General features: G+C 55.1%; 46 protein-coding genes. 35 read left to right on the forward strand and 11 right to left on the reverse strand.

Going from position 1 to position 48875, the window contains the following annotated elements; translation table 11 throughout:
* The 9 genes from RTU96_RS03950 to RTU96_RS03990 all read left to right on the forward strand — a co-directional run.
* On the forward strand, positions 1-1455 hold a 1455-nt coding region (locus RTU96_RS03950), incomplete at its 5' end, for an HD domain-containing phosphohydrolase (protein WP_312635091.1).
* A gap of 10 nt (positions 1456-1465) precedes the next feature.
* Entirely contained in the window at positions 1466-1996 is a 531-nt protein-coding gene (locus RTU96_RS03955; protein WP_312635092.1) for a 4-vinyl reductase, read from the forward strand.
* A gap of 34 nt (positions 1997-2030) precedes the next feature.
* Positions 2031-3251, forward strand: a complete 1221-nt coding sequence (locus tag RTU96_RS03960; protein WP_312635093.1) for a diguanylate cyclase domain-containing protein — start codon at positions 2031-2033, stop codon at positions 3249-3251.
* A 167-nt stretch (positions 3252-3418) separates the two neighbouring features.
* Positions 3419-3841 carry a hypothetical protein gene (locus RTU96_RS03965; protein WP_312635094.1) on the forward strand — a complete coding sequence of 141 codons (423 nt, stop codon included), beginning with the start codon at positions 3419-3421 and terminating at the stop codon, positions 3839-3841.
* A 358-nt stretch (positions 3842-4199) separates the two neighbouring features.
* Positions 4200-7460, forward strand: coding sequence for an S-layer homology domain-containing protein (locus RTU96_RS03970; RefSeq protein ID WP_312635095.1), 3261 nt, complete (start codon positions 4200-4202; stop codon positions 7458-7460).
* A 621-nt stretch (positions 7461-8081) separates the two neighbouring features.
* Entirely contained in the window at positions 8082-9080 is a 999-nt protein-coding gene (locus RTU96_RS03975) for a ribokinase (protein ID WP_312635096.1), read from the forward strand.
* Between the two features lie 223 nt (positions 9081-9303).
* Positions 9304-11670 (forward strand): phosphoketolase family protein, encoded by a 2367-nt coding sequence (locus RTU96_RS03980; protein ID WP_312635097.1) that lies wholly within the window; start codon positions 9304-9306, stop codon positions 11668-11670.
* A 161-nt stretch (positions 11671-11831) separates the two neighbouring features.
* Positions 11832-12365 (forward strand): sigma-70 family RNA polymerase sigma factor, encoded by a 534-nt coding sequence (locus RTU96_RS03985; RefSeq protein ID WP_312635098.1) that lies wholly within the window; start codon positions 11832-11834, stop codon positions 12363-12365.
* Complete coding sequence (locus RTU96_RS03990) at positions 12358-13527, forward strand: hypothetical protein (protein WP_312635099.1); 1170 nt, start codon at positions 12358-12360, stop codon at positions 13525-13527. The genes RTU96_RS03985 and RTU96_RS03990 overlap by 8 nt, the downstream gene beginning before the upstream one ends.
* Before the next feature lie 344 nt (positions 13528-13871).
* On the opposite strand, the gene rpsR is transcribed toward RTU96_RS03990, so the two are convergent.
* From rpsR to RTU96_RS04015, 5 genes are all read right to left on the reverse strand, one after another.
* Complete coding sequence (rpsR, locus tag RTU96_RS03995; protein ID WP_293008565.1) at positions 13872-14126, reverse strand: 30S ribosomal protein S18; 255 nt, start codon at positions 14124-14126, stop codon at positions 13872-13874.
* Between the two features lie 40 nt (positions 14127-14166).
* The gene (locus RTU96_RS04000; RefSeq protein ID WP_293008563.1) at positions 14167-14619 is read right to left on the reverse strand and encodes a single-stranded DNA-binding protein; all 453 of its coding nucleotides are present in this window, start codon (positions 14617-14619) and stop codon (positions 14167-14169) included.
* 11 nt (positions 14620-14630) lie between these two features.
* Positions 14631-14927 carry a 30S ribosomal protein S6 gene (gene rpsF, locus RTU96_RS04005; RefSeq protein ID WP_293008561.1) on the reverse strand — a complete coding sequence of 99 codons (297 nt, stop codon included), beginning with the start codon at positions 14925-14927 and terminating at the stop codon, positions 14631-14633.
* Between the two features lie 164 nt (positions 14928-15091).
* Positions 15092-16201, reverse strand: a complete 1110-nt coding sequence (locus RTU96_RS04010) for a hypothetical protein (RefSeq protein ID WP_312635100.1) — start codon at positions 16199-16201, stop codon at positions 15092-15094.
* Positions 16198-17154 (reverse strand): substrate-binding domain-containing protein, encoded by a 957-nt coding sequence (locus tag RTU96_RS04015; RefSeq protein ID WP_312635101.1) that lies wholly within the window; start codon positions 17152-17154, stop codon positions 16198-16200. Before RTU96_RS04015 ends, RTU96_RS04010 begins: the two co-directional genes overlap by 4 nt.
* Before the next feature lie 346 nt (positions 17155-17500).
* Here RTU96_RS04015 and RTU96_RS04020 point away from each other — a divergent pair, with 346 nt between their 5' ends.
* Entirely contained in the window at positions 17501-18769 is a 1269-nt protein-coding gene (locus RTU96_RS04020) for a HAMP domain-containing methyl-accepting chemotaxis protein (protein ID WP_312635102.1), read from the forward strand.
* 289 nt (positions 18770-19058) lie between these two features.
* Here RTU96_RS04020 and RTU96_RS04025 read toward each other — a convergent pair whose 3' ends face one another.
* Together RTU96_RS04025 and RTU96_RS04030 are read right to left on the reverse strand one after the other, a co-directional pair.
* A complete protein-coding gene (locus RTU96_RS04025) occupies positions 19059-20153 on the reverse strand; it encodes a site-specific integrase (RefSeq protein WP_312635104.1) in 1095 nt (364 codons plus the stop codon).
* Between the two features lie 328 nt (positions 20154-20481).
* A complete protein-coding gene (locus RTU96_RS04030; protein ID WP_312635105.1) occupies positions 20482-21219 on the reverse strand; it encodes a S24 family peptidase in 738 nt (245 codons plus the stop codon).
* Positions 21220-22257: 1038 nt separating this feature from the next.
* Here RTU96_RS04030 and RTU96_RS04035 point away from each other — a divergent pair.
* The 9 genes from RTU96_RS04035 to RTU96_RS04070 all read left to right on the forward strand — a co-directional run bounded on the left by RTU96_RS04035 (position 22258) and on the right by RTU96_RS04070 (position 27244).
* On the forward strand, positions 22258-22452 hold the full coding sequence (locus RTU96_RS04035) for a hypothetical protein (RefSeq protein WP_312158843.1): 195 nt from the start codon (positions 22258-22260) through the stop codon (positions 22450-22452).
* Entirely contained in the window at positions 22449-22652 is a 204-nt protein-coding gene (locus RTU96_RS04040; protein WP_293009565.1) for a hypothetical protein, read from the forward strand. The genes RTU96_RS04035 and RTU96_RS04040 overlap by 4 nt, the downstream gene beginning before the upstream one ends.
* Positions 22652-23323, forward strand: coding sequence for a 3D domain-containing protein (locus RTU96_RS04045; RefSeq protein ID WP_312635106.1), 672 nt, complete (start codon positions 22652-22654; stop codon positions 23321-23323). The genes RTU96_RS04040 and RTU96_RS04045 overlap by 1 nt, the downstream gene beginning before the upstream one ends.
* Positions 23293-23769 carry an XF1762 family protein gene (locus RTU96_RS14735; protein ID WP_397356405.1) on the forward strand — a complete coding sequence of 159 codons (477 nt, stop codon included), beginning with the start codon at positions 23293-23295 and terminating at the stop codon, positions 23767-23769. The genes RTU96_RS04045 and RTU96_RS14735 overlap by 31 nt, the downstream gene beginning before the upstream one ends.
* A gap of 183 nt (positions 23770-23952) precedes the next feature.
* Positions 23953-24327: a DNA-binding protein gene (locus RTU96_RS04050; RefSeq protein WP_312635108.1), complete on the forward strand. Its 375-nt coding sequence runs from the start codon at positions 23953-23955 to the stop codon at positions 24325-24327.
* A complete protein-coding gene (locus tag RTU96_RS04055; protein WP_312635109.1) occupies positions 24314-24865 on the forward strand; it encodes a hypothetical protein in 552 nt (183 codons plus the stop codon). The genes RTU96_RS04050 and RTU96_RS04055 overlap by 14 nt, the downstream gene beginning before the upstream one ends.
* The gene (locus RTU96_RS04060; RefSeq protein WP_312635110.1) at positions 24865-26049 is read left to right on the forward strand and encodes a DUF2800 domain-containing protein; all 1185 of its coding nucleotides are present in this window, start codon (positions 24865-24867) and stop codon (positions 26047-26049) included. Before RTU96_RS04055 ends, RTU96_RS04060 begins: the two co-directional genes overlap by 1 nt.
* 14 nt (positions 26050-26063) lie before the next feature.
* Positions 26064-26834: a DUF2815 family protein gene (locus tag RTU96_RS04065; RefSeq protein ID WP_312635111.1), complete on the forward strand. Its 771-nt coding sequence runs from the start codon at positions 26064-26066 to the stop codon at positions 26832-26834.
* Positions 26834-27244, forward strand: coding sequence for a hypothetical protein (locus RTU96_RS04070; RefSeq protein WP_312635113.1), 411 nt, complete (start codon positions 26834-26836; stop codon positions 27242-27244). Before RTU96_RS04065 ends, RTU96_RS04070 begins: the two co-directional genes overlap by 1 nt.
* Here the strand turns inward: RTU96_RS04070 and RTU96_RS04075 are convergent.
* Positions 27189-27530: a hypothetical protein gene (locus tag RTU96_RS04075; RefSeq protein WP_294856419.1), complete on the reverse strand. Its 342-nt coding sequence runs from the start codon at positions 27528-27530 to the stop codon at positions 27189-27191. The genes RTU96_RS04070 and RTU96_RS04075 overlap by 56 nt on opposite strands.
* Positions 27531-27598: 68 nt before the next feature.
* On the opposite strand from RTU96_RS04075, the gene RTU96_RS04080 reads away from it, so the two are divergent.
* Positions 27599-29617 carry a DNA polymerase gene (locus tag RTU96_RS04080; RefSeq protein WP_312635115.1) on the forward strand — a complete coding sequence of 673 codons (2019 nt, stop codon included), beginning with the start codon at positions 27599-27601 and terminating at the stop codon, positions 29615-29617.
* 38 nt (positions 29618-29655) lie between these two features.
* Here RTU96_RS04080 and RTU96_RS04085 read toward each other — a convergent pair whose 3' ends face one another.
* Positions 29656-30501: a DUF4393 domain-containing protein gene (locus RTU96_RS04085; protein ID WP_312158839.1), complete on the reverse strand. Its 846-nt coding sequence runs from the start codon at positions 30499-30501 to the stop codon at positions 29656-29658.
* A gap of 207 nt (positions 30502-30708) precedes the next feature.
* Between RTU96_RS04085 and RTU96_RS04090 the strand changes: the two genes are divergently transcribed.
* From RTU96_RS04090 to RTU96_RS04100, 3 genes are read left to right on the forward strand one after another with little or no spacing between them, the layout of a single operon-like run.
* Positions 30709-33048, forward strand: coding sequence for a VapE domain-containing protein (locus RTU96_RS04090; protein ID WP_312635116.1), 2340 nt, complete (start codon positions 30709-30711; stop codon positions 33046-33048).
* Entirely contained in the window at positions 33045-33326 is a 282-nt protein-coding gene (locus RTU96_RS04095) for a VRR-NUC domain-containing protein (protein WP_293009555.1), read from the forward strand. The genes RTU96_RS04090 and RTU96_RS04095 overlap by 4 nt, the downstream gene beginning before the upstream one ends.
* Positions 33323-34699, forward strand: coding sequence for a DEAD/DEAH box helicase (locus RTU96_RS04100; RefSeq protein WP_312635118.1), 1377 nt, complete (start codon positions 33323-33325; stop codon positions 34697-34699). Before RTU96_RS04095 ends, RTU96_RS04100 begins: the two co-directional genes overlap by 4 nt.
* A 58-nt stretch (positions 34700-34757) precedes the next feature.
* Here the strand turns inward: RTU96_RS04100 and RTU96_RS04105 are convergent, their stop codons facing one another.
* Both RTU96_RS04105 and RTU96_RS04110 read right to left on the reverse strand, forming a co-directional pair.
* Positions 34758-35684, reverse strand: coding sequence for an Abi family protein (locus tag RTU96_RS04105; RefSeq protein ID WP_312635119.1), 927 nt, complete (start codon positions 35682-35684; stop codon positions 34758-34760).
* A gap of 637 nt (positions 35685-36321) precedes the next feature.
* A complete protein-coding gene (locus RTU96_RS04110; protein ID WP_312635120.1) occupies positions 36322-36645 on the reverse strand; it encodes a hypothetical protein in 324 nt (107 codons plus the stop codon).
* Positions 36646-36839: 194 nt separating this feature from the next.
* Here RTU96_RS04110 and RTU96_RS04115 point away from each other — a divergent pair, with 194 nt between their 5' ends.
* From RTU96_RS04115 to RTU96_RS04170, 12 genes are all read left to right on the forward strand, one after another.
* On the forward strand, positions 36840-37043 hold the full coding sequence (locus RTU96_RS04115) for a hypothetical protein (protein ID WP_312635121.1): 204 nt from the start codon (positions 36840-36842) through the stop codon (positions 37041-37043).
* 1132 nt (positions 37044-38175) lie between these two features.
* Positions 38176-38574 (forward strand): terminase small subunit, encoded by a 399-nt coding sequence (locus tag RTU96_RS04120; protein ID WP_312635122.1) that lies wholly within the window; start codon positions 38176-38178, stop codon positions 38572-38574.
* Between the two features lie 12 nt (positions 38575-38586).
* Positions 38587-38832 carry a hypothetical protein gene (locus RTU96_RS04125; RefSeq protein WP_312635123.1) on the forward strand — a complete coding sequence of 82 codons (246 nt, stop codon included), beginning with the start codon at positions 38587-38589 and terminating at the stop codon, positions 38830-38832.
* The gene (locus RTU96_RS04130) at positions 38829-39239 is read left to right on the forward strand and encodes a hypothetical protein (protein ID WP_293009548.1); all 411 of its coding nucleotides are present in this window, start codon (positions 38829-38831) and stop codon (positions 39237-39239) included. Before RTU96_RS04125 ends, RTU96_RS04130 begins: the two co-directional genes overlap by 4 nt.
* 316 nt (positions 39240-39555) lie before the next feature.
* Entirely contained in the window at positions 39556-40458 is a 903-nt protein-coding gene (locus RTU96_RS04135; protein ID WP_312635124.1) for a hypothetical protein, read from the forward strand.
* A gap of 43 nt (positions 40459-40501) precedes the next feature.
* Positions 40502-41554 (forward strand): chitobiase/beta-hexosaminidase C-terminal domain-containing protein, encoded by a 1053-nt coding sequence (locus tag RTU96_RS04140; protein ID WP_312635125.1) that lies wholly within the window; start codon positions 40502-40504, stop codon positions 41552-41554.
* 60 nt (positions 41555-41614) lie between these two features.
* On the forward strand, positions 41615-43009 hold the full coding sequence (locus RTU96_RS04145; RefSeq protein ID WP_312635126.1) for a phage terminase large subunit: 1395 nt from the start codon (positions 41615-41617) through the stop codon (positions 43007-43009).
* Between the two features lie 3 nt (positions 43010-43012).
* Positions 43013-44821 (forward strand): hypothetical protein, encoded by a 1809-nt coding sequence (locus tag RTU96_RS04150; protein ID WP_312635127.1) that lies wholly within the window; start codon positions 43013-43015, stop codon positions 44819-44821.
* Between the two features lie 13 nt (positions 44822-44834).
* The gene (locus RTU96_RS04155) at positions 44835-46499 is read left to right on the forward strand and encodes a hypothetical protein (RefSeq protein ID WP_312635129.1); all 1665 of its coding nucleotides are present in this window, start codon (positions 44835-44837) and stop codon (positions 46497-46499) included.
* On the forward strand, positions 46496-47608 hold the full coding sequence (locus RTU96_RS04160; protein ID WP_312635130.1) for a hypothetical protein: 1113 nt from the start codon (positions 46496-46498) through the stop codon (positions 47606-47608). The genes RTU96_RS04155 and RTU96_RS04160 overlap by 4 nt, the downstream gene beginning before the upstream one ends.
* Before the next feature lie 11 nt (positions 47609-47619).
* On the forward strand, positions 47620-48312 hold the full coding sequence (locus RTU96_RS04165) for a hypothetical protein (protein WP_312635131.1): 693 nt from the start codon (positions 47620-47622) through the stop codon (positions 48310-48312).
* Complete coding sequence (locus RTU96_RS04170) at positions 48305-48748, forward strand: putative ABC transporter permease (RefSeq protein ID WP_312635132.1); 444 nt, start codon at positions 48305-48307, stop codon at positions 48746-48748. Before RTU96_RS04165 ends, RTU96_RS04170 begins: the two co-directional genes overlap by 8 nt.
* Positions 48749-48875 lie beyond the last annotated feature (127 nt).

A 48875-nucleotide genomic window follows, 5' to 3' on the forward strand; every position in this document is an offset into this window, starting at 1 on the left:
CGGGAGGAGCTACTCCGGGAGAAGGAGCTGCTGCGCACCACGCTCCAGTCCATCGGCGACGGCGTGGTCACCACAAACCGAGAGGGAATCATCACGGGGATGAACGCTGTTTCCGAGCGGTTGACGGGCTGGGGGGACGGACAGGCTTTGGGCAGGCCCTTTTCAGAGGTGTTTGTTCTGCGCAATGAGGAGACGGGACGACCGGCGGAGAATCCGGTGCAAAAGGTGCTGGAGACGGGGCTGGTAATGGGCCTTGCCAATCACACGGAGCTGGTGGACCGGCAGGGCAGACCTACTCCGATTGCCGACAGCGCCGCTCCTATCCGCGGGGATGAGCGTCAGGATACCATGGGCGTTGTGATGGTGTTCCGGGATGTCAGCAGCGAAAAGGCCCACAGCAGGGAAATTGAGTTTTTGAGCTATCACGACTCTTTGACAGGATTGTATAACCGCCGGTACATTGAAGAGACGATGAGCCGCATGGACGCGGCGGGAGAGGTTCCTGTCTCGGTGATTATGGCAGATGTAAACGGCCTCAAAATCACCAACGACGTGTTTGGTCACAGCGCGGGGGACGCGCTGCTTAAAAGTGTGGCCAAGATGATGCAGGAGTGCAGCGGCAGGGGCGATTTTGTCGCCCGGCTGGGTGGAGACGAATTTGTGATTCTTATGCCCGGGAAGGGGCTGGAGGAAGCGGAGGCGGTTATCCGGTGCATCAGAAGTATTCAGGTTGAAATCAAGGGGAGCAGTCTGGCGCTCAGCCTGTCGCTGGGGTGTGCGTGCAAGGACGACGCCGACACCGCCGTGCAGACCGCGCTGCAGCGGGCGGAGGAATACATGTATCAGCAGAAGCTGCTGGACGGAAAGAGCTATCGCAACGCCATCATCAGCACGCTGCTTGCAACGCTCTACGAAAAGAGCAACGAAACGGAGGAGCACTCCAAACGGCTGGAAAAATATTGCCACGCCATGGGCAAAAAACTTCAGCTCTCCTCCAAGGAGATGGACGAGCTGTCCCTCCTTGCCCTGTTGCACGACGTGGGAAAGGTGGGCGTTAATCCCGATATTTTGAGAAAGCCGGGGCCACTCACTGAGGCGGAATGGGATGAGATGAAGCGGCATCCCGAGATCGGCTTCCGCATCGCGCAGGCGACGCCGGAGCTTTCCAGCGTGGCGGAGATGATTCTTTCCCACCATGAGCGCTGGGACGGCGGGGGGTATCCCCGGGGGCTGAAAGGGACGGAAATTCCTATGGCCTGCCGGATTCTCGCGGTGGCGGACGCCTATGACGCCATGACCAGCAAGCGCGTGTATCGGCCGGCTGTCACTGTAGAGCAGGCCGCAGCGGAAATTCGGGAAAATATGGGCACGCAGTTTGACCCGCAGATGGCGGGCTTGATGCTGGAAGTGCTGCAAGAGGAATACGGGGATCTATTTTACGGGCCGCAGGCTTAGGGGGATTTTGATGAACACGGAGAAACAACCGCCTACCCATAATTGTTTCAAGTGGGAGAATCTGGGCGACGTCAAGAGCGGACGGAGAGACTTGGGCATGGATATGCCGGTGCTGGTCTATCGCCTGATGCAGTATACCATGCTGGATGTGCTGAGCCGGGAGTGCGGCACCCAGCAGGCCAACGCCTACTTTCGTCAGGCGGGCTATTTGGCGGGCGCGGAATTTGCGAAGCATGTGCTGGACCTGACAGTGGAGTTCGGCGGCTTGATGGCGGACCTGCAAAAGGCGCTCAAAGAGCTGAAAATCGGCATCTTGCGGATGGAAAGCTATGTGGAGGACACCGGGGAGATTGTGCTGACGGTGGCGGAGGATTTAGATTGCAGCGGCATTCCCGTCACCAATGAAACCGTATGCTACTACGACGAGGGCTTTATCGAGGGGATTCTGGAGGCGTACACCGGTGAAAAGTACACCGTGCGGGAAATCGACTGCTGGGCCAATGGCGACCGGGTGTGCCGCTTCCGGGGAACGCCGGTTTAAGCCGGGGCGGCATGGAAAGTGATGTGAGTGATGTATGAACTCGGCGGCGGAGATTTTGCAGGGATATCTGAAACAGGTGATGCACGACCCCGAGAGCGCCGTTTTAAACGTGGGGGAGCTGCCGGAGGAATTTCAGGAACTTGGAAACAGTATGGTTGCTTTCTGCAATTGTCTGGCGGACAACGCGAGACTTGCCAAGGCCATTTCCAAGGGGAATCTGAATGTAAAGCTGCCCCGACCCGACAATGAGCTGGCCGCTCCCCTGAAAGCGCTCCACGCCTCCCTCAGGCACCTGACGTGGCAGACCCAGCGGGTGGCCATGGGCGATTACCGTCAGCGCGTGGACTTTATGGGGGACTTCTCCGACGCCTTTAACACCATGATTGAGCAGCTTGGCCGGCGGAGGACGGTTCTCCTGGAGCAGATCCGCACCATGATGCAGAGCAGAAGTCTTTACGAAATGCTGGCGAAGCAGATCGAACAGCAGATCATTGTGACCGATGCGGATACCTCGGATATTCTGTTTGTCAGTAACGCGTCGAACGACCTTCCCGTCAGCGATGACGGCGCGACGGAGCTGCTTGCGTGGCTGAAGCGGCAGACAAACGCCATGCGGGGAAAGAGCGACATTTATGTGACGGAGCTGGAGCTCCCGGCGGACGGCGGCAAGACACAGAATTTTTCCGTGTCGGTGCATCCCCTGCGCTGGGACCAGTACAATGCTATGGCGTTTGTGCTGGCCGACATCAGCGCGGAGCGGGAGCAAATGCGGAAGCTTCAGAATATTGCAAATTTTGACACGCTGACCCAACTGAACAACCGGCGGTATGGAATGGAGACGCTGGAGAAGTGGATTGCGGAGAAGCGGAGCTTTGCCCTTTGCTTCATCGACATGGACGATTTGAAGCAGGTCAATGACCGGTACGGCCACGAGGAGGGCGACCGGTATATCATGGCCATGTCCGGGGCCATGCTGAATTTCTCTCCGGATGCGGTGGTCTGCCGCATCGGCGGGGACGAGTTTATGCTGCTTGTGGAAAAATGGGATGCGGAGGCAGCGGCGCAGCGCATGGAGCAGCTTCGCGGCAGTCTTGTGACGGCAGGCGCGGACTATGACCGCAGCATGAGCTACGGCGTGATTTCGGTGGGACCGGATAACACCATGCAGGCGGGGGATCTGCTGGCCGCCGCCGATGAAAAAATGTACGAATACAAGCGGGCCTATAAGCTGCGGCAGAGAAAGCGGAAGAAATAATTCCGGTTTTTACGGTGGGGTATGGGCGTATTCCGCTCCAAAATATTTTACATAATATTTATTACAGGATGAAATTCTAAACAAACCCTGTAACCATTACTGTAACCTCCTGATGCTATAATATAGCAAGTTTAAAAAAGTCCAAGAGGAAGGAACGTGGCACAAATATGGAGGACAAGCGGTGGGATAGCCGGTACTGCGACACCGTGGTTTGCGTGGACGAGTGCGCAGACGGCGCGTGGAGAGGGCGGCTGATCAATCCGGGGCTTGAGGAGCCCGTTGCGTTTCGCGGCGTGATGCAATTTCTTCTGGAGATGGAGAGATTGCTGGACGATACAAGATTTCCGGAGCCTTTTGCGCGTACGCGCACCTTCGCTTCGGTGGAGCCGCCTTTGGCGGGCACGGCTTCGGGCCCGGAGCAGGGCCGCGCGGCTACGTTCAGTCTGCGAATTTTATTTCGCCAAAACGCAAGTTGGCAGGGCTCCGTCCGGTGGCTGGAGGGCCGCAGGGAAGAGAGCTTCCGTAGTGTGTTGGAGCTTTTGCTGATGATGAACAGTGCATTAGGTCAGGAAAGGCCCAGCGGGGAGTAAAGCTGCTCTCATAAGCCGGAAGTGCTGTGATTTTTGAAGTCGCTCCCACCCGCCTTACGGTTCCGGAGAAGCGAGACGGTAAAACCCACAGAACCCATCAACGGAGGTCCGGGCATACGCCCGGACCTCCGTTTGCCTGTTTTAAAGGGCCTAGAAGAAGCGCTTTGACCCAGCAGTTTCGGGGCCATTTGAGGTTTATCCGGCTGCAAAACGCGCCCGTCTTAAGGAAAATATTTTGCCTGAGAAAACGGAATCATCGGTTTGTTCATAATTTGTTCATGAATGAATGCGCGTTTTCCGTTATCTTAAGAGATAAGTATGGTGAAAAAGTATGCAATGCGTGCGATGGAGGGAAAACATGAAAGCGTTTTGGAAGAAGAAGCTGCCCGCGTTTTTGCTGGCGGCCCTGATGCTGGCGGGAACCGCCATCCCCGCTGCGGCAGACGATCCTCCGCCGGGGCATAATTTCAGCAGTCTTTGGTCGAAAAATGAGTCGGAGCACTGGCACGACTGCACGGACCCCAACTGCACCGAGAAAACCGCCGTGGGCGCCCATGAGGAAGGCGAATGGCAGGATGCGGGAAACGGAACCCATCACAAGGTTTGCAGAGTCTGCGGATACGAAATTGAAAGTCAGGTGCACCATCTGTCGCAGACGGTGACCTCCTCTATCCCGGCGACCTGCGCGCAGGCAGGAAAGAATTATTACGCCTGCATGGACGGCTGCGGATATCAGCGGGAGGAAATTGTCCCCGCGTTGCCCCATACCCTGTCCGGGGAATGGAAGTACAGCGACACGGAGCACTGGCATCCCTGCGCGGTGTGCGGGCAGGAGTATCCGGGCAGCAGGGCCGCCCACACCTACGAGGCAAGCTACACCTCGGACGCCACCTATCACTGGCAAAGATGCACAACTTGCAACGGTACCTCCGCCAAGGTGGCCCATGTGGACGCGAATAACGACGGGGTATGCGACGTGTGCATGCGGGGCGGGCTGCCCGTCTCCGCAAAATACACCGTGACGTTTATCAACGCCGGGAGTACCTATGGTACGCCTCAGAGCGTCAATAAGGACGGGCTTGCCACCGTGCCCGGAACGCCCTCCAGAAGCGCGGCCAACTGCACGTATAGCTTCAGGGGCTGGACCACGTCTAACCCCGGCACCGCAGCCCCCTTTTTCGGGCAGGCCGTCTATACCTCCGCCCAAGTGGCGGCAACGAAGGTGACGGCGAACATTGTGTGGTACGCGGTTTATTCTCTGAGTGCCGCGAATCAGAGCGCGGCGCTGGACCTTACCGGGACGGGAGAGACCACCGTGGGCTCCTCCATCCAGAGCAAGCTTAACAGCGTGTTTTCGGGCCTGACAGGTCGGAATTTTGTGAATGTGTCGCTCTCCGGCATGTCCACCTCCTCTTATGGAATGCTGTATGCCAACAGCTCCAGAACCGATCTTGCCCGGACCTATACATACAGCGGGGGGAGCTATCCCATCGCCAGCGTATACTTTGTGCCCTCCGGCACGAGGGGGACCAGTTCCGTGACCTATACCGCAACAGACGGATACAGCACCGTTCAGGGGACTCTTTCCATCACCAGCAACGGCAGCAGCAACTACGGCACCACCATCAATTATACGGTGCAGCCCGGAGAGCGGGTGTCTATGGATCGGGCGGACTTTAACAGGGCGTATCAGTCCCGCTATTCCGATACAGTCCGCTGGGTGGAATTCACCTCCGTCACAGCCTCCTCCTCCGGCAACGGAACCTTCTATTATAATTATGGGGGATCTAACCGGAAAGAGCTGTCCCTTTCCGACGTGGATGATTATTCGTACTATTACAGCAGCTCCAGCTACGGATCCTATCCTATTGATGACCTCAGCTTTTTAGCCGCCTCCGGCGCGTCCAAGGGAACCGTCACCGTCAATTACCGAGCGTATTATTCCAACAGCCGGTATGTGGAAGGCGTGATGGAAATTCAAATCAACGGCGCCGGTTCCGGAGAGACAATTACCTATAAGGCAAGTCCGGGTGAGGCGGTCTCACTGGACATCGGCGATTTTAGGCGCGTGTTTCAAAATGGCCAGTCGGGCTACGAGTTTCGGTTTGTCACCTTTTTGACCACCTCCGCCTATGACCAGACGGACGGACTGCTGTACTACAATTACGGCGGGAGAAGCGAAACCGCCTTCAACAAGAATAATTACAACACCTATATTTATTATGTGGATAACTCCAAATACGGGGACTATCCTCTCAGCGAAATGAGTTTTGTGACCTCCTCCAGCTTCAGCGACAGCATACGGCTGCCCTTCCGGGCCTATTACGACGCAGGCCGCTATGTGGACGGGGTTCTGGAGATTCAGGCGGAGGACACCGTGCTCCGGGGGGATATCCGGTATAATACCACCGGTGGAACCAATGTGCAGATTAACCCCAACGACATCGCCCGGTTTATGAATCAGGCGTATTCCGGCTCCGTGCTCCAATCTGTGAAGCTTGGGGGTGTGCCGGACACCGGGACGCTGTACTACAATTACTACGGTGTCAGCAGTTACGGAACAACAGGTCTAAAGCTTACCACCGGCAACTGCGGTAGCCAGCTTTTGTATTTCAGCCCCTCCGGGGCAAGTCAGTACGCGCTGAGTGAGCTGACATATGTGCCCACCGGAAACAACTACTGCACCACGATTCCCTTCACCGCCTACGGAAGCGGGAACCGCACCGCGCAGGGCACCATTCTCATCAGCGTCAACAGTGCGATTGTGCAGGACGTGTATGGGGCCACACCCATGAACACCTCCGTCACCTTCCCGGCGGACGCGATTTACAAAGCGGTTTCCTCGTCGGCTTCCGGCTCTTCCATGTCCAGTCTCCAGTTTCTGGAGCTGCCCGCCTCCCGGCAGGGGACGGTTTACGTGGGCACCGGCTCCGTCAGGGCCGCGACTGGCAGCCGCTATGTCTATTCCGGCAGCTCCGGCAGCGGGCGAATCGGGGATTTGCGCTTTATGCCCGCCTCGGGATTCACCGGCTCGGTGGAGATGCCCTACGTGGCGTACAACAGCGCAGGCAAGGCCATTACCAGCGGCAGATTCTGCCTGGGGATTGTCAGCGGGCTCAAGAGCTATGGAGACGTTGGTTCCTCCGTGTGGTGCTATAAATATGTGGCGGAGCTGAGCGACGCGAAGGTCATCGACGGTTATCCTGACGGCTATTTCAAGCCGGACAAAACCGTGACCTATGGGCAGGCGCTGAAGCTGATCATGCTGGCTGCGGACTATAAGACGCAGTCTCCCACCGGCAAGCATCCCTTCAGCGGCTATCTCTCCCGCGCCAAGTCCGACGGGCTGCTTACCGGTGTGAAGGAAAGCGATTTGGACCGGCCCATCAGCCGTCTGGCGGTGGCGCAGATTACCGCCAAGTCCATGAAGCTGAACCTGAGCAGTCTTTCCAGCGTAAAGCCCTTTACGGACACCGGCGACGTCTACGTGCAGGCGCTCAGCGCTGCCGGAATTGTGGAGGGGTATTTCTCCAACGGAACCAGCACCTTTAAGCCCGCAAATACCATGACCCGGGGCCAGATTTCCGCTGTTGTATGGCGGATGAACCGGGCGGGATAGGGCAGGCCAAAATAAGCGGAAGCGCCCCCACCGCCGCATGAAACGCGGCGGTGGGGGCGTTGTTTTTATGGAAAGCATCGTTGAAAGGATGCACCGCAGAAATCGGCACAGGAAAAAAGGTCCCCTGAAAAATATTTTGGGAAAATATAAATTTAGGGGTTGACAGAACTGGCTGTCCGTGGTATTTTAAATGTGCAGTTAGTTATAACTAATCGAACACGCCGGATGGCCCGATGCAAATGGGGGCAAAGGACCTCTCACGGCGCGAAAGGTTGTCGCTGACAGGCTAGGAGTCTTTTCCACATTGGATGTGCAATTTGCGTATTCACTCCCCGGTTTGGCTGACACCGGGCGGACAGCGGAAAAGCTTCCGTTTCCTTTCTTTTCCTTTATTTCCTGTTTTCCCTCATGAAAGGCCCCGGGCGGACGCCATACCGCCCGGGGCCGAACTCTGCCCATGGGCCGCCGGTTTCCGGCGGCCTTTTTGCCGAATGACAGGTCGCGACGGAGAAGGAAATTCAAAGCTTCACTCTTGCATTTCTCTGCGGAGTATCGTATGATGTAAGTATCTGGAATAGAAAACGATTGCGTAAGACTAAACGCATGGAAAGGAGCCAGATTATGCTGAGAAGGCCAAAGGTTTTGGTGGCTGGCAGCTTTATGATGGATTTGATTGCGTCCACGCCCAGAGCGCCGTCTGCGGGAGAGACGGTCATTGGGACCGATTTTCGTACCGCACCCGGTGGGAAGGGCTCAAATCAGGCGGTTCAATGCGCCCGCTTAGGCGCGGAAGTCACCATGGTGGGACAGGTGGGAGACGACGCTTTCGGCCGGGAGTTGCTTGGCGCGGCAGAGCGCTCCGGCGTGGATGTGAGCCGGGTGCTGAAGGACCCAGCCAAAGCCACCGGCATTGCGCACATTCTTCTGGAGATCACGGAAAGCGGCGCGCAGAACCGTATTACAGTGGTTCCCGGGGCAAACTATTCTACAACATGCCAGCAGGTGGCGTGGCTGAAAGACGAAATCGGGTACTTTGATCTGGTGCTGCTTCAGCTTGAGATTCCCATGGAGATCAATATAGCCGTGGCGCAGTACGCCAAAGCGGCGGGAGTACCAGTGATGCTGAATCCCGCCCCGGCGGCGGTGCTTCCGGAGGAACTTTTGCGCTGCGTCACCTATCTTTCGCCCAACGAGCACGAGGCAGCGCTCCTCACGGGCCTGCCCCTACGGGTGGACGAACGTGGCGTTGACCGGGAAGATGTGGAAGCGGTTTCGGCGGCGCTGCTTCGCTGTGGGGCGGAAAACGTGATGATTACGCTGGGCGAAAACGGCTCTGTTGTGGCAGGCTCCGGCGAAATTGCATATACCCCCTGCGTGAAAATGCCGGAGGTGAAGGACCCCACCGCCGCCGGAGACTCTTTTGTGGCGGCCTTCTGCACCGGTCAGGCCGCCGGACTGCCCCGAGAGCAGGCGCTGGCCTTTGCCGCCCACGCCGCCGCCATCACCGTGTCCCGGATGGGAGCCATGCCGTCTCTCCCTACATTGGAGGAAGTGCAGGCCCTGATGCGGGAGCGGGAGTACAGTGGGTTTGACATCTCGGAGTTGGACGCACTGCGATAGGTACGGGACTTTGGACTTACGAAGGTGGGGCGGCGCGGCAAGATTGACTGCTTTGGCGCGTCCCTGATTTAATCAGAGGGAAGCCCCGCGATGCTGTATTAAGGGCTATCTTTGGAGAAAACTTGGAATGACCATCTAAATGATGTGTTCATAACAATTTGTGCCCGATGGGCCAACAGGAGAAAGAGCCGCAAGGGCGGCATGAATGAATGGAGGTTTCAGCATGAGCGAATACATGGAAAAACAGCCGTTGACAGAGGAATACCTGAAAAAGATGGATGCCTATTGGCGGGCGGCAAACTACCTGTCTGCGGCGCAGCTTTATCTGTTGAAGAATCCCCTGCTGCGAGAGCCTTTGCGCGCGGATCAAATTAAAAAGAAAATTGTGGGCCACTGGGGCACTGTCCCTGGGCAGAACTTCGTGTACGTCCACCTGAACCGCATCATCAAGCAGTACGATCAGGACATGATTTTTCTCTCCGGGCCGGGCCACGGGGGCAACTTCTTCGTATCCAACACCTATTTGGAAGGGACTTACAGCGAGGTGTACCCCAACGTGAGCCGGGATATGGAGGGACTGCAAAAGCTGTGCAAGCAGTTTTCCTTCCCCGGCGGCATCGCAAGCCATGTGGCGCCGGAGACGCCGGGTTCCATCAATGAGGGCGGCGAGCTGGGCTATTGCCTGTCCCACGCCTATGGCGCGGTGTTTGACAACCCCGGTCTGATCGCGGCTGTCACCGTGGGCGACGGCGAGGCGGAGACAGGCCCGCTGGCGACCTCGTGGCTTGGGAACCAGTTTTTGAACCCCGCCACCGACGGCGCGGTGCTGCCCATTCTTCATCTGAACGGCTATAAAATCAGCAATCCCACCCTCTTTGCCCGGATGAGCCATGAGCAGATTGACAGCTATTTCAAGGGCTGCGGCTGGAAAGCCCACTTTGTGGAGGGAGACGACCCCATGACCATGCACCGCCTGATGGCGGATACGCTGGATACGGTGATGTCCGAGATTCAGGCCATTCAGGCCGCCGCCAAGGCCGGGGAGACAACTTCCAGAGCGTGGCCCATGATCGTGCTGCGGACGCCCAAGGGCTGGACAGGGCCTAAGGAAGTGGATGGGAAAAAGGTCGAGGGAACCTTCCGTGCCCATCAGGTGCCTATCTCCATGGAGAAGCCCGAGCATCTGAAGATGCTGGAAGAGTGGCTTTTGAGCTACCGTCCGGAGGAGTTGTTTGACGAGAGCGGGCGGCTGATTTCCGCGCTTGAGGAATTGGCCCCGGAGGGCGGGCGCCGCATGGGTGCAAATCCCCACGCCAACGGAGGGAAGCTCCGCCGGGACCTGCGGCTGCCGGACTTTAGGGACTACGCGGTGGAGGTCCCCGCCCCCGGTGCGGTGGAAGCGCAGGACATGATCGAGCTGGGCGGCTATGTGCGGGATACCTTCCGGCTGAACGCCGACGCGAAAAACTTCCGTATTTTTGGGCCGGACGAAACCATGAGCAATCGCCTTGGCAAGGTGTTCGAGGTCACGGGCCGAAGCTGGAACAGCGCCACAGTGGAAGGGGACGAATTCCTCGCCGCCGACGGGCGGGTGATGGATTCCATGCTCTCCGAGCATATGTGCGAGGGAATGCTGGAGGGATATCTCCTCACCGGGCGGCATGGCTTCTTCGCCAGCTATGAGGCGTTTATCCGCATTGTGGACTCTATGTGCGCCCAGCACGCCAAGTGGCTGAAAACCTGCAATGAGCTGCCCTGGAGAGAGTCGATTTCCTCGTTGAACCTGATTCTTTCCTCTAATGTCTGGCAGCAGGATCACAACGGCTTTACCCATCAGGACCCGGGGTTTTTGGACCACATCGCCAACAAAAAGGCTGATGTGGTGCGGCTTTACCTGCCGCCGGATGCCAACTGCCTGCTTAGCTGCTTCGACCACTGCATCAAGAGCCGGGACTATGTGAACGTGCTGGTGACCAGCAAGCATCCCCGGCCCCAGTGGCTGACCATGGAGCAGGCCGTGAAGCACTGTACGCAGGGCGTTGGCATCTGGAACTGGGCCAGCAGCGATCAGGGAAGCGAGCCGGACGTGGTGATGGCCTGCTGCGGCGATACGCCGACGCTGGAGACGCTGGCGGCGGTGACCATTCTGCGGGAAAAGATGCCGTCCATCAAAATCCGGGTGGTAAACGTGGTGGATTTGATGAAGCTCCAGCCCGCCGCAGAGCATCCTCACGGGCTTAGCGACCCGGAGTATGATGCGCTGTTTACGGTGGATAAGCCCATCATTTTTGCGTTCCACGGCTATCACACCCTGATTCATGAGCTGACCTACCGCCGCCACAACCGCAACATCCATGTGTACGGCTACAAGGAGGAGGGGACGATCACCACTCCCTTTGATATGCGGGTACAGAACGAGGTGGACCGGTTCCATCTGGTGAAAAACGTGCTGCGGTATCTGCCGGAGCTGACGGGTCGCAGCGCCCATCTCATTCAGGAGATGAACGACAAGCTGGTGGAGCACGGCCAGTATATCCGGGAATACGGCGAGGACCTTCCGGAAATCCGCGACTGGAAGTGGCGCGGGTAAGAGGCCGCTGAAGAAGTAATTACCGGGCCGCCGGCTCTGCCAATCGCAGAACCGGCGGCTCATTGTCGAAAGAAAGGCAAATGTTTTTTCTTTGCGCTGTTACGTTCTGGACACCCAGCACGTCTATATGACAAAGAGAAAACGAGGGAAGGGGGAGAAGCTTGCTGCCGATTTATTTTGTGGTGATGGACGAGGATTGCGACAGGGAACTGTTTGCCATGGTCTATCAGCAGTTCTACAACAGGATGATGCGTGTGGCGCGGCAGATTCTGCCCTCACAAGCGCAGGCGGAGGACGCGGTTCACGACGCGTTTTTGAAGATTATCCAGCATTTTGACGATTTAAAGGCAGTGCCGGAGGAACGGCGGATTTACTGGGTCGTGACGGTGACGAAAAACGCCGCGCTGGACCTTTTACGAAAGGAGAGGCGGGATTTGCCCATGGATGAAGAAGTGCAGCGGCAGGTGCCCGCCGTGCCTGCGGAAGAGGGCGGCTTCCGTGCGCTGGTGGAGATCATCCGAAAAATGCCCGACACCTATCGCAGGGTACTGGAGCTGCGGTTTTTGACGGAGTGGAGCCATGCGGAGATCGCCCGGGAGCTGCACATCAGCGAGGGCGCGGTAAAAACCCGCGTGGCGCGGGGGCGGCAGATGCTGATTGAGTCCATGAAAGAGGAGGGGTACGTCTGTGAGTAAGCTGAATCTGGATGAGCACCTGACAACAGCTTTGATGGAGGCCCTGCGGGAGGACTGGGAGCAGGCTCTGGAGAGCGAGGAAGCCCCCCGGATGTCCTGGCGGCAGCGCCGTCGCCTCAAGCGGATGCTGGCGGACCCGAAGGGTTACTGCCGTCGGTATTTGCGGGACAGAGAGGAGCCCTCTCAAAACGGCGCGTTTGCAAGCCCCGGTGAGGTGCGTGTCAGAAGAAGGCATATGACGCGGGCGGTGATGGCTGCTGCTGCTGCGGCCCTGCTGGGCGGCTCCGCGTTGGCGTATTCCCTGACTGGTGGGGCGTTTTTTACCCGTATGTTTGACTTCTTCGGGCAGGAGCTGGGGCTGGACGCCGGTGTTGCCGACATGTCCCAGCTTGCCAAGACGGATGGCGCGGCTCTGGGCATCATTCTGGAGACGGACGAGCTGCGCGTTGAGCTGCTGGACGCGGTATCCGGCGGTTACATGTCTATGACCGCTCTGCGGGTGACCTGCAAGCAGTTGGACACCGTTTGGGAGAAGGACGAGACTGGGGAGGTCCTGTGGCAAGCCATGTTTGGCGACGTGGGTGGAAGCATCACGGACAACGCCACGGTTCACGGCAGCAGCTATCGGTACACGGGGGAGGAGCTGGGCGTGGAGCTGGCAAGCAATCAGTTCTGCCTGATTTTCAATACCAACAGCACTGAAACCATCGAGGCGGGGATCTATACGCTGAATCTGCACAATCTGGTGAAAAGCAGTTGGGAGACGGGGGATACGGTGCTGTACACGGGGGACTGGACACTGAATATCCCCTTGGAGGACGGCGGAAAATACGCCCGCACGGCGCTGGTTGGAGAAAACTATATTATCAGCGGGACGGAGTATCTTCTGGAGCGCGTTCAATATTCGCCTCTTTCCATGAACCTATATTTTTCCTCGGAAACGCCTGCGGCCGATAGGTTTGACTTTACCGACTATTCCGTGACGCTGAAGGATGGGAGGGTGCTGGACGGCCCGTGGCTGTTCTGCGGCGTGGGCAGCGGAAGTGATGCATCCGGGAGCAGCGCGCAGGTGACGCTGGAATTTAACGCACCGCTGAATGTGGAACAGATTGCCTCTGTCCAGTTCTGCGGTTATTCGCTGGACCTGACGGAAGCAAAATAAAAACAGAGAAGAGCCAAAACCGACGCGAAGCGCCGGGTATTTCCCATTTTTCGCCTAGCTTGAGAAAACCTGATTTCCGTAAGCATGTGGGCAATGGGAAGCGACATCCCGCCCGGAGATGTGGTTGAATCGCTTTGATGGGTTGCGGCTTTATGCGTTATTCCTGTAATCGGGGTAAATATAAAATTGAAGAGGCTGAGGAAGTAAATTCCTCAGCCTCTTGCCTTGCCCACGAAAAATCGGCGTATCATGCAAAAAACCGGCGTAAGCCGGTTTTTTGACACATCGCCCGAAGACAATGGCGCTTATTCAATCAATCCCGGTCACGGAAAGCGCTTGAGGTCTTAGTCCGTGACGTAGGGCAGCAGAGCAATCTGACGGGCACGCTTGATGGCCTCGGTCAGCTCGCGCTGATGCATGGCACAGGTGCCGGTGGTGCGGCGGGGCAGAATCTTGGCCCGCTCGGAGATGAAGCGGTGAAGCTTCGAGGCGTCTTTATAGTCGATGAACTCCGTCTTGTCCGCGCAGAACTGGCAAACCTTGCGGCGCTTGTTCCGGTTCATGGGACGAGAGGGTCTGGAATCACGATCATAAGCCATGATAAATTCCTCCTTTTACAAAAATGGCGCTGACAGACGGTCAGAACGGCAGTTCGCCGTCTTCTTCCCCGATCTCAGCAAAATCGGAGTGGGCGTCCACGGGGGCCGGAGCATGTCCTCCGGCGGGCGCACCGTAGGCCGGAGCGTGATAACCGCCGCCGGACTCTCCGTCGCGCTTGGAATCCCCAAAATACACGTTATCGGCCACGACCTCGGCGGAGCGGCGTTTGCCGCCCTCCTTGTCGGTCCAGTCGCGAAGCTGCAAGCGGCCCTCCACAACGGCCATGCGGCCCTTGGTGAAGTATTTGCTCACAAATTCTGCGGTGGTGCGCCAGGCGACAATGTCGATGAAATCCGTCTCTTTTTCACCGCTCTGGGACTTGAAGTCCCGATCCACGGCCAGAGAGAAGGAAGTCACGGCGGTGCCGCTGCCTGTGCGGCGCAGCTCGGGGTCCCGGGTGAGACGGCCCATGAGAATAATCTTATTGAGCATATCCTGCCCCCTTATTCGCCCTTGCAGACGATCAGGGAACGCATGATGCCGTCCGTAATGCCGAGAATACGGTCCAGCTCACGGGGGAAAGCCGCGGGGCTGTTGAACGTCATCAGCACGTAGTAGCCCTCGTTTTTGAAGCTGATGGGATAGGCCAGCTTGCGGCTGCCCCACTCCTCGACTTCCACGTTGGAGCCATTCTGCTCGGCGAGGGTTTTGAACTTCGCCACCAGAGCGGCGGTGTCTTCCTCACTGCGTGCAGGGTCGATAATGTAGACGACCTCGTAATTGGCGGTAATTTTTGCCATTTTTGCACCTCCTTTTGGACATATGGCCCCCATTCAAGGATGGGGGCAAGGATATGCTTGCAGACTGCAAGCCCTATTATTATACAGGAAAGGGGTCAAATGTCAAGAAATATTTAAAAACAGCCCGATTGGCTTCCCAAGCGCCGCATACGCGAACGCGCGGGTCAGCCAATGTTGGAGCGCAGGGGAAAGCGGAAAACGCATTCTCCGGAGCCGAGGTCGTAATAGCAGAACGCGCCGTCTTGCACGGTGGCGCACAGGCCGTTCCAGATCGAAGGCTCGTAAAACATGGAGCCGTCGTCTCTGATGGAGAGGAGAGACTGCTTTTCCCTGTCCAGAATATGCATGTTGGGGGCGGCAGAATCGGAATCATCGCGGGTGAAATAGTAAAGCTCGCCGGTGACGTTGTCCGTGACGGGGCTGCGGCCGTGCCCGTCGCTGCCGCCGCCGCTCCACTCCGGCCACTCCGGGTCAAAGCCTTCCGGCGGGTCGGGACTGAGGGAGCTGTCGGCAAGGTTGAAATAGCAGAAGGGGCGCCAGTCCTCCAGCGCGGTGTCAAAGCCCTCCACATAGAGCACGCCGTCCTTGGAGGCAAGGGAAGGGCCGCCCTCGTATCCGAAATACGGGGAGTCGGAGGCGCGCAGATAGGGCGCGATGGCATCTCCGGAAAAATAGGCGGCGGTTTTGCCGTCCTTGTCCAGCACGGTGACGGAATTGTCCGGCTGAACGACCGCCAAATGGGCCTCATCCACATATTCTGTCCCGGCGATGCCGAAGTCCCGCACCCAGCGGCCGTCCGTGGCGGCCACGGTGCAGGAGAACTCCCCGGCCAGAGAATCCCGCCCGTTGCCCGTCCCGGCGGACGGATCGCCCTTTTGCAGAAGCAGAAAGGGCGCGGCGGAACGGCCCTGGGTGTAGCGGGAGACGGTATAAATATTTGCGTAGACCGGCTCTGTGACAACCCGCCCGTCTGTGGTGACCAGACCATACAGGGGCAGACTGTCTGTAATATAGTTGCTGACGGACAGCGACGCCCCCAGATAGGGGATTAGAACCCCGTAATCGCTTCGTGGGGTGAGGGTATCGCCCTGATAGGGCGCGAACCGGCTGTAAAGAGGTTTCGGCGCGGCAGGCTTGTAGGGTGTGAGCTTGGACCAGTCTGTATATACCGGGGAGACCGGCTCCGGGCTTTCCTTGGAATCGGAACCCGGCGCACCGCAGCCTGCCAGAAGCATTAGGGCAGACAGGCTTGCAACAATCCGCGCGCGGCTCATTTCGCCGTCTCCGCCGCAGTGACGGGGACATAGCCCTCGTGGGCCACCAGATTCTGCCCCTCGTCGGAGAGAATCCAGTCATAGAGTACCTGCGTGGCCTCCGTGGGGTGCTCTGCGCAGACCACGTAGTAGTTGTTCAAAAAAGGATAGTCGCCGCTGCGAATGGTGCCCCCGGTGGGGACAACGCCGTCCACCGCCAGAATTTTCAGGCCGTCGGCCATGTTCATGTCGTTGGCATAGTAGTACATGGTGTAGCCGATGGCGGAGGGGGAGTCGTCATAGGCGGCAACGGCCTCAATCAAATCTCCCATTTCGCCCCGGACGTAATCCGACGGGGCCTCCATCATGGGAAGGCCTTTCATCACCAGCTTGTTCATGGCGGTCTGGCTGCCGGCTTCTTCGTTGCGCTGGAAGGGAATGATGGGCAGGTCGTCGCCGCCCACGTGGGACCAGTTGGTGATTTCACCGGTATAAATTTTTTGGATTTGCTCCGTGGTCAGGCTGTCTACCGGATTGTCCGCATTGACCACGAATACCAGCGCGTCAATGGCGAAGGGCTCCATCTGCCACTGGAAGTTTTGCTCCTCCTTCTCCTGCCAGATGATCTCTGGCGGCTCGGCGGCAATAAGCAAATCGGTGCTTTCACCGTCGCTCCACATCAGCATCCGATAGGACTGGGTGGTTTTTGAAAAGTTAAACAGGTCGCTTACCTCATCCCGCGTCTCTCCCAAAAGGACGCTGGCGATGGCTTGCGCCAGCGGGACGGTGGAGGTGGAGCCGTCCAGACTGGGGAAGTTTTCCCGGGTAAAGGCAAACTGCTCCGCCTGAGACTCTGCCGGGGCGGAGGAGGAAGGTGCGGAAGCGGAGGGATCGGAGGATGCACCGGGGGCGCCGCAGGCAGAAAGCGCCAGAACGGCGGCGAGCAGGAGCCAAGAGACAAGACGGTTTTTCATCGTGAAACTTCCTTCCTTGATATTTGGCGGCGGTCGCGCCGGATTTCTGCTGGCCGGACGGCAAAGGTACAAAAATACCCATTCTAAAGCCATTGTAGCCAAGAAGCATTTAAAATGCACAAAAAAGCGGCAACAAGTTATGTCAAATTGGTAACGGGTTTCCAGTTTTGCATAGAGATCAAAAAGGTATGCTTCGGAAATTCAGTGAAATGAAACAACATACAGCAGTAAAAAACTTTTTATTTGAGGAAAGAAAAAAATTTATATAATTATGGAAAATTATTGTAGCTTTTGTCACCAAATGACGATATAATGGGTGCAGATTTGATAATGGGAGGGAAGCTGCATGGAAAACCGGGAAAAGCAGAATTCAATGGCGCTTCATCGGCGGTTAGCAGTAGGGTTTGGAGCGGTCAATCTCGTCACGGTACTGATTACGTTAATCAGCGTGGCCGTGATGGTGCGTCTGCATGCCGCGGGCAGTGTTTCAGCGGGCTTTATGGCGGGCTTTTCCGGCGGGGGGGGGGCATTGGCGATTCTTTCGATTGTGCTGAGTGTGATTGCGTGCAGTCGGCTTGAGCGCAGCATGACGCGGCCTCTGAAAATCCTGAACGACATTGCGACCCAGCTTTCTCAGGGAGATACGTCGGCCAACGTAAAGGTGCTTACCAACGATGAGGTGGGCAGGCTGATGCAGGCATTTAAGACCATGGTGGAGAGCACCAGACGGCAGGCACAGGCCGCCGAAACAATTGCCAAAGGGGATTTGACCGCGCAGGTGGCGTTGAACTCCGACAAGGACGTGCTGGGCATGGCGCTGAACCACATTGCGGAGAACAATAGCCGGATGCTTTCCCGCATCCGGGCGGCTTCCGGTGAAATCGCGGTCGAGGCCGGGCAGATTTCAGAGGCAGGAGGGCGCCTTGCGGAGGGCTCTAGCCGACAGGCCGGCTCCCTTCAAGAGCTGGCGGCGGCGGTGGAGCAGGTGAAATCCAACATCGACCTCAGCGCACAGCATGCCGCGAAGGCCCGCACCCAGGCCAACAAGGTCAGCCACGATGCGGAGGACGGCAGCGGACACATGAGCGAGATGCTGGAGGCGATGGACGAAATCAGTGTTTCCTCCACGAATATCTCCGGCGTGATGAAAGCGATTGAAACTATCGCGTTTCAGACCAATATCCTGTCGCTGAACGCCTCCGTGGAGGCGGCGCGGGCCGGACAGTACGGCAAGGGCTTTGCCGTGGTGGCGGACGAGGTGCGCAATCTGGCGGCGCGCTCCGCCAAGGCCGCGCAGGAGACTGCCGACATGGTGAAGGATTCTGTTCAGCGGATTGAGCACGGCACGCGGATTGCCCGGGAAACTGCCGATGCGTTCCATAAAATTGTGGACGGCATCCATGAGGTGGCGGATCTGGCGGAAAAAATTGCCGACGCAGCGGCGGCGCAGGCCGCAGGCGTATCCGCCATCAACGACGAAATCGGGCAGGTGTCCGCCACGGTGCAGGCCAACTCCGCCGCGACGGAGGAAAGCTCTACCTCAACGGTTACCCTCTATCGGCAGGCTGAAGAGCTGAAGTCGTTGGTGCAGACCTTCAAGCTGAGGGCGAATTGACGTCGTTTCTCACAAAACGCCTATAAAAAGAACGGACCCTTGCAAGTATGATAATACCGGTCAGATATTAAGCAAAAAAGCAGGGTTTGTTACAAAAGTTTTAAATCTGCGTGAGTTGCAATTTTTTCAATGATTTTGTACTTGTCTGAAAATTCCTTGTATTTTCAAGGGGCATCACCGTTTCTTCAAAATGCGTGATTGCAATATTCTGAAATAATCTTAAAGCATATACGACACAGAGAATACACAGTGAAACCTAAAAACATCTAAAAATCTACACAGTGAAAAATTAGCTGTTTAGAATAGACTGTTCCAGTGCAGTCACGTATTCCGCCAGCTTGTCCGCCGCGCTGCGCTTGTGTCCGTCTCGCAGATGCGTGTAGACGGCCTCCAGAACCTGCGGCGTATCTCCTACGATCTCAGCCGCCTGCCGGGGGTCTATTCCAGCTTCATAGCAAATTGTGGCGAAGCTATGCCGGAGACAATGAGGCGTGATAGGAAATGTCTCTACGAGTTCTCCACTATCAAGCTGTTGGATTTCATTCAGCCCTGCCTCCCGACAATAGGCCCTCCACAAAGATTGAATTTCAGAGGCCCGCATAAAGCCACCGTCCTTGCCGGGGAACAGCAGCCCGATTCGGTTTTTAGGAATGCGCGCCGCCAGAGACGGAAGAAGCGGGATGTCTCGCCGACCATTGCGGCTTTTCAGATGATCTTCCAAGACAGGGACTTGCCCTGTGTAGGACAGTTTCTTGGTGATGTGAATGCAGCCCGCTTTGCGGTCAATGTCGCTGTAAGACAGGGCTAGAGCTTCGCCACGGCGGCAGCCGGTAAACATGAGAAAGTACCCCAGTGACACGTCTGCATCTTTCTTGTGGCTTTCCAGAAGCACTAGCGCCCGCTCCTGCTCATCCGTCAAGGACTCGCGCCGTTTCGGGGGCGGCGTGTGCTTTGGAAGCCGTACTTTGTCCGCGGGAGAGGCAGCGACATCCCCGGAAACCACGGCAGAATCAAATATCATTTTTACTACCGCCAATTCAATTTGAGCGGTATTCCGGCTGTGCGTTTTTGAAAAGTCGGAGATTTGCCGTTGCAAGTCCTGCGGTGCAACCTCAGAGGCATGTTTGTCGCCCAATGATGCTATTAGACGAGCCACAGCGTAAGAATAAACCCGGCGGGTGCTCTCCGAAATTTCGCTCTCGTGGGCGGTCTCCCATTCTTTTGCAATGTCCTTGACTTTCCTACCTTTGCTTGCGACTTCCTTGTAGGCTAATATCTTCCGATCTACCTCGCGGTCAGACTTGCCACGAAAGGGTACTCGCTTGCCGTTGATGGTCTTGATCGACTCATGAAGTCCATCAGGGCGTACATAGTATTTCGCCATAGTAATAAAATCCCCCTTTTCATCGCGTCGCAACTGTGATAATATAGGGGCGCAGAGGCCCCAAGGATAAATCCCCCTTGAAAAATCTGCTCTTGCCGTCCCGGTGTTGGTAGCGCCGGGACGGTGCTTTTTTATTTTGCGATAGTCATAATTATGTGGCAGGATGCGCATCTGGATATTCCGCGTAGTGAGTTTTTCATATAGATTTCAGCCGTTCCAGCGCAGACAGGGCACGTATAGCGTACGGCCTTTGGATACCTACGCTGGGGTAACGTTGACACCGCATCCACCGTGTGAAGAAACAAATCAAATTGTGCCTCAGAGAGCATTACAAGCTCACGCTTGGCAAAGGGTATCTTTTCTTAGTCATGACCCTGCCTTGACAAACAAGGGACTGATTACTTTCATTTGTAATTACAACATCGCAGTCGGCCCGATCTCTATTTAAGGAGAATAGGTACGTAATCCCAAGTACTCTGTCATAATGGTATTGCTTGCAGACGGTGCCACCATCTACGCAAAAAACGCCGATATCTCCGTCGGACAGCGCGTCGTGGTTTACAAACACCATTGAACCGTCCGGAAAATGCGGTTCCATGGAATCCCCCTGAATGCGTATCGCAAACGCCGCGCCCGCCGGGTCGTCCGGGCCCAATTCGTAAGGCTCGTAGTCCTGTCCGACCAGGGGGGTTGCGATTCCTGCGGCAGCGGGCTCCAGAAACAGGTTGATAACTTTGGGTTCCTGTTCAGATTCTGCATTTTGGAAGAATCGCGATTCATCCGCAACCCGTGCTATCTCCACATCGGTTAAATCCCTAACCGCCTGTTTACCCCAATTGTCTAAGCTGTCATAATCTTTTGCCAATTTTTGCGCCTCTCCTGAATAGGGGGAGGCGCTTTCTTTTCCTTGGTCTTGACTGATCCCAAGAGTGCTAATTCCTTCCCTCATAAGTTCGAGTATCGCCTTGCTTTGTGAGTTGATTCCACTTTTAAATCTGAATTTGTTTACAATATCTAATTCTTTATCACTTAAAGAAATTGTGTATCTTGCTTTTTCGGTCGCCATGCTTTGCACCTCCCATGTGCGCATTGTATCACGGGTTCACCACTTTGTAAAGAGAAAAGAGACACAGTGATGACTAAAAGTGATGCACTTTTATGTTTGAAATGTCAATTGAAAGTGCTGCACTTTTTGTAGTATACTCCAATTAGTACATCACTGGTGATTAAATATTTAAAGTGCAACACTTGGAGGGACTTATATGACTAATATGAAGCGCGTTACACTTTCGCTTCCCCGAGATCTTGAAGAAACCTTGTCCACCCTCAAATCAGACCCCCGCTTTATGGATATGACAAACTCCCAGATCATGCGCTACCTACTCCGCGTTGGGGCCAGAACAGAAAAACTCAAATCTTAATCAAGAAAGGAGGCCGTTAAGCCTCCTTCCTAAGAAACCTCTTTATCTCGGCGGACTGCACTTGGAACAGGCCGTGTACCCTTGGGACTTAGCACTGGATAGCGAGATAGCTATTTGGCTTTTCCGAAGATACTGGCATCCGTCACGGTGGTATTTCTCTCCGGTTTTGGTTACATACACAGTTACGGTTTTAGTATCTTCCGTGGTCTGGGCCGCTTTGCTCGTAGACGCGGTGTTACTGGCAGAGGTAGTCGTGCTACTTTTGACGGATGCTTTTCCGTCTATCACCCCTGCGGCATAGCCCGACTTATATCCGGCATCCTTGCCCGTAGAAAGACCTTCGTCGTACCCCGCAGAGTGACCAGTGTCCATTCCTTCATCGTATCCGGCATTCTTACCTTCGGCGTATCCCGTGTCGTAGCTAACCGCTAAGCCCTCTTGGTATCCAGAATCACGTCCAGCGGTTTCACCCGATTGATACCCTTCCGTGTATGCGGCATCGTGTCCAGCGTCTGCACCTGCTTGGTAAGACGCGCTGGAAGCTCCCACCAATATGAGAGCCGCAATTATACCACTGAGGATTCTCTTTCGCGTAAATCGCAAACCAACACCTCCCCAAAATTTACCATAATTCTACACCTTTCCCCATAAATGTTCAATGCCAATTAATTGGAGGTAAATTTGTGAAAAAGAAACAGTACAGGCCCGGGTGGACCCCACCTGATGCAGTTGCGTGGTGCGACTTCCACCAGCGGGGCATGAACTACCCATACATTCGGCGAAAGCGATGCCTGTTCCGCCGTCATTGCAGCCGCCCCTGCAAGCATCTGCAATGGTTTCCGGTAACGGCGGGACGAAAGGAGGACGAGCCCTCATGAGCAGGGAATCAGAATTTTACCGGGACAATTTGGAACAAGTGCTTGAGTATTCAAAAGGTCGTCAGATGTTGAATATCAAAGAGACGATGGAATTTACCGGAATCAAAAGCTATGCGACGGTAGGCAAGATGTTCCCGTTTTTCAACGGATATATCAGCGTTGCCACACTGGCCCGGTGCATGGCAAGGAAGGAGAAGTAATGAGCCAAAAATCAGAAAAGTACGCCCGCAACCTCACTGCACGCATGGACAAGCTGGAACAGGACTGCCGCTTTGTTGCGGCGCTGCACAGCATCAGCGATGACAAGGCAACGGAGCTGCGCCGCCGGACCCGCGAAAAGGCCCGCCTTGCAAGACAGTGGCGGCAGCGGTGTATATGGCTGGCTGTTGTTGCAGTGGTGCTGGCTGTGGCCTTGTGCCTGACCCTCAAGGTTAGGGCGGACGCCGCGCCGGTGGGGGAGTCTCCTATTGAATCCATTCCCATTGTGGCGGTGGCGCCGGAGGACTTTGAAAACGAAAAGATTGAAGCGGCTTTGCTGGAATGCGCCAATGTGATTGAGGACTGCACGGTGACATGGTACACATCAGACACCTGCAACAAGCAGCCGGGGGACCCGGCCTATGGCATTACATATTCGGGCTTGCCCGTGGTAGAGGGCCTTACCTGCGCCGTGGACCCCGACGTGATTCCGTTGTACTCCGATGTATTTGTCCGGTACGCGGACGGCACAGTGGAGCAGCTTTGGGCCACGGACACCGGTGTGAAGGGGAATGCAATTGATATTTACACCCCGGACTACGATTACGCCATCCAGTGCGGGCGGCAGAGTTTGACGGTGTGGTGGGTGGGAACGGAGGCGAAGACGGATTGAGTTTAACTATAAAGCCGATCCATCTAAAGCCAGCGCGGGAATATGTCAGATTATATCACCGGCACAATATCCCACCGGTCGGCGGTAAGTTCGCAGTGTCCTGCTACGACGGCGATCGGTTGTGCGGTGTAGCGATCTGCGGGAGGCCGACGGCCCGAAGATCAGATAACGGCACAACGTTGGAAATCTACCGAAATTGCACTGACGGGACCTATAACGCTTGCTCCAAACTGTACGGAGCCTGCTGCCGTATTGCAAAGGGGATGGGCTATCAGCGAATAGTCACTTACACCCTTGAAAGCGAAAATGGCGCATCCCTAAGAGCTTCTAACTTTACGTTCGAGGGGATGGCTGGTGGTGTAGCGTGGACTGGAACACGCCATCGGGATTACTACATATCGCCGGAAGAAATGAAGAACCGATGGTCAAGGGAGGTATCCTCATGAAACCCCACTACCTCATCTGCACCCGCTGCTATAAGCGGTGGAACGTATCCCGGCTGCGGGACGGGAGGCCTTACATATGCCCCGAATGCGCAAAAAAGTGCCGCCCCCGGTGTGCAAGACCGAAAGCGGCAAGAGAAAAAAGGTATATGCCCTATTATTGGGCGGGAAAGGTGATTTGTCAAGATGAAGACGGAAAAATGCCGCGATGCGCCCGATTCGCTCACCCGTGGGGAGGCCGCTGCCGCGCTGGGCGTGTCGACGTACTGGGTGGACAGGCTGGCGAGGGAAAACAAGCTGTTAAAAGACCCGCAGAAGCGAATCACTAGAAGTAGCTTGGAGCGGTTCCAAATTGGTAACGCAAAAAAGATTGAAGCGGCACAGGCAGAAGTGCTTCACGCCTACGAGATCGGCCTTTCCATGAATCTTATAGAAATCGTGGCGGACAACGCTATCCGCGACCATAGTATCCTGCTGCCCGGTAGACTGACCGCGCGGCAGTTCACATACCAGACTATCTACAATTACGTAATGAAGGAGAAAAAACATGGCTGCTATTAAATCCGAATTGACCCTCGGCCTGTCGCTGAGCAATGAAAATATTGAGGTGCTGACGCGCTTCTGTGAGTCCGTGGACTTCCTCAAATCGGCATCGCAGTCCGGGGCGGAAGTCAAGCTGCATTGGCCTGAGCCCGCAGCCGCGCCCGTACAGGTGACCACCCCTGCGGCAGTTATGCCCCCTTTCCAGCAGCCCCCGGTGTCCACGCCTGTGGCAAACCCTACCCCTGCGGCTTCACCTTCTGCCCCCAACCCCGCCTACACGACTGGTGTCCAGCCGCAGACCGCCGTACCTACCGCCCCTAGCTTCACCCCGGCAATTCCGGCGATCACCCCGCCCGCACCGGTAGCGCCTACCGCAGCCCCTACGTATACCATGGACCAGATTGCAAAGGCGGGAGCCGAACTGGCGCAGGCTGGCAAAATGCCGCAGCTTTTGGGTCTGTTGCAGCAGTTCGGCATTCAGGCAATCAACATGCTGCCGCAGGAGCAGTACGGAGCCTTTGCCATGGCACTACGCGGATTGGGGGCGCAGCTCTGATGCCAACGCCTGAATACCACGCCCGAAAGTCCCCGTCCTCCGCGCACCGCTGGATTCACTGCCCCGCCTCCATCAAGTTGAGCGAGGGCATCCCAACGACCACCAGCCCCTACGCGGAGGCGGGCAGACTGGCCCACTCCATAGCGGAGTTAAAAGCCCGTAAGCGATTCATGGTGTTGAACAAGCGCACGTTCAACGCGCAGTTGAAAAAGCTGCAAGAGGACGAACACTATGCCGCCGAAATGGACGGGTACACGGACCTGTATGTTGAAACGCTGGAACAGCACGCCATGGCGTTTCACTCCGCACCGTTCATTGCATTGGAAACCTCTGTCCCAGTGGGCATCTTCACGCAGGAACTCAAAGAGGACGGAACCCCGGCTACGGGAACTGCCGACTGCATCCAGATCGCCGAAGGGGTCTTGTGGATCACGGACTATAAAAACGGCGCTGGTGTGCCGGTGGACGCCGACTACAACCCGCAGATGATGACCTACGCGCTGGGCGCGTTGGCTATGTATGCACTGGTCTACGGCGACTCCATCCAGACCATCCGATTGACCATTGTTCAGCCTGCGTTGCACAGCGTGTCCGACTGGGAGATCAGCCGCGCGGAGCTGGAGGAATGGGGAAGGGAAGTCCTGACCCCTGCCGCAGTGCAGGCGGACAGGGAAGACCCCGGAGAGCCTTTCCCCGGTGACTGGTGCCGGTTCTGTCCCTTGAAGAACCAGTGCCGGGAACGGGCGAATAAGGTTCTGGCGGTGGAGGCGTTCGGCAAGAAGCTCCCGCCGCTGCTCTCTGATGCCGAAGTTGGACAGGCTCTCCAGCGGGCGGAGGGGCTTGTAGCTTGGTACAAAGACCTGCAAGACTATGCGCTGCAATCGTGTTTGGAGGGAAAGCAGATCACTGGTTTCAAGGCGGTGGAGGGCCGCAGCAGCCGCGCTTGGGACGATCTGGACGCCGCCTTTGCAGATATCCAGCAGCACGGCGTGGCGGAAGCCATTCTGTGGGAGCGCAAGCCCGTGACCGTAGCTGCCTTGGAAAAGGCGCTGGGAAAGAAGACCTTTATCGAAGCCGCTGGCGGGCACGTAACCGTAAGCCCCGGCAAGCCCACGCTGGTTTCTGAATCCGATAAACGCCCTGGTTTCAACGCTGCCGCGCAGGCATTTAACCCGATTAACTGAAAGGAAGTACATTTATGAACGCAAACACTTTGACCATCGGCGAGGTTCGCCTGTCCTACTGCAACCTGTTCCAGCCCAAGCCCCCCTTCAACAATCCGCAGGGGGACCCAAAGTACTCCACAACCGTCCTGCTGCCCAAGACAAATACTGCCACCAAGGCCGCGATTGACAACGCCATCAATACCGCGATTGGTACCGGCATCAGCTCCAAGTGGGATGGGAAGAAACCGGCGATGCTGGCGATCTGTGTTCACGACGGAGACGGCCCCCGGCCCAGCGATGGGGAGCCGTTCGGACCTGAATGCAAAGGCTGCTGGGTATTCACCGCGTCCTGCAAGCCTGATCGTCCGCCATTTGTCGTGGACGCCAATGTGCAGCCCATCCTCCAGCAAAGCGAGATTTACTCCGGCGTGTTCGGTAATGTCAACATCAGTTTCTTCCCGTACAACAGCGGCGGCAAGAAGGGGATTGGCTGCGGCCTGAACGGTTTCCAGAAGACCCGTGACGGGGAGCCTTTGGGCAACTCCGTTTCTGCCGCAGAGGCGTTCGGTGCAACTGCCTCGATGCCCGCGACACCGGGCTATGCTGTTCCCGGATATGCCCCTGCACCCGCGCCGGTACCTGCACCCGCCTATACCCCTCCTGTTGCCGCGCCTGCGTATCCTCAGCAACCTCCCGTCGCATATCCTCCCCAGCAGACAGCCCCCGTTTATCCGCAGCAGTGGCCGGTTGACCCCATCACCGGGCAGCCTGTCCCCAACGGTATGCCGGTCATGGGAATGTGATGGAACAAAACACGGGCATCACACTGGGGCAGCGTTTGGAAGCTATTGATGCCGGTTCCTTAAATAGAACAGATCGTTTGGCGCTGGCTCACACCTGCTTGAAATGTGTGTTGTGGGACGAAATCTTAGGACCCAAGCCAGAGGGATTTGATGATCTCCCGAAGTTTTCAAAGGAAGTTAAGAAACCATTTCGCCCGCGTCAGCACATGCGGTCGAAACGTGACTATACCGAGCCTGCGGCTGAGTCTATCGAGAGGATAGTGGGAGAAGCAAACATAAGCCGTTTTTGGTGGGTGGTCGTGTTTGGTAGAACGGAAGAAGACTGGTTCCGTTGGTATACCGTGGAGCGCTTTCTCAGCCCAGAAGAAAGAATGATTTTACAAAGGCCGCCACAGCAATCAGCAGACTGATCCAGTTTCGGAATTCTTTCCATCGGTCCGACGCCCGGAACTCCAGATAGGCTTTGCCAGCACTGCTTATTCGATATTGCACGGGCCAAGTCACTTCGAGACACTGCTCGTCAACTTCTGGGACCTCGAACTCATCTATGTGCGTGTCTGTGTACTTGTTTGTTTCCAGAGCATTGAACGCTCGGTATTCAAAGACTGGGCAGCATTTTTCAATCTTGCGATAATACATCCACTCATCATTCGCATTCATCCATTTCAGCAGTTTGACAGAGCTCTTACTCAGCACAAAACCGCCTCCTTTCGCCATGATTTTACCACTGGCGAAAGGAGGCGGCAACCCAAGGGAGGTAAATCATGCAGCACCACTTGAACATTGACTTAGAAACATACAGCTCCGTGCCGATCACAAAGGCCGGACTTTATAAATATGCGCAAAGCCCGGACTTTCAAATTCTGCTGTTCGGATACAGCCTCGACGGTGCGCCGGTACAGGTTTTGGACTTGACGCAGCCGAGGGCTTTTATCCCGCAGAATGTGGCAGGCTGGCTATTTGACCCGCAATGCGTCAAGCACGCGTTCAACGCCGCGTTTGAGTGGTACTGTCTCTCCCGGTACTTCGGGCTGGAGCAGCGCCGGGACTGGACGCCGGAAGTCTGGCTGCCCCAGTGGCGGGACACGCAGCTTCACGCGCTTTACTGTGGGTATCCTGCCGCCCTGAAGAATGTCGGCGCAGCCATGGGCCTGCCGGAGGACAAACAGAAGCTTCGCACCGGTGGCGCGCTGATCCGATATTTCTGCATTCCGTGTAAACCGTCCAAGACCAACGGCGGTCGAACTCGCAACCTGCCGCAGCACGACCCGGCAAAGTGGGACCTTTTTAAAACCTACAACGGCGGGGACGTTGTGGCAGAACAGGAAATAGAGCGCCGCCTGTCTGCGGTGCCGGTGCCGGACGATGTGCAGCAACAGTGGGTCCGTGATCAGATCATCAATCTGCACGGGGTATCGGTGGACCTGCCACTGGTGGACGGTGCAATCGAAATCGGCGCCGCTGTCCACGAAACCCAGTTGCAAGAAGCTAAAGACCTGACCGGCCTTGCCAATCCCAACAGCCGGGACCAGCTTTTGAAATGGCTGAATGAGGAACTGGAAGACGATCTGCCGGATGTCCGTAAAAACACGGTCACGGACCTGCTGGCGCAAGGCGTTCCCAGCGACAAAGCTTCCCGAATGCTGGAGCTGCGGCAGGAGCTTTCCAAGACCTCCACCAAGAAATACAACGCAATCGAAACCTGCGTGTGCGCCGATGGGCGTATCCGGGGCTTGCTGCAATTCTACGGCGCCAATCGGACGGGCCGGGAGGCGGGGCGGCTGGTGCAGGTTCAGAACCTGCCCCACGACACTGTACCGGCGGAAGCCGCAGCGCGGGAGCTGGTGAAGTCCCGCAATCTGGACGGGCTGAAAGCCATCTACGGCAACGTGCCGCAGGCGCTCTCCGCGCTCATTCGCACATCGCTGATTGCGGCTCCCGGAAAGACCTTTGTAGACGCTGACTTTTCCGCCATAGAGGCCCGCGTGATCGCGTGGCTATCCGGGGAGGAATGGGCGCTGGACGTGTTCCGTACCCATGGCAAGATTTACGAAACCACCGCCGCGCAGATGTTCGGCGTCCCCTTTGACCGCATCAAGAAGGGCAATCCCGAGTATGCGTTCCGCAAGAAAGGCAAGGTTGCCACGCTGGCGCTGGGATACCAAGGCGGTAAAGGCGCTCTTATTAACATGCGTAAGACGCTGGGCATGACGGAAGAAGACCTGCCGGAAGCGGATATGCCCGATATCGTCCGGCGCTGGCGCAGTGCCAACCCGCACACGGTCCAATTCTGGTATGACGTCAACGACGCGGCGTTTCGGGCGGTCACATCTGGGCAAGCCACGACGGTAGGCCGCGTGACCATCGCCCGGGAGATTTATCGGGGCGCGGGACTGGACTTTATGACAGTCCTGCTGCCCTGCGGACGCAAGCTCTACTACCCCGGCCCGCACATCGGCAAGAACCACTTCGGCGAGGACAGCATCATGTACTGGGGGCAGGACGGGGCCAACTGGAAACCTGTTGAAACCTACGGCGGCAAGCTGGTGGAGAACATCACGCAGGCCGTGGCGCGGGACTGCCTGTTCTATGCCATGGAGCAATTGAACGCCGCCGGATACCCCATCGTTTTTGATATCCACGATGAAGTGGTGCTGGAAGTGCCGGAGGAAATGGCCGATCTGGACAAGGTGGTGGAGCTCATGTCTCAGCCCATTCCGTGGGCGCCCGGTCTGCCGCTGAACGCTGACGGCTGGGTGGGGAATTACTTTAAGAAGGATTAGCACTAAGTTCTAACACCTGTCTTTTTATGGTGGATTATTTAACTTTGGCAGATTTTACAGAATTGTGAGCCCAGTGGCGTAAGCATTGTAACGCCCACACAAATTTTAAGTCTCCCTTTCTCGCGTAAAGATTTTTTGAAATATATATATTCTTGTGTTTGAAAGAAAGGTGCGTAGTCTGCCCCGTTAGCATACTCGCTATAGTGTACGCGGATCAGTCCTAACCTTTGAAGAGATGAAATAGACATGGCTTGTACTTCCAAATCTTTCTCATCTGGGTTTTCCAAAAATACATTTGTCATTATTAACTCATACCGCCCATCCGAGAGAGAATTGAAATATTCAGACTCGGCCTCGAGTTGCCTTACCGAAATATTTAACGCGTCCTTAGTGTCCCCCGCAGCTAAGCACAATCGATATTCTGCAATGGGCGATTCATCGGTAGTTATGTAGTTTAGATTTTGAGCATCAAGCGGAGACAACTGCTTGATAATTTCAACAAAGGAAGGGTGTACGGATTCTCTATAATCGGTGTTCATTGATTTCGCCAGTAGTTTTGCATACATAGTTCTCAACTCTTCACTATCCATACTATATGCTATGGACTGCAAGGCAGGCACAGCAACATATGATTCAGGGGAAACAATTTTACTTGGATCAACATCCGCCAGCTCAATCTCAAGAAGTTTCTTTGTCTTCTCTAATTCGTATTCGCGTTTTGTAATCCAAAGATCCAGCGGGATCAATGCCGCATTAATCGCACGGGGAATTCGGCCTAAGAACTTCCCAGTTTCACAAGCCGCGGGTTTTGCCAAATCATTATAAACTTCTGGCACAGCATTTAATACCGCCGAAGCGCCATCAACAATTGCGCTACCGTTCATCGCAACATCCCCTCTCATTTTCTCTTATATTACAAAATATCCCCAATTAATTCAAGAGGTGGTTACATGAAATACCAGCTAAAAATGCGTTTGTTTCTTTGTAAAGTCGGCCTTTTTTTCCTTCGGTTAATTAAATGCTTACTATTAAAAATCAAAAAGCTCGCCAAAGAAAAGTAAAACGAGGACTACGCAAAGGAGTGCCCCTCCATGATGACAAATGATCGAAAAATAATTATTTCCGCAGGCGCAAGCAGGTTGGCCAAGGTTTGGACCCGCCAGACGCTGCTGCTCTCGGAACTCTATACCCGGCTGGCCACGCCCGCCAGAGGCACAGAGACGCTTGAAACCTACCTGTCTCTGCCAAAGAACCAGCAGGATACCCTAAAGGATGTAGGCGGCTTTGTGGGCGGGGCGCTTAACGGCCCCCGCCGCAAGGCTGGCGCAGTGGCGGGCCGGGATATCCTGACACTTGACCTTGACCACGTACCCGCGGGTGGCACGGCGGACGTGCTGCGGCGCGTAGAGGCTCTTGGCTGCGGCTACTGCGTCTACTCAACACGAAAACACTCCCCGGCAGCGCCGCGACTGCGGGTGATCCTGCCGCTTGACCGCACGGCGACCGCGGATGAATACGAAGCCTGCGCCCGGAAGCTGGCGGACATGATCGGCATTGACATGGCCGACCCGTCCACCTTCGAGCCGTCCCGGCTGATGTACTGGCCCTCCTGCTGCGCAGACAGCGAGTATGTCTATCAAGCGGGAGACAAGGCCCTGCTATCCACCAACGGCGTGCTGGGACTATATGACGACTGGCACAACGTTGCTTCATGGCCGCAGGTTCCGGGCGCAGACAAAGCCCCCAAGCACCTTGCCACGCGGCAGGGCGACCCGGAGGAAAAGCAGGGCGCCATTGGCGCATTCTGCCGTACATACGACGTACTTCAAGCGGTGGACAAGTTCCTGCCGGGGGTTTACGAGCCTGTGCTGGGATTTGACGATCGCTATACCTACACCGGCGGCAGTACCACCGGCGGCGCAATTATCTACGACGGCGGCAAATTCCTGTTCTCGCACCATGCTACGGACCCCTGCGGCGGCAGATTGGTGAACTCTTTTGATCTGGTGCGCCTACACAAATTCGGAGATCAGGACGACGACGCAGCGCCCGGAACCCCGACGAATCGGCTTCCGTCCAGTACGTCCATGCTTGACCTGTGCAGGCAGGACACCGCCGTTTCTGAATTGCTGCACAAAGAGCGGGGCGCGGAGATTCTGGAAGCGTTTCAAAAGACCGACAGCCCCGCCAACAGCGAAGACCTTGCTATGTTTCTCGGCGGGCTGAAGGGCGAAGTGCTGACGACCGATGTGATTCGCCGGTTGGTGGCACTGTTGGGCATCCAAATCAAACTAAACGATGTGACGTGGCATGTGGAACTTTCCGGCTACCCACGAACATGGTCACGGGCCAACGCTGGGAATTTACTCCCGGTTCCACTGCTGGACCGGCTTAAATTGGCCGGCGTAAAAGGCGCGGCAAAAAACACGGTGGCCGACTGTCTGGACGTGATTGCAGAAGAATGCCGATTTAACCCGGTCACGGAAATGTTTCAAAATACACAGTGGGACTGCGCGGACCGTGTCACAGAACTTTATGATATCTGGGGCGTGACGGACCCGCTCTCCCAGACGCTGATCCGCAAATGGCTGCTGCAATGCGTAGCCATGGCCTACAATGACGAATACAGCCCACAGGGGGCTGACGGCGTGCTTGTCCTGCAAGGGGATCAGGGCCTTGGCAAAACAAGCGCCCTGCGCCAATTGGTGCCGTTGCCGCGCATGTTCAAAGAGGGCGCAAAGCTGGATCTACGAAACAAGGACACCTATATGCAGGCACTCAACAGTTGGATTTGCGAGTTGGGAGAGCTGGACCGCACCACCTCCCGCGACAGCGCCGGACTGAAAGCGTTTCTCACGCAGGATATGGACGAGTACCGCACGCCCTATGCGCACAATGCCGTACAGCGGCCCCGAAGAACGTCTTTCTGCGGCACGGTAAACCCCGGCGAATACCTGATTGACGACACGGGCAACCGCCGATTCTGGACAGTGCCGGTGGAATACATAGACCTTGACCGGCTGTTCGCAATTACAAATGACTGGAAGATGCAGCTATGGGCGCAGATGGCGGTAGAGTATCAGGCGCAGCCGGGAGGCTTCCGCCTGACGAAAGAAGAGCGCCAGCAGCTTGGCGGCGTCAACACCACATACACCCGCGCGCTGGACTTTGAAGACGAGCTGCGGGACATGCTCAATTATGAGCTCCCTGTTGACCAGTGGGGCGAGTTTACGTCGGCGCAGGTTGCGGCGCGGCTGGACGCAAAGCCGCCAGCAAATCGGCTGGGGCGTGTGCTGGCGAAACTGACGGGGGAGGACCCGCGGATATCCGAAAGAACTTTACATGGCCGAAAAATGTATACGCTTCCGCTCCTGAGCAATTGCGTCGTGTCCCCGTTCCCCATGGCTGCATCAGCGGAGGAAAGATCATGAAAGAAAGTGCAATTGAGGCCAAGCTGGTTCGCATGGTGCGTGACCGGGGCGGCCTGTGCTATAAATTCGTTTCGCCGGGAAATCCCGGTGTGCCGGACCGGATTGTGATTACTCCGGACGGGAAGACCATCTACGCGGAATTGAAAACAGAAGTTGGGCGGCTGGCGGCAATTCAGAAATGGCAGATAACCGAAATGCAAAAGCGCGGCATGGACGTGCGGGTGCTGAAAGGACTGCCGGAGGTCAGGGCTTTTGTAGAAGAGGTGATGCCGCTGTGAAATTTACGCCCCATCCGTATCAGCGGTATGCCGTGGAACGGATTATACAGGACCCTGCGTTAGGCCTCTTCCAAGACATGGGATTAGGCAAAACTGTGGAAACCCTAACGGCTGTCAACGACCTGTGGTATAACCGCTGGCAGGTTTCCCGAGTGCTGGTAGTGGCGCCGAAAAAAGTAGCCGAAGCAACATGGCAAAACGAGGCGCAGCGCTGGGACCATTTACAGCACTTGCGCATTGTTTCCGTGCTGGGTACATCAAAGCAGAGGGTCAAGGCGCTGTACACCCCTGCGGACATTTGGGTGATAAACCGAGAAAATATCCCGTGGCTGGTGGACTACTACCAGCAGGACTGGCCCTTTGACATGGTTATCTTGGATGAGTCCAGCAGTTTCAAAAATGCGCAGTCCAAGAGATTCAAAAAGCTGAAGCTGGTGCGCAGCCGGATTTCTCGTATTGTGGAGCTGACCGGCACGCCCGCGCCGAATGGCCTTGAAGACCTTTTCGCGCAGGTATACTTACTGGACGGCGGGCAACGGCTGGGCAAAACCATTACAAGCTATCGGGAGCAGTTTTTTACACAGGACTACGCGCACCCGGGGCAGCAGTACCGGACCTATTCGCCGCAGGATCACGCGGATAGCCGCATTCAGGATGCAATCTCAGATATCTGCATCAGCATGAAAGCAGAGGATTATCTGACACTTCCGGAGTTTATCGAAGATGATATTCCCGTCGTACTAGACCCGGCGGCGAAAAAAGCCTATGACAAGCTGGAACGGGAAACGCTGCTGGAAGTGGACGAAGACACGATCACGGCGGGCAGCGCGGCGGTGCTGAATGGGAAGCTATTGCAGCTGTGCGGTGGGGCCGTCTACGGCAACGATGGCGCTGTGGTCAACGTCCACGACTGCAAAATGGAAGCATTCATGGAGATCATCGAACAGCTTCACGGGGAACACGCGCTGGTGTTCTATTGGTTTAAGCATGAACGGGACAGGCTGCTGACGGAATTGAAAAAGACGGGCCTGTGCGTGCGGTCCTATCAGGGGCCAGAGGATGAAGACGCGTGGAACGCAGGGGAAGTGGACGTGCTGCTGGCGCACCCCATGAGCTGCGGCTACGGGCTGAATTTGCAGCAGGGCGGTCACCACGCAATCTGGTACACGCTGCCAAACTGGGCGCTGGAGATTTACCAGCAGGCCAACAAGCGGCTTCACCGGCAGGGGCAGCAATACCCTGTAATCGCCCACATCCTGCTTGTACAGGGCGGCGTAGACGAAGATGTATTGGCGTCGCTAAATGCCAAAGGAGACACGCAGGAAACGTTAATGCAGGCGCTGAAGGCGAGGATTGAGCGAGTGCATATGTAAAAAGAACCCCAGAGAGCGTAAATGCTCTCTGGGGTTCGCGGCTTTACACCTGAAAGAATTAGTCTTCAAGATCAATTTGAGAATTTACGTCTTGAATACTACCAACAGCAGAAAGAATCTCACTCCAATTTTCAGGAAACCCGATTCTATTTAGATCGACACTTGTGTGTTGGGCGAGCATTGCACGTAACCGAACTGCCGAAGACAGCTTGAGGCTCGTATCGGAGGACAGCTTGAACGCTAGGAAAATAACAGAAAAAATTTTATAGCCGTTTATTTTAGAACGATAATCGGAAAACATCCTTGCTCTTAAAAGTAAGTTTCTATTATATAGTCTACCATAATGCGCGCAAATGTTTCTCGCTTCTACAAAACATCCTAGCCAACTAGTCAAGTACCATTCTGGCGCTCTGTAGTTAGTTAAAGAAAATGCTTGCCTGTCGGCGGCATTAAGATTTTTAAACATCTTGGAAACTGCGCCAAAGGAAAGTATTTCAACGGCCGCCCATATAGGGAGAACGCCATCGTACTTTTCATTGTGGTGCGCAACAATCGGCGATCTGCATTGTTGCTGCTTTTCGCGTTCTACCTCTTGCTTAAAGCTCTCATAAAAATGCGGGTTTTGAAATATACCTGAACTTAAATAGCAAGTAGAGCAATATTTTTGTGACAAGTAATACGCGAGCTTTGTTTTAAACTCCAACTCGAATGGTTCGATCAACGATGATACGAGTTGTCTTAATTTTGTGTCAAAACAATATAAATCATATATCTGAAAAAAAGATACTCCGTTAGCGTAGGTAGGCTCAGCACTTGGATCGCAAGTGGGCGCGTACAAATCTAAACTGTACGCGTTAATTAGCCTATAATAATTTACCTGTGAAAGTATTTTCTCCGCGCCTTTCTCGTCAGTAAAACGCAACCCTCTTCTTTTTAATATCTCTACTTGCTCCCTGTAGCTTTTAGGAAGTTTAAGTGCCTCCATAATCCCACGTCCCCACAGAATATAAAAAAGACCTCCCGTGGTCCGCATACAATCCATACGGACTGCCTAGGCGTGGGAGGTTCTGTTATTGGTATAATACACAATTCAAAGTTGTTATGCAACTGGAGAAATACACAAAGCATACTTGTGGTGGACAACACCTAAAATACAAGCCCCCCACAAGATTTTGCGTATCTTAAAATTGTTTGTAGTATTTACACTACATAGAGTATGGTTATTTTAACCATACTCTATGCTATATATTTTAAAAAATTTTCTTTACTTTCTTACATTCCCGGGGTTTCCTACGGTAAGTCTTGATTATACCACACGGAGCTTCCGAATCAAACAAAATTTGAGTGCGCGCATAGGTAAAAAGGAACCCAGAGAGTGCAGCTCTCCGGGTTCCTTTTACTTCTCCCATTTGCCTTTCGCTATATCTATCTCGCACGCTACACCAGGATGCGCTTTCAAGGCATGTCGGGATGATACTTCATTGCAGCCGCCTTGTAGGCTTTCTTCAGGTCGTCCAGCGTCTTGCAGCTCTCGAAAAACTTTGTCATGGTGTGTTCCTCCTAAAATTCAAATTTTTATGGGCTCCAGCCTATTGCCGGACCGGAGCAGCGGCGCGGGGATTCTATGCGTGTCGCGTCTCAACGGCGTAGTACGCGGGGCCGTCAAACCCGGCCATATTGAGCAATTCGACGGTATCATAATTAGCCTTGCGGATGTCTGCGATTGCTTCATCGTTGGCATCCTGATAAATTACATCCGCCGCTTCACCGGTGACGTAACGGAGCATTTCCATCATTCCGAATGCTTTGCCGTTGTTTATGTTCTCGTGATACTCCATCATGCCAGCATCAAAGCCGAGGCCTTTTAATTCTTCGCAAATCCGCGCGGTGTAGGCGTTACGCCTGATCTCTCGGGTTGCGTACTGGATAATGTCTTGCTTTTTCATGTTCAAATTCCTTTCTGGCCTCACGGCCCGTCGTGGTGTTTGGTTTATGGCACAATCATAACGCGGCGTTATGCAAATGTCAAGCAGGCGACCCGCAAAATGCTGCACAATGATTTGCACTCCTTTTTGTCTATTTTGCATAATGGCGCGTTATGCCTTTATAGTGTATAGTAATCTTCATAGGAGGTGGTACGATGCCAGCAGACAAGTCAACACGGAATAAGCAAAACGCGCCGGCCAGGGCGAGATATGAGGCCAAAGCCTACCGGAAGTACACGATTCGCGCCAGAACTGACGGCGGTGACGGCTTCACTCCCGAACAATTGGAGGCCGCAGCCGAAGCCAGCGGGCAGAGCGTCAATGCGTGGATTATTGATGCAATCAAAGATAAACTGTGATTGATGCGCCAGATGGTTTTATGCCGTCTGGGGCGCTGATTTTGTGTGGGTGGAGTATGCGTAAACCGGGGTGAGGCAGTGGGTGGAGTAAAAGGGTGGAGAGGTGGGGCAGGGGTGGAGTAGCTTTTTACGTGCTACACCCGCGCGTAATGCTTGTGACGCAATGGTTACGGCTTAAAGGGTGGAGCAGGTGGAGTATTTCTATATTCTTGATTATTAGAGCGTATAGGGGGACATAGAGGGCATATACATACACCCTGTACGCTCTATACGCCCTAACACTAAAGATAGTAAACTTGCCCACCTACCACACCTGCCCCACCCTGAGCTTTTCTACCGTGGCGCATGGCTGCGCATCGCGTCTTTACCGCTTTGCGATTTTGGGAGAGAATGGACACGGGGCAATATAAAAAACGCGCGTGTGATTGCGATTTTCAATAAGAATTGCTTATATTGAACACGTAGCCAATTAAGCAGGGTTGTGATGGCCAATTAGGGGCGCAAATACGCAATATTTAACTGTTCATTAAGTGTTTTTGCTGATACATCAGGTCTTTTACGCGCAACTGTGTATTTACTGTGCTATTTGCCCCCATGAATCGGCTGATTTTGGCGCGGTGGCTGGGTTGGTGGCCTGGGTGGCCTGGGTGGCCTGGGTGGCCTGGGTGGGCTGGGCGCAGCTACGGGCTCCGCAGGGGGTCGACCGACAGGGACCCCGATGTCTAGGGTTTCAAGGTATCCGGGAGGAGTGGCGGAAAAAGGGCGGGCCCCTCGCTGGCAGGGTAGGTAATATACAGCACACGCATTCCGCGGTCCCTGAGAACAAGCCAGTTCCGCCCTGCGGATTTTACAGGATGGGATTGTGCATGCATTCCGCGGTCCCTGAGAACTTGGCGGATTTGCGCTCCCGGGCAAGGGGTGGCGGAAAATCAGGGGGTGGGGGTTTCACAGGTCGGGCGCCCAAAAATACCAAAGGCCCCCGTCAGTTTTAAAATATAACAACATTTACTAAAATGTTTAAAAAGTTATCAATATTTGCGAATTAGCAAAAAAATGACGCTTGAAATATATGGAAGCTTTGATATAATGCAATTAAGCATAGGTGAAATTGCATGGAAAGGCGGCGGCGGTCGTGGCAAAAAAGAGTACAAATAAAAGTCAGGAATACGCGACCGCCGACGCTTTAAAAGCGAAATGCGAGTCGTATTTTAGCCAGTGTGACGAAGACGAGGTATTGTACGGTGAGGCAGGCCTTGCGCTTTATCTCAACGTTACGATTAAGACGCTGCGGCGCTGGTATGATGGAGAGCGCCACGAGGATTTTCAGGATACCGTTCAAATGGCTTTCATGAGGATTCAAAACCAGATTGAGACGGACCCCAGATATCAGGAAAAAGGCATGGTAACTCGTGGTATTTTCCTGAACAAGCAGCCGCGTTTCGGCGGGTATCAGGACAAGGTTGAAGCGAGACAGGACATTTCCGTGAACGTAAATATGGGCAAGGGAATGGACGAATCGGATTTCAAGTAACGGAGGTCCGGAATGCGAATTTTGGAAATATCAATTCTGACATGCGCCCTGATACTTTTGATTGCGCTGCTGGTATCCATTCTGTGTTACACTCGAATCCGGCTGGCGGAGATCAAAGCGTGCGGAAATTTCAAGCCCGAACACGGGGACGAAGGGCGCACGCAGGAACTTGCAAAACCGTTTCCCGGCAGTGTTGATGAGGGCGTTGAAAATATTATGACGTACAGCGTAGGCGCGAAGGCCGGTGATTCGCTGTGAAAGTGCAGGATGTCTTCGACAAGGCAATCCGGCTGATGGACGAGCAAAACGAATCCACCGGAACGACCGTTACCGCCGATACGAAGGAATATCTGGTGAGAACGCCGGATATTTTAGATTCCATTCTTGCACGGGTAAGTTTATCCGTTGGCTGCCCTTACGTGCGGGTAACCGCGGCGGGGGATGAAATTCAACTTGACGATGCAGTTGTTTCTGGAGTGCTGCCCTATTATCTGGCATCAGCGCTGATTGCGATTGAAGCGCAGGACAGCGTACTTGCGGCATATTTTAGCAAGGCGGGCGACGCGGCGTTGGCTGTTATCGCCGCACGGCTTTCAAAAGCTGAACCGGGGCCGGTCGAGGACGTGTACGGCGGGCTTGAGTACGGGGAGTTTGCAAGATGGTGACGCGGGGATGGTATACGTGCCCCGGCTGCCACAGAAAGCTGATTAAAATAACCCGCAGTTCCACAATGTACCGTGTTCCGGTGTATTGCCGGGCCTGTCGGTCTGAATGGTTTCCGGCCATATGGAACGGAAAAGAGCTGGAAGCCGGGCAAGCGTTTCCACTGACCGGCGAAAAAATATCATAACAAGCTAGAGCGTTTAGCGCCAGAAGCACGGGAGAGATCCCGGCTTTTGGTGCTTTTTATTTTGCCATGTGCGGCAGACCAGCCGCCATGGAAAACAAGAACCGGCAGACCAGCCGGGGAAAGGTGATTTTATGGATGACGAAAACATGAACCCTGCCGAGGAAACTTCCGAAGCTACGGATGCTTTTCTGGACGGCTGGGAGCCGGACGGCGTAGAGAACTCCGAGACCCCGGAGAATGAAACGTCGGAGAGCAATACCGAGGAACCCCCGAATCCCAATCCGCAGGAGTCTGCGCCGGAGACAGAAAAAGAGGGCGCCGCGGCGGAAGAAACACCTCCCGGAAAGTCCGAAGAACCTCCCGTTCCGAAGCCGGAGACGGAGACCCCCAAGTTGTGGGCGCTGCGGCATCTGGGCGAAGAAAAGGCCGTGAACGAGCAGGAGATGACCGCTCTTGCGCAGAAGGGCCTTGATTATGATCGGGTACGGGAGAAATACGACGCGGCAAAGCCGGTCATGGAGATGTTTGCGCAGATGGCGAAGCAGTCCGGCATGACCGTTGAGCAGTACGTTTCCTTTGTGAGGACGGAAGCGAAAAAGTCGGCGGGTATGAACGACGACGAGGCGAAGCGCGCGGTGGAACTGGAAGACCGCGAAAGCGCTGTTTTGGTTAGAGAGGCCGAGGAGGCCGAAAAGCAGACTGCCGCCCAGCAGGCGGCGCAGGCTGAGAGTTCCGCAGAGGAGCGGCGAAATGCCGATATCGCGGAATTCCAGAAGACCTTCCCGGATGCGGCAAAGGACGCAGGCAGTATTCCGCAGGAAGTTTGGGACGCCGTGAAGCAAGGGCAGCGTTTGGCGGTCGCCTATGCGCTGTGGCGTGAGAAACAGGCACTTGCGGAGACTGAACGGGTAAAGCAGGAATCGGCGGCAAAGGAGCAAAACGCGAAAAACGCGGGGCGCTCCACAGGCAGTATGAAGACCGCCGGAGCGGAAAGCAAAGCCAGCGATCCGTTTTTAGACGGATTCGGTTCCTGATACGGTCCTCTCCGCACCCATATGACGAAAGAGAGGAAATCAAATGATCAATTACGCAACCAAGTATGAATCCAAGATCGCGGAGCGATTCAAGAAAGCATCCATCACGGACGCGGACTGTGGCCACGAATATACGTTCGTCAGCCCCAACAGCAAAACGATTCGTATTGGCTCTGTAAACACCGTTCCTGAGACGGAATACAACCGAACCGGCAGTAACCGCTTCGGCAGTGTCCACGATGTGGGCGATACCCTTCAGGAAATGACCTGCGAATGCGCGCCTGCATTCAGTTTCACCATTGATGCGTTGGACGGTACGGATCAGGCCATTGAAAAGTCCGCGGCTAAGGCTCTGCGCCGGCAGCTGGATGAGGTGACTGTCCCCAACATGGACAAGCGGCGTATCAAGAAGTGGTGCATGGGCGCAAATATCCAGTCTTTGGAGGCCACGGCTCCCACGAAGTCCACGATCACCGGCATGATTATCGATCTGGGCGCGAGAATGACGGATGCTCTGGTTCCGCTGGAGAATCGGACTCTTTACATCGGTACTGAGTATTACAAGCTCCTGAAGCAGAACCCGGATTATTTGGGCGTGGATGCGCTGGGCAAGGAAGCGCTGACCAAGGGCGTCGTTGGCGAGTTTGACGGCAACCGGGTCAAGCCTATTCCTTCCCGGTATATGCCCGCGGGTGTGTACTTCTTCATCAAGTACAAGGGCAGCACGGTTGACCCCGTGAAGCTCCAGAAGTACGACATTCTGCCCAAGGTGCAGGGTTATTCCGGCCCCGTGGTGCAGGGCGTGACCTACTACGACAGCTTTGTGCTGGGGACCAAGGGCGACGGCATCGCCGTGTGCGGCAACGCCACTGCGATTCTGGCGGCGCCTGCCATGGCCATCGCCAGCCACGCCGTTACAATTACCGCCGTTTCGGGCGTGGTGTTCAAGTATACGGTAGATGGCACGAATCCCCGGTACTCCACTACTGCCGAGACCTACACCGCCCCCGTGACGCTGGCCGAAGGTCAGACCATGCGCGCCATTGGCACAAAGGATGGCAGCGTTGGCGTTGAGGGGACCAAGGTCTACGAATAATCAATGAAATCAGGGGGCCGCAATGGCCCCCTGATCGGGATTTTGGGAAAGGTGAGCGCATTGGCATACAAGAGTTTTAGCAAAGCAGGCGGCGAGTTCTATGTTAATTTTGGACATGCCAATGAAAAGCAAAAACAATTTTATCAGGCCCGCGAGCTGTATGTATGCTACGGAGGCGCGCGCGGTGGCGGAAAGAGCCACGGCATTCGCGTGAAGTCTGTGGGCGGTGCGCTGACCTATCCCGGCATCCGAATTTTAATCATCCGCAAGCATTATCCGGATATGGAAAACTCCCTGATTACCCCGATCATTCAGATGGTTCCCATACAGATTGCCAGTTACAACCAGCAGGCGCACATTATGCAGTTCGCAAATGGCTCCACGATCAAGTTTGGGCATTACGACACCGGATCAGACCTTGAGTACCAAGGGCAGGAGTTTGACTGGATTTTCATTGATGAGGCGACCCAGTTTAGTGAGGCGCAGTTCCGCGTGCTGGGCGCGTGCCTGCGGGGCACTTCCAACATTCCCCGCCGGATGTATCTTACCTGCAATCCGGGTGGAATCGGGCATCTGTGGGTCAAGCGGCTGTTTGTCGATCGGGAGTATCAGAACGGCGAAAAAGCAGAGGACTATCGGTTCATTCAGGCAACCGTGGACGATAACCCGGATTTGTTAAAAGGCTCTCCCGGATACCTGAATATGCTGGACACGCTGCCCGATGATGTGCGGCGTGCGTGGCGGTATGGTGACTGGAACACGCTTTCCGGCATTTTCTTCCCGGAATTTCGCAAAAAGACTCACGTCATTGAACCGTTTGTTCGTGTTCCGCAGGAGTGGAAGAAATACCGCGCGTTTGACTATGGTCTTGATATGTTCGCATGTCTGTGGATTGCGGTGGATTTTGACGGGCGGTGCTATGTGTACCGGGAGGTGCAGCAAAGCGGGCTGATCGTCTCCGCAGCAGCGGCCCTGATGAACAGTCTGACACCGCCCGCAGAGCGGATCGAATTCACGATTGCCCCGCCGGATATGTGGAATCGACAAAAGGACAGTGGGCGCACCATGGCACAGATATTTATGGAAAACGGCGTGGGAATCCTCAAAGCGTCCAACAACCGAATTCAAGGCTGGATGGCACTGAAAGAGATGTTGAAGCCCATGCGTTCAGATAAAGACCGGCCCGGTCTTCTGGTAACAAACGAGTGTGTGGGGCTGATTCGGAATCTCCCGGCCATTCAGCACGACCAGAAAAACCCCTCTGACTGCGCAACAGAACCACACGACATCACGCACATATGCGATGCCTGCCGCTATTTTGCGGTTACCCGCGTGATGGGGGCACAGCGAATGAAAACGCGGGAAGTGGAGGAGCTGGGCGACGACGGCGAGGACTACGACGAGGGAATGACCGGCGGTGTGTGTGACGAGTCCTATTTGAACTACGGAGGGTAAACCATGGCGAATTCCATTCTGTCAATTAAACGCTTTTTGGGACTGAACGAGAATCCCGACGGCGATACCAAAATTAAAGACGGGGAATTGTCAGAGCTTCAGAATTTCAGGATTACCATTGACGGGCATTTGCAGGTGCGCCCCGGGAGCGCAACCGTTTTCGACCTGCGCACCGTCTGGGATGCTTGGTGCGCGGTCTCCGGAAATATTCCCTCCACGAATACACCGGAGTTTTCTGGAGCATGGTACGGCCTTGTGGGAGCCGCCGCGGTGCTCTTGTGTGCCTTTGGCGGCGTAATTTTCAAAGTAAATCTGACAGACTGGACCGCCGCGGCAGTCGGGACGTGTACGCAGGATAAAACGTCTTTTTTCGGCTTTGGCGGCAAGGTATATCTGTTAAATGGACACGAGTACAAATCGTGGGATGGCACAGAGTTTTCAGAGGTGGTGGGGTACGTCCCCATAGTTCAAACCGCAACTTCGCCCACTGGGGAGGGAACAACGCTTCAACCCGTGAATCGGTTGACCGGATTGCGTAAGGTAAAATTCTCTCCCGATGGGACCGCAGCGGAATTCCAATTGCCTGAAACCGACATTTCGGCAGTGACGGAGGTTTCTGGAACCGACATCACATATACCACGGATTTTGCGGCCGGAAAGCTGACATTCGCCAGCGCCCCTGCGAAAGGGGTTAATACCGTCGCTGTCACCTACCGAAAGGGGGACGGTGCAAGGGCAGAAGTTGCGGGGATGCACTTCTGTGAAACTTTCAACGGCAGCACCGATACCCGCGTTTTCCTCTACGGGGACGGCACCAACAAAACAATCTATTCTGGCCTTGACTATGACGGAAACCCAACGGCGGAATATTTCCCGGACCTCTACGAAATGTCCGTTGGCGAGAGCAACACGCCAATTACTGCGCTGGTCCGCCACTATTCCCGGCTGGTGGTGTTCAAGACCAACAGTGTATATTCCTGCCAGTACGGCACAGTGACGTTGGACGACTCCAGCACAACGGCGGCATTTTACTGTACGCCTGTTAACCGGGAATTGGGCAACGAAGCCATGGGGCAGGTTCGCCTTGTGGAAAACAACCCGCTTTCCCTGTGCTCCAGCAGTATCTACGAATGGAAATCAACCTCATCATCCGGGAACCTAGTCTCAGACGAGAGAACGGCAAAGCGAATCAGCGACCGGGTGTGGGCCACGACAAGCGGCATGGACTTGTCCCAGATTACTACGTTCAGCGACCGGGACAGCTATGAATTCTGGTTTTGCCTTGGGGACGAGGCAGTCATTCTGAATTATGCAAATAACTCATGGTATCGGTATAAGGGCATCCCCGCCGCGCAGCTTTTGAGTTGCGGCGGAAAGGTGCTGGCCTTTGCTGTCGACGGCAAAATAAGGCACGTCTCCCGGCAGTATCGGAACGACGATGGGGCAGCCATTGACGCGCGGGCGGCGACAGGCGCAATGGACTTTGGCAAGGAGTGGATGCGAAAGTATTTCACGCTGGTGTTCGTATCCATTCAGCCGGAAGACGGCGCGAGGATTTTAATTTCAGCAGAGAGCAACCGGCGCAGTGACTACCCGGAAAAAGCCGTGTCCGCCAGCATGGCGACTTTTTCCCATGTGAATTTTAATCGCTTTTCTTTCAACACCAATCGAAAGCCACAGGTAAAGCGACTGAAACTGAAAGTAAAAAAGGCGGCGTTTTACAAGCTGGTGTTCAAGAGTAACAGCGCGTCTTCTACGGCGACAGTGTTGCAGGCGGACATACAGTTGCGATATTCCGGAAACGTGAAGTGATTGAGGTGGGAACATGAGAAAATTCAGTCCGACGCCCCAAAACGTGTATAAAGAATACCGTGCGGGGCTGGATTTCAATAACAACATTGAGCTGTACCGAAATGTTGAGACCAATGAGAATTTTTTCATTGGGAAACAGTGGGAGGGGGTAAAGTCCAACGGTCTTCCAACCCCCGTATTCAACTTCTTAAAACGGGTAGTCCTGTTCTCCGTAGCGAACGTATCTACGGATAACCTGAAGCTCCACGCGGAGAATATGCCGTCCACGGGAGAAAGGGACCCCCACACCATGGAAGTCCTGACGGATATCATCAACGATCAGTTTGCCAATATCTTTGAAATGAACAGCATTGGTTCCTGCGTCCGGGAGTTTGCTCGAAATGCCGCAGTGGACGCGGATGGCTGCACGTACACCTATTTTGACCCTGACACGGATATCGGGCAGACGGCCCGCGGAGCTATCCGCACGGAGGTCTTGCAAAATACGCAGGTTACTTTCGGAAATCCCAACAGTCGGGACGTACAGTCGCAGCCTTTTATTATCATCGACCGGCGAATGCCGGTGGAAGATGCCATTGACAGGGCTGTTGCAAACGATGTTTCGGATGAGGATGCAGAGAGTTTGATTCAGCCCGACGACAAAGAGAATCTTTCCGACAGCAATCTTGACCGGCTGGGGGGCGGCAAAGTTACGGTGCTGCTCCGGCTGTGGCGGGATAAAAAGACCGGGAATATTCACGGGTATGAATGCACACGGGATTGCGTGGTTCGGGAAGAATGGGACCTTGGTATTAAGCTGTACCCTGTCACTTGGATGAACTGGGATTACGTACAGGACTGTTACCACGGGCAGGCGATGATTACCGGTTTGATTCCCAATCAGATTTTCGTAAACAAGCTGTTTGCCATGTCCATGATCTCCCTTATGACACTGGCGTATCCGAAGGTGGTCTTCGACAAGACGCGAATCAATAAATGGGATAACCGGGTGGGCGCGGCGATTGGGGTTAACGGCTCCGTCGAGAACGTGAGCAAGATTGTGGACCCGGCGACCATCTCCCCGCAGATCGCGCAGTTTATTGACCTCGCAGTCAGTTACACACAGAAGTTCCTTGGTGCCTCTGATGTGGCGATGGGAGATACCCGACCGGATAACACCTCCGCAATTATTGCTTTGCAGCGGGCTGCGGCAACACCTATGGAGCTGACGAAGCAGAACCTTTTAAAGAGCGTGGAGGATCTGGGCCGCATCTACATGGAGTTTATGGGCGAGTATTACGGTTTTCGGTTCGTCCAGATTCCAAACCCCTACGACACGGACAAACTGGTGGTTCCGTTTGATTTCTCGATCCTCAAAAAACTGCCGTTTCAGATCAAGCTGGATGTTGGTAACTCTTCCTACTGGTCGGAAATTGCAAGTCAGCAGACGCTGGATAATCTTTTGATGCAGGGCAAAATTTCCACAGTGGACTACCTGAAGCGCCTCCCCGCCGGGTCCATCACTGATCGTGAAGCGCTGATTAAAGCCATGCAGCAACCACAGGCACTGCCGCAGGATGGTGCTTCCGGTGAAGGTGCACCGTCGGGTGGCGAAAGCGTCCCGCTGGTGGGAGGACGCGGCAATCACGAGTTGCAACGGAAAATCAACCAAACGGGAGAAGTCCCGCAGGTAATGTGAGGTATATCAATATGGCGTTGAGCAAATTCGAAAAGGATATGCAGATCATTCAGGCATTGGATGATGAGCCTAATGACGTGGGCGGATTAACTTCTGCCGATCTAAAGGCCGCGTTTGACGAGGGTGGAGAGGCGCTCAAGGCGTTTTTGAATGGAGTGCTGATCCCGGCGCTGGATACCTACATAGCGCGGACAGATAACCCTCACGCAGTGACCAAGGGGCAGGTAGGGCTTGGTAACTGTGACAACACCGCAGATGCCGATAAGCCTGTGTCTGCGGCGCAATTGGCAGCCATTGCAGGTGTTGTCCTCGGGCAGATCCCGGACGCATCGCTGACCATGGCGAAGATGGCGCCATCGGTTGCGGCTTTGTTCCACAACCGCAATCTACTGGACAATTGGGATTTCCGCAATGCGGTCAACCAGCGCGGGGCGACATCGTGGAGCAATTCGTACGGAATTGATAGATGGCTATTATCGGCGGATAACTCGACGGCTACGTTCATTGCCGGAACCGGAATTATTCTAAACAACGAGTTCGGAAATTGTTTTTTCACGCAACTCTTTGAAAAAAGCTTAAGCATAAATACCGTTTATACACTAAGCGTCATGTTGGCTGATGGTTCCGTAAAATCATTTACGCATATCGCGAACGGCGAGTATTCCGTTGTCGATGGCATATTTTTTGGAATCGGATTTGGCGGCAGTTCGCAGATTGCTTTTGGGCCGATTGAGGGAAATGCAATTACTGTACAGGCTGCAAAATTGGAACGCGGTTCCGTCTCCACTCTTGCAAACGATCCGCCAGCAGACTACGGAGAAGAACTGCGGAAGTGTCAAAGATATTATGAAACAATACCCGGTTTTCGATTTTATATTGGGGCAAGGAGCCCTTGGAGTATCGCTACACAGACAAATAAAATTCCATTTAAGGTCACAAAGAGGACTATTCCTGTCGTGACTTTTGAATATGAAAAGTCAAGCAATCCGGGCGTTTGGGTTGCTGCAACTGCAAGCCATCCGGACACCGATGGATTTACTGATTACAATACAGCGTTTGATTGCGATTACGTTGGCTTTGGAAATGTTGTTGCGACGGCTGAAATGTAGGAGGTATCTAAATGGAAATTCAAAAATCAAAAGTTTTTATCAAAACCGACACCAGTACACCTCCGTGTGTCACGGATTGCAATGGTGGCTACACTGCCCCCGCAGACTTGGTAGGGTGGGTAAAGATTGATGAGGGGACCAGCGACCGTTACAACCTTTGCGCGTCCCACTATTTTGACGGCGGGCTATACACCAAGGACGGTATCCCACGGTATAAATACGCGGACGGCGTTTGCAGTCTGCGCACGGACGCAGAGATTGAGGCGGACAGAAGCCCCACCCTAGGCAATATCGTAGCGGACAAGCTGGCGGAAATCAATGCCGGGTGCGACGCGGCCATTGCGTCGGGGTGCGGCGTGACGCTCTCGGACGGCACGGCGGGGCACATCAGTCTGACCCTGCCGGACCAGATCAACCTCAGCACGGCGCAGGCGGCAATTCTGGCAGGGGGCAGCGGCTATGCCTATCATCTGGACGGGGCGCTGTGCGAAATCTACACAGCGGAGGACATTGCCATCATGGTAAAGGCGGCGACCGCGCACATCCTGTACCACCAGACCTACTGCAACCACGTCCGGGCATGGGTGAAGAGCTGCGAGACGGTTTCGGACGTGCAGGCGATTACATACGGGGCGGAGCTGCCGAAGGATTTGGCGGCGCACATGGCGGCGGTGCTGGCCGCTGCGGAGGGCGGCAATGAATAAGGCCCGGGACGCGATTCTAAGCGGCCTGCTGGCGTGCTTTGTGGGAACCGCGTACTTTCTCATGGAAGTGGGCTGGAAGACCGCGCGTGGCCATCCCGAGGGGATTAGCTGGACCATGCTTGTGCTGGCGCTGCTGCTGGGCCTTGTGATGGAGCGCATGGGGGCGGAACTGCCGTGGAATTGCCCCATCTGGGCGCAAGCGCTTTTATGTGGCCTTGCCATCACGGCGGCGGAGTTTCTTGCCGGGTGCATCGTCAATCTGTGTCTGGGCTGGGGTGTATGGGACTATTCCCATATGCCGGGAAATCTGATGGGGCAGGTATGCCCGCAGTTTACGGCGCTGTGGTGCGCTGTGAGCGGGCCGTTGATTGTGGGGCTGGACTGGATGCGGTACGCCGTCAGGGGCGGCGAGAGGCCGCGATACTTTTTGAAATAAGAGGGGATCGGGAATGGAACACAATGCGTTGTTAAATACAAAAGCGGCAATTACCACAATTCTGGCGGCGCTGACGGCCTTTTGGGGTTGGTTCGGGTGGCTGGTGGTGGTCTGGGTGGGCATGATG

The organism is Oscillibacter sp. (assembly GCF_032018205.1).
GTDB lineage: Bacteria > Bacillota > Clostridia > Oscillospirales > Oscillospiraceae > Oscillibacter.

Bases quoted from the DNA above. Each gene is read 5' to 3' on its own strand.
- RTU96_RS04165 (WP_312635131.1), top strand. From the start codon at position 47,620: ATGGAAATTCAAAAATCAAAAGTTTTTATCAAAACCGACACCAGTACA.
- RTU96_RS04060 (WP_312635110.1), top strand. From the start codon at position 24,865: ATGCCAACGCCTGAATACCACGCCCGAAAGTCCCCGTCCTCCGCGCAC.
- RTU96_RS04050 (WP_312635108.1), top strand. From the start codon at position 23,953: ATGAAGACGGAAAAATGCCGCGATGCGCCCGATTCGCTCACCCGTGGG.
- RTU96_RS04125 (WP_312635123.1), top strand. From the start codon at position 38,587: ATGCGAATTTTGGAAATATCAATTCTGACATGCGCCCTGATACTTTTG.
- RTU96_RS04085 (WP_312158839.1), bottom strand. From the start codon at position 30,501: ATGAACGGTAGCGCAATTGTTGATGGCGCTTCGGCGGTATTAAATGCT.
- RTU96_RS04045 (WP_312635106.1), top strand. From the start codon at position 22,652: ATGAGCCAAAAATCAGAAAAGTACGCCCGCAACCTCACTGCACGCATG.
- RTU96_RS04000 (WP_293008563.1), bottom strand. From the start codon at position 14,619: ATGCTCAATAAGATTATTCTCATGGGCCGTCTCACCCGGGACCCCGAG.
- RTU96_RS03980 (WP_312635097.1), top strand. From the start codon at position 9,304: ATGAGCGAATACATGGAAAAACAGCCGTTGACAGAGGAATACCTGAAA.
- RTU96_RS04055 (WP_312635109.1), top strand. From the start codon at position 24,314: ATGGCTGCTATTAAATCCGAATTGACCCTCGGCCTGTCGCTGAGCAAT.
- RTU96_RS03965 (WP_312635094.1), top strand. From the start codon at position 3,419: ATGGAGGACAAGCGGTGGGATAGCCGGTACTGCGACACCGTGGTTTGC.
- RTU96_RS04020 (WP_312635102.1), top strand. From the start codon at position 17,501: ATGGAAAACCGGGAAAAGCAGAATTCAATGGCGCTTCATCGGCGGTTA.
- RTU96_RS04115 (WP_312635121.1), top strand. From the start codon at position 36,840: ATGCCAGCAGACAAGTCAACACGGAATAAGCAAAACGCGCCGGCCAGG.
- RTU96_RS04025 (WP_312635104.1), bottom strand. From the start codon at position 20,153: ATGGCGAAATACTATGTACGCCCTGATGGACTTCATGAGTCGATCAAG.
- rpsR (WP_293008565.1), bottom strand. From the start codon at position 14,126: ATGGCTTATGATCGTGATTCCAGACCCTCTCGTCCCATGAACCGGAAC.
- RTU96_RS04010 (WP_312635100.1), bottom strand. From the start codon at position 16,201: ATGAGCCGCGCGCGGATTGTTGCAAGCCTGTCTGCCCTAATGCTTCTG.
- RTU96_RS04080 (WP_312635115.1), top strand. From the start codon at position 27,599: ATGCAGCACCACTTGAACATTGACTTAGAAACATACAGCTCCGTGCCG.
- RTU96_RS04135 (WP_312635124.1), top strand. From the start codon at position 39,556: ATGGATGACGAAAACATGAACCCTGCCGAGGAAACTTCCGAAGCTACG.
- RTU96_RS04110 (WP_312635120.1), bottom strand. From the start codon at position 36,645: ATGAAAAAGCAAGACATTATCCAGTACGCAACCCGAGAGATCAGGCGT.
- RTU96_RS04065 (WP_312635111.1), top strand. From the start codon at position 26,064: ATGAACGCAAACACTTTGACCATCGGCGAGGTTCGCCTGTCCTACTGC.
- RTU96_RS04170 (WP_312635132.1), top strand. From the start codon at position 48,305: ATGAATAAGGCCCGGGACGCGATTCTAAGCGGCCTGCTGGCGTGCTTT.
- RTU96_RS04070 (WP_312635113.1), top strand. From the start codon at position 26,834: ATGGAACAAAACACGGGCATCACACTGGGGCAGCGTTTGGAAGCTATT.
- RTU96_RS04095 (WP_293009555.1), top strand. From the start codon at position 33,045: ATGAAAGAAAGTGCAATTGAGGCCAAGCTGGTTCGCATGGTGCGTGAC.
- RTU96_RS04140 (WP_312635125.1), top strand. From the start codon at position 40,502: ATGATCAATTACGCAACCAAGTATGAATCCAAGATCGCGGAGCGATTC.
- RTU96_RS04150 (WP_312635127.1), top strand. From the start codon at position 43,013: ATGGCGAATTCCATTCTGTCAATTAAACGCTTTTTGGGACTGAACGAG.
- RTU96_RS04030 (WP_312635105.1), bottom strand. From the start codon at position 21,219: ATGGCGACCGAAAAAGCAAGATACACAATTTCTTTAAGTGATAAAGAA.
- RTU96_RS04105 (WP_312635119.1), bottom strand. From the start codon at position 35,684: ATGGAGGCACTTAAACTTCCTAAAAGCTACAGGGAGCAAGTAGAGATA.
- RTU96_RS04155 (WP_312635129.1), top strand. From the start codon at position 44,835: ATGAGAAAATTCAGTCCGACGCCCCAAAACGTGTATAAAGAATACCGT.
- RTU96_RS03970 (WP_312635095.1), top strand. From the start codon at position 4,200: ATGAAAGCGTTTTGGAAGAAGAAGCTGCCCGCGTTTTTGCTGGCGGCC.
- RTU96_RS03960 (WP_312635093.1), top strand. From the start codon at position 2,031: ATGAACTCGGCGGCGGAGATTTTGCAGGGATATCTGAAACAGGTGATG.
- RTU96_RS04015 (WP_312635101.1), bottom strand. From the start codon at position 17,154: ATGAAAAACCGTCTTGTCTCTTGGCTCCTGCTCGCCGCCGTTCTGGCG.
- RTU96_RS04040 (WP_293009565.1), top strand. From the start codon at position 22,449: ATGAGCAGGGAATCAGAATTTTACCGGGACAATTTGGAACAAGTGCTT.
- RTU96_RS04090 (WP_312635116.1), top strand. From the start codon at position 30,709: ATGATGACAAATGATCGAAAAATAATTATTTCCGCAGGCGCAAGCAGG.
- rpsF (WP_293008561.1), bottom strand. From the start codon at position 14,927: ATGGCAAAAATTACCGCCAATTACGAGGTCGTCTACATTATCGACCCT.
- RTU96_RS03975 (WP_312635096.1), top strand. From the start codon at position 8,082: ATGCTGAGAAGGCCAAAGGTTTTGGTGGCTGGCAGCTTTATGATGGAT.
- RTU96_RS03955 (WP_312635092.1), top strand. From the start codon at position 1,466: ATGAACACGGAGAAACAACCGCCTACCCATAATTGTTTCAAGTGGGAG.